We start from the raw sequence: 57,671 nt of genomic DNA, 5'->3' as shown, positions 1-57,671 counted from the left end.
GTACTGCGGCCCGAAGTCGGCCTTCGACGAGCACGAGGAGACCCTCAAGGCGGTGGCCCCCGCGGCGACCACCTACCTGGGTGAGAACCATGGTCTCGCCGCCCTCTACGACGTCTCCCTGCTCACCATGATGTGGGGCGTCGAGAACAGCTTCCTGCACGGTGTCGCGCTGCTGGGCACGGCGGGCGTGAAGGCCACCGAGTACCTGCCGATGGCCAAGGCGCTCGCCGAGATGTCGCTGGGCTTCATCGAGGCCTACGCCGCGCAGATCGACGCGGGCGAATGGCCGGCGGAGGACTCCACCATCGACACGCACGTCGACGCGATGGACCACCTGCTCGACGAGAGCAGGGAGCTGGGGGTCAACGCCGAGTGGCCCGCGCTCATCACGGCGCTGGGCAAGCGCGCGATCGCCGAAGGTCACGGGCCCGCCAGTTACGCCGCGATGGTCGAGGTGTTCCGCAAGCCCTCGGCCTGAGTTTTCCCCTGCGGCGCACCTGGCGCGCCGCATGACAGCGGTCGACCCGAAACACGCCTTCGAAAAGGAGGACAACGGGTCGACCGCTATTCGGCGTTGGCGAAAATCAACGCCATAATCCGTTTGAAGAAGTCGCAAGAGACGTTTCGATCACGGGCGAGCCGAGTCTTTTGTTGAATATGCCCCGTGCGCTAGCCTGACCGCGATTACTAATGCGGGACGGCCCTTGGGTCCTCTATGCGGTCACCCAAGTGGCGACGTTGCCGATGGGTGCCCAGGTATCACCGCGCGCCCATCGCACATAAGCGTCGGAACATTGCTCACACATCAGTGATGCCGTGGCCGCATTACTCGCCGTGTCCGACCGATTACGTCCGACTATCGCACGCGTGCAGCACTGCGTCCATAGCCCGGCGACCGGTCATCCGCTATTTCCGCAATGAGTTCCTGGAAGGAAACAAGGGACAGTGACCAACGACATGGAATCCACCCCACCCGAGGGTCGGGGGCTGCTGCGGCGCAGTGTGCTCAAAGCGGGTGTGGCGGGTGGTCTCGGCGCGATCACCGGGGCCGCGTTGGCGTCCTCCGCGACGGCCGCCGTCGCCGAGGGCTCGCCTCTGGGGCGGCGCTTCGACGTGATCGTCGTGGGCGCAGGGATGGCCGGGGTCACCGCCACCCGTGAGCTGCGCGCCAAGGGCAAGCGGGTACTGCTGCTCGAAGCGCGTAATCGGGTCGGCGGCCGGACCTGGACCGACACCTGGCGGGGCCACATGATCGAGCGCGGCGGCACCTGGGTCGACCGATTACAGCCGCACGTGTGGCGCGAACTCAACCGCTACCGCCTGCCGATCATGGCCGACCAGGGCGTGACCAGGGCGATCATGCCGACCCTCACCGGGTTCGAGGAACTCGACCCGTCCGTGGCCTACATCCGGCAGAAAGAGCTGTTCACCAGGTTCTTCGACCGGTCGACCGAGATCTTCCCCAAACCCTTCCAGCCGCTGAGCCGACCCGACCTGGTCGCCGAGTTCGACCGGTTCTCGCTGCGGGACCGGCTCGACCAGATGGCCCTGGCGCCGGAGGACGAAGTCCTGCTGACCAGCTGGACGTCTCTGTACGGCGGGACCAGCGAGCGGGGCGCGCTGACCCTCATCCAGCAGTGGTGGGCACTGTCCGGCGGCACGTTCGAGGGCTTCCACGGAGTCAACACCTACCGCCCCGCGCGGGGCACGGTGTCGATTCTGAACGCCATGCTCGCCGAGTCCAAACCGGTCCTCAAGCTCAACACCCCGGTCAAATCCGTGGTCCAGAACACCCGCGAGGTGACCGTCACGACCCGCGCGGGCGAGTCGTTCACCGCACCCGAGGTGATCATGGCCGTGCCGGTGAACGTCTGGCGCACGATCTCCTTCAGCCCCCCGCTGCCCCCCGCGCACCGGGAGGCGACCAACGCCGGGGTCGGCGTGCCGCACGAGAAGAAGCTGTGGATCGACCTGTCCAACCCCACCGACAGGTTCGTGGCCGAGTCGCCCGAGGGCAGGGGTGACCCGCTCTGCTTCATGGGCCGGTTCAACGACGGCCAGCCGGTGGTCGCCTTCACCGTCGACCGCACCTTCGACGTCGACGACCGGGACGAGGTGGAGCGAGCCGTGCGGCGGGTGCTCCCGGGGGCCACGATGCGCGACTACATCGTGACCAACTGGCATGTGGACCCGTTCTCCCTGGGCGCCGGCGCGTACCGCCAGCCGTACCAGCTCATCAGGCTGCACGCGAAGCTCCAGCAGCCGCACGGCCGCATCAAGTTCGCGGGCGCCGACATCGCCAACGGGTGGAACGGCTACATCGACGGCGCGATCGAGGACGGCCTGCGGGTCGCCGGCTCGCCGACCCTGTCCGGCCCGGCCGCCGCGGCGGCCAGCGCCGAGGAGAGCATCTTCGTGCCGAAGGTGAACCGCGGACTGTACCGCGGCCTCGTCGGACGGTAACAGCCAGACCATTCGCTCCCGGAAAGTCTCAAGACGGTCTACGCGCGGTCTGCGAAAAATAGCGGTGGCCGGAATTCCGGCCACCGCTATTCGCAATTCCGCCTCGATGATCTCAACGCGGGAAACCATAGGCACGGGCCGGGCATGTCGGGGCTAGGCTCCTGGCCGTGAGCGCGCCCATCGGCAGCACAGCCGTGGTTCTGCGAATTCCTCCATCCACAGCCGGTACGCGAAAAGGCGACCAGAGGTGCCGGGGCGCTGTCCAGAAATGTTTGATCCGGCTACCAGTTCTCAGGAAAGAAACGAGGGACAGTGACCCACGAGATGGAGTCCGGCCGGCCCGAGGGTCGGGGGCTGCTGCGGCGCAGTGTGCTCAAAGCGGGTGTGGCGGGTGGTCTCGGCGCGATCACCGGGGCCGCGTTGGCGTCCTCCGCGACGGCCGCCGTCGCCGAGGCCGCCCAGGGCTCGGCCCACGGGCGGCGCTTCGACGTGATCGTCGTGGGCGCGGGGATGGCCGGGGTCACCGCCACCCGTGAGCTGCGCGCCAAGGGCAAGCGGGTACTGCTGCTCGAAGCGCGTAATCGGGTCGGCGGCCGGACCTGGACCGACACCTGGCGGGGCCACATGATCGAGCGCGGCGGCACCTGGGTCGACCGATTACAGCCGCACGTGTGGCGCGAACTCAACCGCTACCGCCTGCCGATCATGGCCGACCAGGGCGTGACCAGGGCGATCATGCCGACCCTGACCGGGTTCGAGGAACTCGACCCGTCCGTGGCCTACATCCGGCAGGGCGAGCTGTTCACCGAGTTCTTCAAGGACTCGACCAGGATCTATCCGTCGCCCTACCAACCGCTCGTGAACCGCGACCTGGTCGCCAGGTTCGACCGGTTCTCGCTGCGGGACCGGCTCGACCAGATGGCCCTGGCCCCGGAGGACGAGATCCTGCTGACCAGCTGGACCTCGCTCTACGGCGGGACCAGCGAGCGCGGCGCGCTCACCCACATCCAGCAGTGGTGGGCACTGGCCGGCGGCACGTTCGAGGCCTTCCACGGCGTCAACACCTACCGCCCGGCACGCGGCACGGTGTCGATCCTGAACGCCATGCTCGCCGAGTCCAAACCGGTCCTCAAGCTCAACACGCCCGTCAAATCCGTGGTCCAGAACGCCCGCGAGGTGACCGTCACGACCCGCGCGGGCGAGTCGTTCACCGCACCGGAAGTCATCATGGCCGTGCCGGTGAACGTCTGGCGCACGATCTCCTTCAGCCCCCCGCTGCCCCCCGCGCACCGGGAGGCGACCAACGCCGGGATGGGCGTGACGGAGGAGCGGAAGCTGTGGATCGACCTGTCCAACCCCACGGACAGGTTCGTGGCCGAGTCGCCCGAGGGCAGGGGTGACCCGTTCTGCTTCATGGGCCGGTTCAACGACGGCGATCCGGTGGTCGCCTTCACCGTCGACACCACCTTCGACGAGACCGACCGGGACGAGGTGGAGCGGGCCCTCCGGAGGGTGCTCCCCGGGGCCAAGGTGCGCGACCACATCGTGACCGACTTCCACAAGGACGAGTTCGCCCTCGGCACCGGCGGCTACCGCCAGCCGCACCAGCTCATCAGGCTGCACGCGAAGCTCCAGCAGCCGCACGGCCGCATCAAGTTCGCGGGCAGCGACATCGCCAACGGGTGGAACGGCTACATCGACGGCGCGATCGAGGACGGCCTGCGGGTCGCCGGCTCGCCGACCCTGTCCGGCCCGGCCGCCGCGGCGGCCAGCGCCGAGGAGAGCATCTTCGTGCCGAAGGTGAACCGCGGACTGTACCGCGGCCTCGTCGGACGGTAACAGCCAGACCATTCGCTCCCGGAAAGTCTCAAGACGGTCTACGCGCGGTCTGCGAAAAATAGCGGTGGCGGGAATTCCGGCCACCGCTATTCGCAATTCCGCCTCGGCGAACTCAACAAAGGAAAAGGCTATGCACAGGCAAGGTGCGTCGAAGCTAGGCTCCTGCCCATGAGCGCGTCCATTGACAGCACAATCATGGAACCAGTCGAGTCGTTATTCTCGTGGTTCCGCGAGATGCTCGATTCGCAGCCGGTCAGCAGCGACGGCGACCACGGGGTAGAGGTCTTCGGTTACGGAGACGTCACCAGAATTCTCGCCGACACCAAGACGTTCTCCTCGGAGACGGCAAGGCTGTTCAATCTCCCGCATCCCGAACTCGACCGCTTCGACGAGGGCAACCTGGTCACCACAGACCCGCCCCGGCACCGCAAGCTGCGCACCGTGATCAGCCAGGTGTTCACCCCCCGTTCGGTCGCGAACCTGGCCGGACGCATCGAGCTGATCACCAACACCCTGCTGGACAAGGTCGCCGACCAGGATTCCTTCGACCTCGTCGACGCGCTCGCGTTCCCGCTGCCGATCACCGTGATCGCCGACGTGCTCGGCCTGCCCATCGAGGACGAGCCGCTGTTCCGCGTGTGGGGTGACGCGATCGGCGCGCTCGACGCCGCCACCGTGCCCCCCGACCTGCTCGAGGGCGAGGTGGGACCCGCCCTCCACGAGATGGGCGAGTACTTCCTGCGGCACATGCGCGACCGCAGGCAGAACCCGCGCGACGACGTGATGAGCAGGCTGGCCAACGCCACCATCGACGGCGAGCCGCTGACCGACGGCGAGATGATCGGGGTCACCGGCCTGACCATGTTCGCCGGGCACGCCACCACGATGTCGTTGATCTGCACCGCGGTCATCCTCCTGGAGCAGCACCCGGAGGCGCTGGCCGAGATCCGCGCGAACCGCGACCTGGTGCCCGGCGCGCTGGAGGAGGTGCTGCGCATGTACCCGCCGTTCCCGCGCCTGGTGCGGGTCACCACCACCGACACGGAGATCGGCGGACACCCGGTCGCCGCCGACCAGCTCGTGACGCCGTGGATCGGCGCGGCCAACCGCGACGGCGCCAAGTTCCCCGACCCGGACCTCTTCGACATCCACCGCAACACCGGCGGGCACCTGGTGTTCGGCCAGGGCATCCACTTCTGCCTCGGCGCGCCGCTGGCGCGGCTGGAGGGCAAGATCGCGCTGAACCTGTTGCTCGACCGCTACTCGAAGATCAGCGTCGATCCCGAGCGCGGCGTGGAGTGGGAGAACCCCCACCAGATCATCTGTCCGCGCCGTCTGCCTGTGCGGGCGACTCGGTGACCTGGCAGTACACCACGCGGGCGGCGGCGGCCTGACCACCGGCGTCGCCGCCCGGGTACCGATCCTTGCGCAGCGAGGACGAACCGGACGCCAGGACCCGCCTCATGCGCGTGCGGCGCGCGGCCACGTCGTCGCCGAAGCCGGCGAGCAGGCTCCCGGCCGAGCCCTTGACCTCGCTGGTCCCGGTGGATTGCAGGAACTCCAGCAGCCGGTCCACCGCGGTGTCGGAGATGGGTTCCAGGTTCATCGTCAGCGCGTGCCGCAGTCGCGAACCCCACACCGGGCGGCGCCTGGCCAGGTCCGGCCGCGCGGTGACCACCACCAGCACCGGCAGGCCGGAAAGCGACCTCGGCAGGTCCTCGACGAAGTCGATCAAATGGTCGTCCGCGACGTGCAGGTCCTCGACGATCACGACGACGGGGCCGCGCCGGGCGATCTGGCCGAGCAGGTGCCGCCACGCGTGCAGCACGTCAGTGACCGGCACGTTCGAGCGTCCCCGTCTCCGGTCGACCAGGCCGGTCAGCCGGTGCACCAGTCTGCGCCGTTCGTCCTCCGACTGGACGAGTCGTTCCATCGCACGGGCGATCTCGGCCTGTACCCCCTCCACAGGGCCGTCCGGGTCGATGCCGCAGTACGAGCACAGCAGGTCGTTGAGCACGTCGGTGCAGATGTCCGCCGCGAACGGCCGCGCGCGGCCGACCAGGACCCGCACCGGCTCGGCGGTCGCGGCGATCCTGCGCTCGAACTCCAGGACCAACCGGGTCTTGCCGACACCGGGGTCGCCGAGAACGGTCACCAGGTGGGGCGCGCCGACGTGCCTGGTGCGGCGCAGGAGGCCGCCCAGCATCTCAAGGTCGTGCTCGCGGTCGATCATCGGCATGTCGTGCTGCGCCAGGTACTCGTGCCGAAGCCCGCCGACCTGCCAGCCGAAGGACGACTCGACCTCGAGGTAGGTGGTGCCGCACTCGGTGGCACGCCTGGTGTTCTCGCACACCCGGATCTCGCCGACCGGGGTCTGCGAGAGCAACTCCTGGCATTCGTCGAGCAGAACGCCGCTCACCGACGGCGCACTGTCGTTGTCGGTGTGGTGGCCCACCAGCGCCTCGCCGGTGGCCACCGCGACGTGGACGGCGACAGGGGTCTCGGCGCCGGAGGCGTCCGGGAAGTCGAGCTGGTCGCGGATGGTCAACGCGGCGAGCACGGCGCGTTCGGCGTCGTCCTCGCCGGTCTCGGGGACGCCGAACAACGCCAGCCAGATCGACCCGATGGAGGCCACGACGGTGCCGCCCAGCCGCTCGACCTCCTCGCGGATCGTGGCCACGGCCATCTCCAGCGCCATGTTGCCCATGCCCTGGCAGCGCACGATGAGCACGCTGACATCCTTGCGCTCGACCACCTTGGTGCGCAGCACGGGCACGGCGGGCATCGAGACGGCCCTGGCGTCGCCGTGCCCATTCGACTCCGGCTCGAAGGGCGAGATGAACCTGCGCTGCGGCACAGGCGGGGAGGGCCGGAGGTCGACGGGCCTCGGCTGTTCTTCGGCGCTCTCACGGGAAGAGCCGATCGCCTGCAGCGTGATCTGCTTCTGCATCCCGGCCGGCATCAGCGCCGGGTCCTGGTTGAGGATCGCCTGCTGCAGCGAGCGCAGCGCCGGATTCGGTTCCAGGCCGACGCTCTCGACCAGGCTGGTACGCAGGGCGTGGTAGGCGTTGAGGGCGTCGGTCTGCCTGCCGCTGCGGTACAGCGCCAGCATCAGCTGTCCGCACAGGCGCTCGCGCAGCGGCTCGGTGGCGACCGTCCGCTGGAGTTCGGCCAGGGTCTGGTGGTGGTGTCCTCGGTCGAGCTCGACCTCGAAGTAGTCCTCGAGCGCGGCCAGCCTGGCATCCTGCACCGGGATCAGCTCGGGCCAGTCGATGCCGGACTCGACCAGGTCGGCCAGCGCGGGCCCGCGCCACAGCTCCAGCGCCTGCCGCAGCAGCAGGGACGCCGCCTCCAGATCGCCCTCGGCGCACTTGGCGCGTCCCGCCTCGACGCGCTGGTGGAAGTTCTGCACGTCGGTCTGCTCGGGTTCGACGCGCAGCATGTAGCCGGGTGGCTGGCTGAGCAGCGCGGCGGTGCCGCCGTTGGCCGACAGCATCCTGCGCAGCCGCCAGACCGAGTTCTGCACGATCTTCCTGGCCGACAGCGGCACCTTGTCCTTGGGCCAGAGCGATTCCACCAGCTGACTGCTCGCCACGACACGGTTGCGGTTGAGCAGCAGCAGTCCAAGAGTGGCCCGCTGCCGGGCACCGCCGAGGTCGACCAACTCATCGCCGTGTACGACCTCTAATGGTCCGAGCATCTTGAAGTAGGTCACTTCACTGTCCCCCAGAATTTTGTTACGCCCTATCGAGCGCGACCACACCGAGCGTGCACCTACCACCGAACCTTTGTTGCCCGTGACAATCTTCACATATAAGGCTGATACAACCGTAACCGAGGGGCTGGTCCGACACGCGGCCGAATGCTGCCAACGCACCCTGGGGATTACGGACAGCTCTCCAACTAGAGTTGCGGCGACCGGAAGGGCATAAAGAGGCACGATGCAAGGGTCCGCATTTCTCAGAAATTCAACTAAGTCTAAGAATTTCTCGCATCCTGAGACGAAACGTGAGACGCCGCCGGTCACAGGTTGATCGCGCATGACGTGGTGCCGGCCTCCCGGCGACCCTCCGAACCCGCCCAGGGCGAGGGTCGATCGACAACAAAGAGCCATATGTCTTTGATGTACCGTTCAGAGAGGACCGATGGCGGGTCCGCACCACCTCGGCCCCATCGATCGTGACAAGCATGCGCGCCTGCCCAGCTTCGCCCACTTCGCCGACGCCACCCGCTGATCCCACCCGGTCTCACATGGTGAGAACTCCCTGGCCCTGGCCTGCGAGGGTCGTCGTCCCCGCGGATCGCGGGGGTCGGGATCAGTGCCCACACCCGGCGAAGATCAACTGTTGTCCGCAGCCGTGCCGTCGGCGGTCAGGTGTTCACGCCGGTCAGCGTCGCCGATGACGGTCGTGATGGCGGACGGGGCAGGCACTCCGCTGGTCGGCTTTGGTGTGAAATCGCCGATCTATGAGGTCTTGTCGTATTTCAGGTCGGCGCCACGCCATGCGCGATCAACCCGTGACCGGCCGCGTCTCACGGTTTCTCCCAGTATGCGAGACGCAGCGCCTCCGGCCATCGCTTCACATATGGCAGTACCCATTTCCGGCCGGTGTCGGCCACTGCCCATTCAAGGACGAGGTCCCGATCGAGGGAGTCAAGAACTCGTCGATGTCGAGATCCACTACCCCAGTTCTTTTTCCAGCACCATTCGCGGCATCCTTTCAGCGCATCATGTGCCGACTTGCTGTGATTATTCAAAAGTCCCGCGAGAGGGCCGGCGTCATTCATTGGTGGTCGCTGTGCCCGGGCGCGGAGGTCTTCGGCCGGCGTTCCGGGGACAGGACGCGTGCCGGTGCCGGGTGCGGTGAGCGGCCTCCCACCGTTGCGTGAACGCTCCGGGTGTCCACGACAACTCCGGACCGCCTGATCAGGCTACCGAGACCATTCTGAGAACTGTCACACGTGTGTGGATCGCCATACTCCTCGCATGACTGTTTCGCCTTTCAACCCGCACGCCCTGCTCGCGGAGAGCCGTCTCGGTGTTCTCGCGACGATCAAGCAGGACGGGCTCCCGCAGCTGTCCCCCGTGATGCCCTTCTACGATCGGGACGCGGGAGTCATCTATGTGTCGACGAGCGCGGGGACAGCCAAGATCGTGAACCTGCGCCGAGACCCGCGCGCCGTGCTGGAGGTCACCAGCCCCGACGGCTGGTCCTGGGCCACCGCCGAGGGCACCGTCACCGTGACCGGCCCGGGAACCGACCCGAACGGGCCCGAGGCCCAGGCCTTGGTCGACTACTACCGCGCCGCCGCGGGCGATCACCCGAACTGGGAGGAGTACCGAGCGGTCATGGTCGAGCAACGCCGCGTCTTGATCACGCTCAAGGTCGACCACGTCTATGGGAGGCGCGTCGCCCCGGCGTGAGCGGATACTGAACCGAGCGGTGGACAGCCGCCCGGCGCCTCGCCGCCGCGACCTGTCCGGGGTCGACCACGAACGGGTCCGCCCGATGGCAGCGGGCCGCCCTGGTAAATCCGGGATTTGCCGAGGCGGTGCCGGCCCTTGGCCAGGCCGCCTTCCGACCTCGGGTTACCGTCGAAGGATGTCCGAAGAGGGGGAGAGACCATGTCGATCGACCTGACCGAGGATACGATCACCAAAGAGGTGCAGAGCACCTTCGAGGGCTGCCGCGACGGGCGTACCCGCGAGCTGTTCGTCGAGCTGGTCCGGCACCTGCACGACTTCGCCCGGGAGACGCGGCTCACGGGCGACGAGTGGTTCGCCGCGATGGACTTCCTGACCCGCGTCGGCCAGGTCACCACGCCCACCCGCCAGGAATACGTGCTGCTGTCCGACATACTCGGGCTGAGCGTCCTGGTCGACCTGATCAACGAGCACCACGGGCCGCACGCCACCGACAGCACCCTGCTCGGCCCCTTCTTCGTCGACGGGCGGCCGTCCGCGCCCAACGGCGCCGACATCTCCTGCGGGGTGCCGGGCACGCCGATGTTCGTCAGTGGCCGGGTTCTCGGGCCGGACGGCGCGCCCCTCGGGGGCGTGAAGGTCGACACCTGGCACAGCGACGGCGAGGGACACTACGACGTCCAGCAGGAGGACCGGCTCGACGGACGGCCGGCCATGCGGGCCCTGCTGACGACCGACGACGACGGCCGCTTCTGGTACCGGTCGATCGCGCCGCGCTACTACCCGGTGCCGGTCGACGGGCCGTGCGGGGAGATCATGCGGGCAGCCGACCGGTCGGCCATGCGGCCGGAGCACATCCACTTCTGGCTGCACGCCGACGGCTACCAGCCGTTGATCACCATGCTGTTCCGGCGCGACGACGACTATCTCGAGCACGACGCCGTCTTCGCGGTGAAGCGGTCGCTGGTCGCCGACTTCGTCCCGCACGGGCCGGGCACCGCCCCCGACGGCACCGAGGTCGGCGAGCCGTTCCAGACCGTCGACTGGACCTTCACGCTCAGCCCGGCGACGCCGGGGAGGAGGCCGTGACATGCGCGCCCTGCGATTCGCCCGTTATGGCTCGCCCGCCGACGTCCTGGAGGTCGTCGACGTCACCGAGCCCGAACTGAACGGCGACGACGCCCTGGTCTCGATCAGGGCCGCCTCGGTCACGCCGTCGGACCTGAAGACCGTCTCCGGCTACATCCCGGGCGCGTCGCTGCCGCGCGTCCCCGGCCGCGACTTCGCCGGGGTGGTCGTCGGCGGGCCGCGCGACTGGCTCGGCACGGAGGTGTGGGGCACCGGCGGCGACCTGGGGTACACCCGCGACGGGTCGCACGCCGAACTCGTGGTGGTTCCGGTCACGGCGCTGGTCCGCAAGCCCGAGAGGCTCACCTTCGCCGAGGCGTCGGTCATCGGGGTCAGCTTCGTCGTCGGCTGGCTCGGCGTGGTCGAGACCGCCCTGCTGGAGAAGGGCGAGACGCTGGCGATCTTCGGCGTCAACGGCGCCGTCGGCTCGGCGGTGGCCCAGATCGGCCGGGTGCGGGGGGCGCGGGTCGTCGGGATCGACCGCAAACCCCCGGTGGACGACGCCGCCCTCGACGACTTCGTGCTGCTGCACGACGACGTCGCCGGTGAGGTGCGGCGGCTGACCCGGGGCGCGGGGGCCGAGGTCGTGTACGACGCCGTCGGCGGTGTCACCACCCCCGCCGCCCTGGCCTGCCTGGCCCACGGCGGCCGGCTCCTCGTCATCAGCTCGACCGGGACGCGGAAGGTGGAGATCGACCTCCCCGACTTCTACCACCGGGAGGCGCGCATGATCGGCCTGGACACCCGGCGGCTCTGCACCCGGCAGTGCGCCGCGCGGCTCGCCCAGGTCGCGGCCTACCTGGAGTCGGGCGACTTCCGGCCGCCGCCGATCTCGTTCACCTTCGGCCTCGATCTGGCCGGGGAGGCCTACGAGGCGGTGGCGAAGCGGCCACCCGGGCGGGTCGTCATCTGCCCTTAGACGCCGCCTCCAGCGCCTGCCGGGCCCTGGCCTCCTCCTTCCGCACGACCTGGTAGCGCTGCTCGGCGGAGGCCGACCGTTTCCGCGCCTCGGTCAGCGCGCGCTCCGCCTCCGCCTCGGCGTCGAGCGCCTCGTCGCGCTCGGCTGCGGCCCGGCCGAGCTGCTCGGCCCACTCCCCATGGCGCCGCCGCGACGGCCGCGTCCCGGGCCTCCCGGGCGTCCCGGGCAGACGTGTCGGCGACGGCGGGCTGCTTCTTCCGTACCGGAGAGGGAGGGACGGAGGTGGGCACGAAGCCGCTGTAGCGCAGGGCCCCGGCCAGCCGGCCCGAGCGGACCTGGTCGGCCGCGCCGGCGTCGACGATCGCGGCGTCGAGGGTCTGCTCCAGTTCGGCGGGCGAGTTCAGCCGACCGGACGCGGCCCGCATGACCAGCCGGGAGACCGTCGCCACGGCGGCGGAGCGCCGGGGGCCGAGCGCGGCCAGGGCGTCGCCGTCGCCGCAGGCCCAGGCCGCCCGCATCTCCTCCCCCACGGCCAGGAGTTCGCCGACCTCGGCGGGGTGCGACCGGACCACCTGGTTGACCGCCCAGGCCAGCACGGTGGGCTTGCGGAGCTTCCCGATCTCCTTGTCGCCGGTCTCCTTGACCAGCCGGTTCCGCGCTGCGGTGAACTCCCCGGGCGACAGTGCGTAAAGCTGCTCGGCAGCCTCATCAAGGGTCACCCGGAAGTCATACCCTTGCCCGCATGACCGAGTTGCGCGGAGACCGGCTGATCCTGCGGCCGATCGTCCCGTCCGACGCCGCCTGGCTCCTGGTGCACTGGAACGAGCCGAGCGTGCGGCTCCACCTCTTCGACGACACGGTCGTCACCCCGGAACTGGTGGCCGAGATCATCGGTGACAGCCGGGAGGACTTCGAGTCGCGCGGCTACGGGCTCTGGGCGATCGTCCGCGGTCACGAGATCGGGGTCTGCGGGCTGCGGACCACCGACGACCACGCGGCCGAGCTCCTTTACAGCGTAGATCCGAAATGGCAGGGGAAGGGGCTGGCGCTGGAGGCCGCCCGGCTGGTCGTCGAGTTCGCCTTCACCGTCCGGGGCGCGCCCGAGGTCGTGGCGGAGACCGACGCCGCCAACACCGCCTCGCGGCGGCTCGCCGAGAAGCTGGGCATGATCCGGGTCAGGACCCGGCAGGGCGAACACGGGCCGGTCCACGTCCACGCGCTTCGCGCGCCCGCCGATTCCGGCGCATAGTGGGGGCAGCCACCCCCGACCCCCCGATCCGCCACGGAGGCCGCCCGTGTTCGAGCGTTTCACCGACCGCGCCCGGCAAGTGATCATCCTCGCCAACGAGGAGGCCCGCGCCCTGAACCACACGTGGATCGGCACCGAGCACATCATGCTGGGCCTCGTGCGCGAGGGGCAGGGGCTGGCCGCGCAGGCGATGGCCGAATGCCGCGTGGAACTCGACCAGGTGAGGGCCGCCGTCGTCCGGATGACCGGCGGGCCCGGGGAGCCGCCCGCGGGGGACGCCGGCCACATCCCGTTCACGCCGCGCGCCAAGAAGATCCTCGGCCTGGCCCACCAGGAGGCCATGCGGCGGCACGACCGGCACATCGGCACCGAGCACATCATGCTGGCCACCCTCCGCGAGGGCGAGGGCGTCGCCGTCCAGGCGCTGGTGGAGACCGGGGTCGCGCCCGAGGCCGTGGAAGACGCCCTGGAGCAGCGCATGCAGGTCCAGGGCGCGAAGGACCGGTCGGTGCTCGACCGGCTGACCGAGCCCGGCGACCAGGTGATCAGGAACACCCTGCGCCGCCACGTCGAGGACCGGCGGCTGCTCACGCAGGTGCTGGAGAGCCTCGACAGCCTCCACCGGCGGCTCGACGCGATGGGCGCGCCTCCCGACCCGGGAAAGTGATCATTCCGGTCCGGGGCCCCTGAGCCGCCCCGGACCGGAATGTTCGTGTGGCGCGGTCTAGGCCGGGACGACCGGCGCCAGCACACCCACGGCGATCCGCGCCTCGACCACACCGGGGTCCTCGGTGTAGCCGAGCGTGGCGCCGAGGGAGATCAGCAGACTCCTCATGCGCGTGTTGTCGGAGAGCAGCGTCGCCCTCACTTCGGCCAGGCCCAGCTCGCGGGCCTCCTCCAGGAGCAGGCGGGTCATGGCCGTGCCGAGGCCGCGCCCCTGCCAGCGGTCCTCGACCAGGAGGGTCATCTCGGCGATGCCGGGCTCGGCGCAGAAGGCCAGGCTCGCCAGGGCGACCACCTGGCCGTCGTGCCCGGCCACCAGCGCGTGGCCCTTCGACCGGTCGCAGAGGCGGTCGAAGACGCGGGGCGGCAGGCTCGGGGCCGAGGTGAAGTAGCGGAACCTGCGGGTCTCCGGGGAGCAGCGTTCGTGCAGGTCGCGTACGGCTTCGCGGTAGATCGGGGCCAGCGGCTCGATCCGCACCTCCGCCCCGTCGCCCAGCGTCAGGGCGCGTTCGGCCGAGACGGGGTCGGCCGGCGGCTGGGCCAACCGGACCAGCGCGGCGGCGCGGGCCGCCTCGGTCAGGGTGAAGGGCAGGCCGGTACGCCGCAGCCGGATCGACCGCCGGGCCGCCACCGGCACCACGAGAAGGGTCGGGTCGGGCAGTTCACCGCGGACCGCCCCGAACACCCAGCGGGCGTCGTCGGCGCGCAGCAGGTCGCCGAGGATCTCCGGGAGCCGCCACGGCATCGCCCGCAGCCGCGCCGCCAGCAGCAGCACGCGGGTGGGCTCGTCGGTCAGCTCGTGGGCGGTCGCCGGGACGACCTTGACCCGCCGCCCACCGGCCTCCTCCAGCGCGGTGCGCACGTCGTCGGGCGAGGCGGGGATGTCGGCGATGAACTCGTCGACGGTGCCGTCGGAGTCGGGTTGCACGGACAGGCCCAGGATGTTGCCGCCCTTGGCCGCGAGCGCCGCCGCCAGCGACGCCAACCGCCCCGGACGTTCGTCCACCGTCGTCCTGATCCGCAGAAACCCCATAACGTCTCTCCCTCCGCTGTGTCTCAGCCTGACGGAGAGTTGTTACGCATTTGCTACCTACGGGTATGCCACCCGTTTCGTCACGACAAATCTCGTTAAGTCTGCGTATAGCGGTGGCTAACGCTCGCTTCACGACGCGTTCCGTCGTGAGATGCGCCGTCGATGACGAATAGAGCAGGATTACCCCTATGAACGCTCCGCTCTCCGGTTCCTTCGCCAACGGTGACGTCTCCTACTGGTACCGGGCGCTCGGCGTCCCGGAGCCCGCCCACCGCCTCGACGGCGACCTGCGGGCCGACGTGGCGATCATCGGCGGGGGCTACACCGGTCTGTGGACGGCCTACTACCTCATCAAGGCCGACCCGACGCTGCACGTGGTCGTCCTGGAGAAGGAGTTCGCCGGGTTCGGCGCGTCCGGCCGCAACGGGGGCTGGCTGGCCGGGCTGCTGCCGGGGAGCCCGCGGCGCTACGCCAGGACCCACGGCGCCGACGCGGCGCGGGCGTTCCAGCGGGAGCTGTTCACCTCCGTCGACGAGGTCGTGTCCGTCTGCGCGGCCGAGGGCATCGACGCCGACGTCGTGAAGGGCGGCGTCGTCAACGTCGCCCGGACCCCCGCCCAGGCGCTCCGCCTGGAGCAGGAGGTCGAGGGGCAGCACGCCTGGGGCTGGGGCCCCAAGGACGTGGCCGTCGTGCCGGTGAACGAGCACATCCGGGTCGAGGGGGCCCTGACGGCCTCCTGGAGCCCCCACTGCGCCAGGATCCAGCCGGCGAAACTGGCCAGAGGGCTGGCGGGAGCCGTACAGGACCTGGGGGTCGAGCTCTACGAGGGCACCGAGGTGACCGGGATCGCGCCCGGCCGGGTGACGACGGCGCGCGGCACGGTCCGCGCGGACGTGGTGCTGCGCTGCACCGAGGGGTTCACCGCGACCCTGAAGGACAACCACCGCGACTGGCTGCCGATGAACAGCTCCATGATCGTCACCGAGCCGCTCCCGCCCGGCTTCTGGGACGAGGTGGGCTGGCGGGGCCACGAACTCCTGGGCGACCTGGCGCACTACTACATGTACGCCCAGCGGACCGCCGACGACCGCATCGCCTTCGGCGGCCGGGGCCGCCCCTACCTCTACGGCTCCCGGGTCGACGACCGGGGCCGCACCCACGGCTGGACGATCGACGCTCTCTGGGGCCTGCTGCTCGACTTCTTCCCGGCCGCCCGCTCGACGCGGATCGCCCACGCCTGGTCGGGGGTGCTGGGCGTGCCGCGCGACTGGTGCGCGACCGTCGGGCTCGACCCGGCGACCGGTCTCGGCTGGGCCGGCGGCTACACCGGCCACGGCGTCACCGCGACCAACCTCGCCGGACGGACCCTGCGCGACCTGGTCCTGCGCCGCGACACCGACCTGACCGCCCTCCCCTGGGTCGGCCGCAAGGTGCGCAAATGGGAGCCGGAGCCCCTGCGCTGGACGGGGGTGCACGCGATGTACCGTCTCTACCGGCTCGCCGACGCCCGGGAGGCCGGCGGCGTGCCCCGCACGTCCGTGCTGGCCAGAATCGCCGACAAGATCACAGGACACTGAATTGACCGAGACCCTGTTCCACGGAGGCCGCGTCTTCACCCCCGGCGGGTTCGCCGAAGCGGCGCTGGTCCGCGACGGGACCATCACCGCCGTGGGTTCCCTCGACGATCTCAGGAACTCCGGGGCGGAACCGTTCGACCTCGGCGGCGGCCTGCTGACGCCCGGGTTCACCGACTCCCACGTCCACCCCGTCCAGGCCGGTCTCGAACGGGCGCTGTGCGAACTGTCGGAGGTGTACGGCCTGGACGCCTACCTCCACGAGATCGCCGCCTACGCCGCCGCGCACCCCGACCGCGAGTGGATCAACGGCGGCGGCTGGGACATGGCCGCCTTCCCCGGCGGTCTGCCCCGCCGCGAGCAGCTCGACTTCCTCGACCGCCCGGCCTACCTGATCCAGCGCGACCACCACGCGGCCTGGGTCAACACCAGGGCGCTGGAGCGCGCGGGCATCACCCGCGACACCCCCGACCCGGCCGACGGCCGCATCGAACGCGACCCCGACGGTGCCCCGACCGGCGTCCTGCACGAGGGCGCGATGGACCTGGTCGGCCTGCTCACCCCCCGCCCCACCGCCGACGACCAGGAGGCGGCGCTGCTGGACGCGCAGCGGCACCTGTTCTCGCTGGGCATCACCGGCTGGCAGGACGCGATCGTCGGCTCCTACGCGGGCTCCGACGACCAGCTCCCGACCTATCTGTCCGTGGCCGGAAAGGGCCTGCTGAAGGCCCGGGTGGTCGCCGCGCTGTGGTGGGACCGCACCCGGGGCGCCGAGCAGATCCCCTCACTGGTCGAGCGCCGCGCCTCGGCCGAGGGCCTCGACCGGTTCCGCGCCACCGCGATCAAGATCATGCAGGACGGCATCGCGGAGAACTTCACGGCGGCGGTCATCGAGCCCTACTGCCGCTGCGGCGGCACCGGCCTGTCCTACGTCGACCCTGCATTGTTGCGCGGTTATGTCCGGGAACTCGACGCGCTGGGCTTCCAGGTCCACTTCCACGCCATCGGCGAGCGGGCCGTCCGGGAGGTGCTCGACTCCCTCGACGGGACCGACCCCGCCAACCGCCACCACATCGCCCACCTGCAGATCATCACCCCCGACGACGTCCCCAGGTTCGCCGCGCTGGGCGCGGTCGCCAACCTCCAGCCGCTCTGGGCCGCCCACAGCCCCCAGATGGACGAGCTCACCCTCCCCTTCCTGGGCGAGCCCCGGTCGAGCTGGCAGTACCCGTTCGCCGACCTGGTGTCGAGCGGGGCGAGGCTGGCGGCGGGATCGGACTGGCCGGTCTCCTCGGCCAACCCCCTGGAGGGCATGCACGTCGCCGTGAACCGGGTCGAACCGCCCGGCTCCCACCACGCCGGGCACTCGGCGAAGCCGTTCCTCCCGGGTCAGGCGCTCGACCTGCGGACGATCATGACGGCTTACACGGAGGGAAGCGCCTGGCTGAACGACTCCCCTGCGGGCGTGATCGAGCCCGGCCGCCCGGCCGACCTGGTCGTCCTGGACCGCGACCCCTTCACCGAACCCGCGTCGGAGATCGCCCTCACCAAGGTCCGGGCCACATTCGTCGACGGGGAGAAGGTCTTCGGATAAACGCGAACGGCCCCGCTGGTGACCAGCGGGGCCGTTCGGTCGAGACCTAGTAGATCGGGCGCGAAGAGGTCCGCAGACGCTCCAGCGCCTCCGCGAGGATCTGCGCGCCGTCCTTGTCGCTCCGGCGCTCCTTCACGTAGGCGAGGTGGGTCTTGTAGGGCTCGTTGCGCGGCGGAGCAGGCGGGTTGGCCTGGTCCTGACCCGCGGGCAGGCCGCAACGGGGGCAGTCCCAGAACTCCGGGACGGCCGCGTCGCTGGCGAAACTGGGACGCGTCTCGTGAAGATTGGCGCACCAGAAGGCGACACGCACTCGGGGGGCCGCCTCGCCGCGCTCGGCCTCGCCCATCGGGCCGGCTCCGACTCGACTGCCACGGATCGCGTTGCCACTACCCACGGATTACTCCTCGCTCGATCGCCCCGCGGGGAACACGGGGAGAGAATGAACCCTATGTGACGCTTGGGCCTGCTACGGCTTGAGCAGGAGCCCGAGCGCGATGATGCAGACGAACCACACGACGCCGGTGATGACCGTCAGACGGTCAAGGTTGCGCTCCACGACGGACGAACCGCCGAACGACGACGCGAAGCCGCCGCCGAACATGTCCGTCAGACCGCCACCCTTGCCCTTGTGGAGCAGAACCAGCAGCACCATGAGGGCGCTCGACAGAATGAGGGCGATGGAGATTCCGATAGTCACGGCAGACCTTTTCCGGATAGCGCCTGAGCGGCATGACGATTCAAACGTGCTCTATGAGGGTACGACCTGGTGTCAAGTCGCACCCCCATAATGACCCAGCTAGGCCGACATCTGCGCTAAAACCGGCAGATCTTCACGAACTCCGCCGGGTCGAGGCTGGCCCCGCCGACGAGAGCCCCGTCGACGTCGGGCTGAGCCATGATCGCGGCGACGTTGTCAGACTTCACCGAGCCTCCGTAAAGAATACGGACGGCGTCGGCGACTTCGGCGTCGTACAGCTCGGCGAGTCGCACCCGAATCGCGCCGCACACCTCCTGAGCGTCCTCAGGAGTGGCGACCTCGCCGGTGCCGATCGCCCAGACCGGCTCATAGGCGATCACGATCGTCTTGGCCTGCTCGGCGGAGATGCCCTCCAGGGCGCCGTCGACCTGGGCCAGCGTGTGCTTCACCTGGTTACCGGCCTGCCGGACCGGCAGCCCCTCGCCCACGCACAGGATCGGCGTCACCGAGTTGCGGTAGGCCGCCTTCACCTTGGCGTTGACCACGGCCTCGTCCTCGGCGTGGTACTGCCGGCGCTCCGAGTGGCCGATCGCCACGAAGGTGCAGCCGAGCTTGGCGAGCATCACGCCGGAGATCTCCCCGGTGTAGGCGCCGCCGTCGTGGGCGGACAGGTCCTGGCCGCCGTAGACGAGACGGAGCTTGTCACCGTCGACCAGGGTCTGGACGCTGCGCAGGTCGGTGAACGGCGGCAGCACCGCGACCTCGACCCGGTCGAAGTCCTTGTCGGTCAGGGAGAAGGCGAGCTCCTGAGCCAGCTTGATGGCCTCAAGGTGGTTCTTGTTCATCTTCCAGTTGCCGGCGATGAGCGGCTTACGGCTCACGTCAGTCCTCCAGCGCGATCAGGCCGGGCAGTTCCTTGCCCTCGAGGTATTCGAGGGAGGCGCCACCGCCGGTGGAGATGTGCGAGAAGCCGTCTTCCGGCAGGCCGAGCTTGCGGACCGCCGCGGCGGAGTCGCCGCCGCCGACCACGGTGAAGGCGTCGGAGCGCACGAGCGCCTCGGCGACGGCGCGGGTGCCGCCCGAGAAGGCCTCGAACTCGAACACGCCCATCGGGCCGTTCCAGAACACGGTCTGGGCGTCGGCCAGCTTCTGGGCGAACAGCTCGCGCGTGCGCGGGCCGATGTCCAGGCCCTCCCGGTCGGCCGGGATGGCGGTGGCGTCGACGACCTCGTACTCGGCGTCCTCGGCGAACTCGACGGCCGCGAGGATGTCGACCGGCAGGACCAGGTCGACGCCGCGCGAGGCGGCCTCGTTCAGGAACCCGCGGACGGTGTCGAGCTGCTCCTCCTGCAGGAGGGACTTGCCGACCTCGTAGCCCTGGGCCTTGAGGAACGTGTAGGCCATGCCGCCGCCGATGAGCAGGCGGTCGACCTTGGTCAGCAGGTTCGCGATGACCTTGAGCTTGTCGGAGACCTTCGCGCCGCCCAGCACCACCGCGTAGGGGCGGGCCGGGTCCTCGGTCAGCTTCCTCAGCACGTCGACCTCGGCGGCGATCAGGCCGCCGACGGCGTGGGGAAGCTGCTTGGGCACGTCGTAGACCGACGCGTGCCTGCGGTGGACCGCTCCGAAGCCGTCGCCGACGTAGAGGTCGGCGAGCATGGCCAGGCGGGCCGCGAACTCGGCGCGGGCGGCGTCGTCCTTGGACTCCTCGCCCGGCTCGTAGCGCAGGTTCTCCAGCAGGGCGACCTGGCCCTCCTCCAGCGCCGCGACCGTGGCGCGGGCGGAGTCGCCCACCACGTCGGCGGCGAAGGCGACCGGCTCACCGAGCAGCTCGGAGAGCCGCTGGGCCACGGGGGCCAGCGAGAACTCCGGCTTGACCTGGCCCTTGGGACGGCCCAGGTGAGCGCAGACGATCACCTTGGCGCCCTTGCCGGCCAGCTCCCGGATCGTCGGGAGCGAGGCGCGGATGCGGCCGTCATCGGTGATCACGTCCCCGTCGAGGGGAACGTTCAGGTCGGCGCGCACGAGGACGCGCCGACCCTTCACGTCGAGCTCGTCGAGTCCACGCATCAGAGCGAGGCACCCACGTACTCGATGAGGTCCACGAGACGGTTGGAGTAGCCCCACTCGTTGTCGTACCAGCCGATGACCTTCACCTGGTTGCCGAAGACCTTCGTGAGGCCGGCGTCGAAGATGCAGGAGCTCGGGTCGGTGACGATGTCGCTGGAGACGATGTCGTCCTCGGTGTAGGTCAGGAAGCCCTTCAGCGGCCCCTCGGCGGCGGCCTTGAACGCGGCGTTGACCTCTTCGACCGTCACGTCGCGCTTGAGCTCGACGGTCAGGTCGGTCGCCGAGCCCGTGGGGATCGGCACGCGCAGCGCGAAGCCGTCGAGCTTGCCCTTGAGCTCCGGCAGCACCAGGCCGATCGCCTTGGCGGCGCCGGTCGAGGTGGGGACGATGTTCAGCGCGGCGGCGCGGGCCCGGCGCAGGTCGGCGTGGGGGCCGTCCTGCAGGTTCTGGTCCTGCGTGTACGCGTGGATCGTCGTCATGAGGCCCTTTTCGATCCCGAAGGAGTCGTTGAGGACCTTGCCCAGCGGGGCCAGGCAGTTGGTGGTGCACGACGCGTTGGAGATGATCGTGTGGTTCGCCGGGTCGTAGGTGTCGTGGTTGACACCCATGACGATGGTGACGTCCTCGTTCTTCGCCGGAGCGGAGATGATGACCTTCTTCGCGCCGTTCTCGGCGTGGACCTTCGCCTTGTTGGCGTCGGTGAAGAAGCCGGTCGACTCGACGACGACGTCGACGCCCAGGTCGCCCCAGGGCAGCTTCGCCGGGTCGCGCTCGGCGAAGGCCTTGATGGGCTTGCCGTCGACGATGATCTCGTCCGCGGTCGCCTTCACCTCGTAGGGGAGGCGGCCGAGGATGCTGTCGTACTTCAGCAGGTGCGCGAGCGTGGCATTGTCGGTGAGGTCGTTGACAGCGACGACCTCGATGTCCTTGCCGCTGGCTGCGGCGGCTCGCCAGAAGTTGCGGCCAATCCGGCCGAAGCCGTTGATGCCTACGCGGATGGTCACGGGGATCCGATCTCCTCGTCCGTCGTTACGTGACTGAAACCTCGGTGCAGACCCTATCGGACTCAAATTGGTTTAGACCAAGTGGGTCTGCCGCAGGGCGGCATAGCGTAAGAAAGCCGCAAAGCGGGGCGGCTAACTGTAAAAAATTGCGCCCTTTTCGGCCGGTTTCCCGCTTCAGCCGCTCAGCATGTCGGCGGTGAGGCTCGCCTCAGTGGTCGGCATGCCGAGGTCCTGGGCCCGCTTGTCGGCCATGGCCAGGAGGCGGCGGATGCGGCCGGCGATGGCGTCCTTGGTGAGCGGCGGGTCGGCGATCTGGCCGAGCTCCTCCAGCGAGGCCTGCTTGTGCTCCACCCGGAGCCGCCCGGCGATCACGAGGTGTTCCGGGGCGTCGTCGCCGAGGATCTCCAGGGCCCGCTGGACGCGCGCTCCGGCGGCCACGGCCGCGCGGGCCGAGCGGCGCAGGTTGGCGTCGTCGAAGTTGGCCAGGCGGTTGGCGGTGGCCCGGACCTCGCGCCGCATCCGGCGCTCCTCCCAGGCCAGCACGCTGTCGTGGGCGCCCAGGCGGGTCAGCAGCGCGCTGATGGCGTCGCCGTCGCGGACGACCACCCGGTCGACCCCCCGCACCTCGCGGGCCTTGGCGTGGATCTTGAGGCGGCGCGCGGAACCGACCAGCGCGAGCGCGGCCTCGGGCCCCGGACAGGTCACCTCCAGCGACATCGACCGGCCCGGCTCGGTCAGCGAGCCGTGGGCCAGGAACGCGCCCCGCCAGGCGGCCTCGGCGTCACAGGTGGCCCCCGACACGACCTGGCGCGGGAGCCCCCGCACCGGGCGGCCGTGGTTGTCGATCAAGCCGGTCTGCCGGGCCAGCGCCTCGCCGTCCTTGTAGACCCGCACGACGTAGCGCGACCCCTTCCTGAGCCCCGCCGGGGCCAGCACCAGCACCTCGGCCTTGTGGCCGAACACCTCGCCAATGTCCTTGATCAGGCGGCGGGCCGTCACATTGGTGTCGAGTTCGGCCTCGATCACGATCCGCCCGCCCACCAGATGGAGCCCGCTCGCGAACCGCAGCAGCGTCGACACCTCGGCCTTGCGGCAGCAGGGCTTGAGCACCGGAAGGCGGCTCAGCTCGTCTTTTACCACGCCTGTCATGGCCATTAGCGCGTGTCCTCCCCCAAACAGACTATGGCCGTTAGTGTCTCGCACGCTGACTAGGGGGTATCACCGCTTCTCGCGGAAAATCTCGTCCAGGACAGTGGCAAGGCGTGGTGCGTCGTGCCTGGGAGATCCGTCAGAGGCTCCCACATCAGCCAATATCAGACGCCCTCCGAGGGTCACCACGGCCTTCTCCAGCTCACTCGGCTCGGGCACCACGCCCCGGTCGGCCACCACCGCGTCGACCAGCAACGACGGCGCGTGGTCGCGGAGCACCTCCAGGTGGTTCTCCGGGGAGAAGCCGTCGGTCTCGCCCGGCTGAGGGGCCAGGTTGAGGATGAGCAGCCGCCGCGCGCTCGTGGTGGCCAGCGCCCTGGCCAGCCCGGGAACCTTCAGATGGGGCAGCACGCTGGTGAACCACGACCCGGGCCCGAACACCACCCAGTCGGCCTCGTGGATGGCCCGCACCGCCTCGGGCGAGACCGGCGGATCGGACGGCACGAGCGAGATCGCCCGCACCCGCCCCGGCGTGACCGCGCAGGCGACCTGCCCGCGCACCGTCGTGACCTGGCCGTCGAGCTCGACCTCTGCCTCGATGTCGAGCGGCACCGAGGCCATCGGCAGCACCCGCCCGTGGGCGCCGAGGAGGCGGCCGACCCACTCCAGCGCCTTGACAGGGTCGTCAAGGAGCTCCCAGAGCGCCACGATCAGCAGGTTGCCGACCGCGTGTCCCTGCAGGTCCCCTTCGCCGTGAAAGCGGTGCTGCACGACCCGGGACCACGTCTGGCCCCACTCGTCGTCGCCGCACAGCGCGGCCAGCGCCATGCGCAGGTCGCCGGGCGGCAGGACGCCGAGCTCGCGGCGCAGCCGGCCGCTGGAACCGCCGTCGTCGGCGACCGTGACGATGGCGGTGAGGTCGGTGGTGACCCGGCGCAGGGCGGAGAGCGAGGCGTGCAGGCCGTGGCCGCCTCCCAGCGCTACGACCCTCGGTCTCCCGGGGCCGCCCTCACTCACTCGCGACCCACATCGCGGTGGCTGACCTGGACGTCCATGCCGCGCTCGCGGAGCCGGGCGCCGAGCTGCTCGCTCATGGCCACGCTGCGGTGCTTGCCGCCGGTGCAGCCGACGGCGAGGGTGGCGTAGCCCTTGCCCTCACGGGTGTAACCGGCCGCGACGACGCCGAAGACCTCTTCGTAGCCGTCGAGGAACTCCTTGGCGCCGGGCTGGCTGAGCACGTAGTCGCGCACCGGGGCGTCGAGACCGTTCATCGGCCGCAGTTCCGGCACCCAATGGGGGTTGGGCAGGAAACGGCAGTCGACCACGAGGTCGGCATCGACCGGAAGGCCGTATTTGTAACCGAAAGACACCACGTTGACCTTAAGGCCTGGCCGGTCCTCCCCGCCGAAGAACGAGACGATCTTCTTGCGGAGTTCGTGGACGTTGAGCTTGGAGGTGTCGATCACCAGGTCGGCGTTGGCCCGGACCTCGCGCAGGATGCCGCGCTCGCGGTCGATGCCGTCGACGAGACGGTTCTCCCCCTGGAGGGGGTGGGGGCGGCGCACGTTCTCGAAGCGCCGCACCAGTTCGTCGTCGCTGGCCTCCAGGAACACCACGCGGACCTCGACCCCGCGCCCGTCGAGCTCCTCGATGGCGGCGTTGAGGTCGGTGGTGAACGCCAGCGACCGCACGTCGACGACCGCCGCGACGTGGTCGGCGGCCAATTTGACCCGCCCGGCCTCCTCGGCCAGCGAGAACAGCAGGCCCGGCGGCAGGTTGTCGATGACGAACCAGCCCAGGTCCTCCAGCGCCTTGGCCGCGGTGCTGCGCCCGGCGCCGGACATGCCGGTCACGATGACGAAACCCGGCTCGCCCGTCCGGTCGGTGGTGTCGGTCATGCGCTCTCCCCCTTCAACGCAGCGACGATGGCCTCGGCCGTCGCCGGCCCGATGCCGGGAACCTCGCATATCTCGGCGGCCGTCGCGTCACCAAGGCGTTTCACTGAGCCGAAGTGACGGAGAAGAGCCTGCCGCCGGGCGGGGCCGAGACCGGGAACCGCGTCCAGAGCGCTCTCGGTGAGCGATCGGGACCTCTTGGCACGATGGTAGGTGATCGCGAAGCGATGCGCCTCGTCACGGAGCCGTTGCAGAAGGTAGAGGGCCTCACTCGTGCGCGGCAGGATCACCGGCTCGTCGTCGCCGGGCAGCCACACCTCTTCCAGCCGCTTGGCCAGGCCGCAGACCGCGACGTCGTCGATGCCGAGCTCGTCGAGGGCGCGCTGGGCGGCGGCGGCCTGTGCGGGGCCGCCGTCGACGACGACCAGGTTGGGCGGGTAGGCGAACTTGCGCGGGCGGCCGGTCTCGGGGTCGATCGGCTCGCCGGTGGGCTCGCCGCCGAGCTCGCCGGTGGCGCTGCGCTCCTCCAGGTAGCGGCGGAACCGCCGGGTGATGACCTCGTGGATGGAGGCGACGTCGCCCTCGGTGGATTTGATCTGGAACCGCCGGTATTCGCTCTTCCGGGCCAGCCCGTCTTCGAAGACGACCATCGAGGCGACCACGTTGGTGCCCTGGATGTGGGAGACGTCGTAGCACTCGACGCGCAGCGGGGCCTGGTCGAGGTCGAGCCCGTCGGCGAGCTCCTGGAGGGCCTTGCTGCGGCTGGTCAGGTCGCTGGAGCGGCGGAGTTTGTGCTGGGTGAGGGCCTCTTTGGCGTTGCGCTCGACGGTCGCCATGAGCGCCTTCTTGTCGCCGCGCTGCGGGATGCGGACGGCGACCCGGGCGCCCTTCGCCTCGGACAGCAGCTCCACGACGGCGTCGTGGTCAGGCGGATTGGCCGGGACGAGGATCTCGCGGGGGATCTCGGCCTCGGAGTACATCTGGATGAGGAAGTGTTCGACCAGGTCGCCCGGGGTGGACTCCTCGATCTTGTCGACGACCCAGCCGCGCTGGCCGCGGATGCGCCCGCCGCGCACGTAGAAGACCTGGACGGCGGCTTCCAGCTCGTCTTCGGCCAGGGCCACCACGTCGGCGTCGGTGGCGTCGCCGAGCACCACGGCCTGCTTCTCCAGCGCCTTCTGCAGCGCCTGGACGTCGTCGCGCAGCCGCGCGGCGCGCTCGTACTCCTCGACGGCCGCCGCCTCGCGCATCTCCTGTTCGATGCGCTTGATGAAGCGGGTGGTGTTGCCGGCCATGAAGTCGCAGAAGTCCTCGGCGAGGTCGCGGTGCTGCTGCGGGGTGACCCGGCCGACGCAGGGCGCCGAGCACTTGTCGATGTATCCCAGCAGGCAGGGCCGCCCGATCTGGCCGGCCCGCTTGAACACGCCCGCCGAGCAGGTCCGCACCGGGAAGACGCGCAGCAGCAGGTCGACGGTCTCGCGGATGGCCCACGCGTGGCTGTAGGGCCCGAAGTAGCGGGTGCCCTTGCGCTTGGCGCCGCGCAGGACCTGCACGCGGGGGAACTCGTCGGACATGGTCACCGCGAGGTAGGGATAGGACTTGTCGTCGCGGTATTTGACGTTGAAGTGGGGGTCGAACTCCTTGATCCAGGAGTATTCGAGCTGGAGGGCCTCGACCTCGGTGCCGACGACGGTCCAGTCGACGCGGGCGGCGGTGGTCAGCATCGACTGCGTGCGGAAGTGGAGGCTCGCGAAGTCGGCGAAGTAGGAGTTGAGTCGTTGCCGCAGGCTCTTCGCCTTGCCCACGTAGATCACCCGGCCGGAGGGATCCCTGAAACGGTAGACGCCGGGGGACTCGGGGATCGATCCGGGTGCGGGCCGATAAGTTGCCGGATCAGCCACGCCTCAAAGCCTATCCGCCCGCACCGACATTCCAATTCCATGATCAACGACATCATGGGAGCGTCCAGGTCAAACCGGCGGCACAGGCGACGGCGGTCACCACGGCGTACGGACGCCATCCGGTCAGCCGCTCCCCCAGGTGCCGCGCCAGCGCCAGATGGCACATCAGCCCGACGACCGGGATGAGCCGGGCGAACTCGTAGCGCCCGAAGGCCACCGCCAGCCCCGCGATCACCGCCCCGAGCGCCGCGATGACCAGCAGTTCCCGCCCGAAGGGCCGGCGCAGCCCGTAGAGCAGAGCCGGTAGGCCCACCAGCGCGAGGCCATATCGGGCCAGCGGCTCCTCGACCAGCGGCCGGTACATCTCCGGCTCGTCCGTCAGCAGCCCTCCCACCTCGGTGTACGGCCACGCGAGCGCCAGCGCGACCGCCCCCACCCCCGCGGGGACGATCAGCACCAGCCGCCGCCACTCCCACCGCCGGGCGACCAGGATGCCCACGATCCCGACCAGCGTCTCCACGGCCGTGAACGGATGCACCAGCACGATCACCGGCGGCAGCACGACGAGCGCCACCAGCCCCCGCCCGCTGTCCCGGAACCGCGCGAAGACGGTCCAGGCCGCCACCATCAGCGCGTAGGCCGGCGTGGAGGGGAACGCGAACGAGAACGACAGCGCGGTCAGCCCCGGGAACCCGTTCCACCCGAACCCGGCGACCCCCCACAGGACGAGGGTGAACCCGGCCGTCAGCACCACCACGGAGTCCCCCGCGCCGAGACGCCGGCAGAACACCCGCAGCGCCACCAGCAGCGCCAGGACGTTGAGGATCCCCGCCACACCCAGCACGGTCTCGGGCTCCGCCCCGGACAATCGCGCGACCAGCGCCAGCCCGAGGACGTAGGGCGTCGGAGCCCACCCTCCGGCGTGCGAGTCGTCGAGCGCCGCCCGCAACGTCGCGACGTGCAGATCCCAGTCCCCCACCCAGGCATGCCGGAACGCGACGAGCAGCACCCACCCGAGTACGGCCCCCGCGACCAGGACATACCACCCGGACCGGTCGTCCCGCGCGAAAGCCCTCACACCTCCATGATCAACAATCGACCGTCAACCCAACGCCCCCAACACCCCAAGCCGACACCCATTCCCCCCGGGCTCACGTCACCGCCGTCCAGCCGAGACCCGGCGCCGCAATCCGGTCGGCCGACCTCCCCCGGCGGAGACACCGTCCAAAGGGCGAGACCATGCACGTGGTGGCCCGAGAACGTCCCGTTCCCAGCGGCGGCCTGGTCCTCGCCGCCTGAACCGGAACCCGGGCCGGCCAACCCGACAGGGACCACTACCCAAACGCGGAAACCCGTTCCAGCGGTGGCCGGACGACGACCCCGGTGCCTGAAGCCGGGACCGTGTCCGGCCACCCTTTCCCGGTGGGGACCAGGCCATCGCCCCCACCACCCCAAGGCCGGGACCCGTCCCCGATGGTGACGGACCGTCGACTCCGATGCCTGAAGTCAGAGCCGCTTCCGGCCGTAGGTTCCCTGGTGGCGGGCGGGCCATCACCCCGCCACCCGCGGTCATGAGATCCGCGCCCGCCGGGGCGTGACCGCTCGGACACCCCTCGCCATCGACGCTCTTGGAGCGGCTGCTGCGGCGGCTCCTCCGGTACGACCTCCTCCGAGACCTACTGGGTCCCGTCGGCAGGGGGAAACCGCCGCCCGCCGCACAAGCCCGCGCAGACAACCCCCCACGAGTCATCTGAGCCGACTCCTGCCGACGGCCCACAAGACGCCCTGGCAGCACTGCCGTAGATCAGGTGTCCGACCGGGGCCGAAACGGACCGCGCCCCTGGACAGCCGTGAGCGCCCACCCCGGATCGCTACACCAGACGACGTCGGCTCCGGCTGTCCTGTCCCGGAATCCCGGAACGGACCGCCCACAACCGAGCCCGGCTGGCCAAGACGATGTCGCCCGCAGCTGCGCTCTCGGGGAGACCGGCAACGGATGACGCCGCAACCAGCCCATACCGCAGCTGGCCTGAATTTCCAGGCGAGAGCGATGTTGCCCAGGAACGGCCCGTTCCGAGAGCTCTAGAAGGACCGAGCCACATGCGGGACAACCGCAGGCAACACTCACACTCAGCCCGGAGCGCCAGGACGAGGACCACAGCACCCAAGACCGTCCGCACCACCACCGGACATCCCTCGGCGCGCGATCAGCGCGACCCTCAGGGCAGAACGACATTGCCCAGGGCCCACCAGGCCGTTCCGGAACCCGGGACGGACCGCATCAATCCTGAACCTGGATAGCCAGTTCAGACGAAGTCACCCGCTCCAAACCCTTGGAACAGACCACGCCAACCCCGAACTTGGATAGCCAGGACGAGGTCACCCGTTCCAGACCTTCCAAGCGGACCGCACCACGGCCAGGTCAGACCAGGACGACGTCACCCGTTCCAGCCCCTCCGCGCGGACCGCACCACAACCCGGCCAGACCAGGACGACGTCACCCGTTCCAGCCCCTCCGCGCGGACCACGCCACAACCCGGCCAGGCCAAGACGAGCTCACCCGTTCCAGCCCTTCCGAGCGGACCGCGCCACAACCCGGTCAGGCCAGGACGATGTTGCCGCCGTTGACCGTGATCTTCTTCTCCTCCAGCGGCGACGGTGCGGGGCCGCCCGCGACCGAGCCGTCGGTGATCTTGAACTTGCTCCCGTGGCAGGGGCAGTTGATGGTGCCCCCGGAGATGCTGGCCACTGAGCACCCCGCGTGCGTGCAGACCGCGGTGAAGCACTTGAACTCGCCCGCCGTCGGCTGGGTGATGACGATCTTCTCCGCTTCGAAGATCTTGCCGCCGCCCTCGGGGATGTCGGCCGTCTTGGCGAAGGCGTTGGCCGCCTGAGCGGGCTCCTCCTCCTCGGCCGGCTCGTCGGCGGGTGGCTCCTCGGCCGGGGGGTCGTTCTGGTCGTCGGCGGCGGGAGGCGGGTTGTCACTGCCCCCGGCGGGCTTCGCCTGGTCGGCGGGCACCGATCCTGGCGGCTCGGCGCTCGTGGCCGTGCCGGAGGAATAGCCGGTGCACGCCGTCAGGGCGGCGGCCAGCCCGGCGCCGCCCACCGCGAAGACCAGGCCCCGCCGCGTCATCGCGCTCGTGACCTGATCCTGCTCAGAGGTGCCGTTCACGTTCATTTCCATCCTCCGCTGGGGGACTTCCCGATCATTGGCAGATACGGCCCTAACCCCGTTCGCGGTTCAGCCTGACCGATCGCGTCCGAGCGGAATATGAAGAAATGCACTTACAGGTCGAAGATCTTGCGCAGGAAGCGTCCCGTGTGGCTCGCGTCGACCAGCGCCACGTCCTCTGGCGTGCCGGTCGCGACCACCCGGCCGCCGCCCGAACCACCTTCGGGGCCCATGTCGATCACCCAGTCGGCCGTCTTGATCACGTCGAGGTTGTGCTCGATCACGATCACGGTGTTCCCGGCGTCGACCAGCCGCTCCAGCACGCCCAGCAGCCGCCGGATGTCCTCGAAGTGGAGGCCGGTGGTCGGCTCGTCGAGCACGTAGATCGTCCGGCCGGTGGAGCGGCGCTGGAGCTCGGAGGCGAGCTTCACGCGCTGGGCCTCACCACCCGACAGGGTCGTGGCGGGCTGCCCGAGCCGGACGTACCCGAGACCGACGTCGTTGAGCGTCCGCAGGTGGCGGCTGATCGCCGGGATGGCCTCGAAGAAGTCGAGGGCCTCCTCGATCGGCATGTCGAGGATCTCGGCGATCGTCTTGCCCTTGTAGTGAACCTCCAGCGTCTCCCGGTTGTAGCGGGCGCCGTGGCAGACCTCGCAGGGGACGTAGACGTCGGGCAGGAAGTTCATCTCGATCTTGATCGTGCCGTCGCCCGCGCACGCCTCGCAGCGCCCGCCCTTGACGTTGAAGCTGAACCGGCCCTGGAGGTAGCCCCGGATCTTGGCCTCGGTCGTCTGCGCGAACAGCTTCCTGACGTGGTCGAACACGCCCGTGTAGGTGGCCGGGTTGGAGCGCGGGGTACGCCCGATCGGCGACTGGTCGACGTGGACGACCTTGTCGAGCAGGTCGATCCCGGTCACCCGCGAGTGACGCCCCGGCACGGTCTTGGCGCCGTGGAGCTCCCGCGCCAGCGCGGTGTAGAGGATGTCGTTGACCAGCGTCGACTTGCCCGACCCTGACACCCCGGTCACGGCGGTGAACACGCCGAGCGGGAACTCGACGTCGATGCCGCCGAGGTTGTGCTCCCGGGCGCCCTTCACCACGAGCTGGCGCTTGCGGTCGCGCTTGCGCCGCTTCTTGGGCACCTCGATGGCCCGCCGCCCGGACAGGTAGGCGCCGGTCAGCGACTCCTCGCTGGCCAGCAGCTCCTCGACGGTGCCGGAGACGACGACCTGGCCGCCGTGCTCGCCCGCGCCGGGGCCGATGTCGACCACCCAGTCGGCCGCCGCGATGGTGTCCTCGTCGTGTTCGACGACGATCAGGGTGTTGCCCATGTCGCGCAGCCGGATCAGGGTCTCCAGCAGCCGCATGTTGTCACGCTGGTGGAGGCCGATCGACGGCTCGTCCAGCACGTAAAGGACGCCGACCAGGCCTGATCCGATCTGGGTGGCGAGCCTGATGCGCTGGGCCTCGCCACCGGCGAGGGTGCCGGCGGCCCGGTCGAGGGTCAGGTAGTCGAGGCCCACGTCGAGCAGGAAGCCCAGGCGGGCGTTGATCTCCTTGACCACCCGCTCGGCGATGTGCATGTCGCGCTCGGAGAGCTTGAACCCGGCCAGGAACTTCGCGCACTCGCCGATCGACAGCCCCGAGACGTCGGCGATCGACGAACCGCCGACGGTCACCGCGAGGGAGACCGGCTTCAGGCGGCGGCCCTTGCACGCCGGGCACGGGATCTCCCGCATGTAGCCCTCGAACTTCTCCCGCACCGCGTCGCTCTCGGACTCGGCGTGGCGGCGCTGGATCCACGGGATCACGCCGTCGAAGTCGGTGTAGTAGGAGCGCTGGCGCCCGAACCGGTTGCTGTAGCGGATGTGGACCTGCTCGTCGTGCCCCCGGAGCAGGGCGTTCTGCTGGGCCTTGGTCAGCTTCTCCCACGGCGTGTCGAGGGTGAAGCCGAGGGCGTTGCCCAGCCCTTCGATCAGCTTCTCGAAGTAGTCGCTGGTGTGGCCGCCCGACCAGGGCGTCAGCGCGCCGTCGCCGAGGGTCTTCTCGGGGTCGGGGACGACCAGCTCGGGGTCGACCTCCATGCGGGTGCCGAGCCCCGTGCACTCGGGGCAGGCGCCGAACGGGGAGTTGAACGAGAACGACCGGGGCTCCAGCTCCTCGAACGACAGGTCGTCGTAGGGGCAGTAGAGGTGCTCGGAGTAGAAGCGCTCCCGGTTGGGGTCGTCGGCGTCGAGGTCGACGAAGTCGAGCGTGATCGTGCCACCGGAGAGCTGGAGCGCCGTCTCGACCGAGTCGGTCAGGCGGCGGCGCGCCGTGTCCTTGACGGCGAGACGGTCGACGATCACCTCGATGTCGTGCTTCTCGTACTTCTTCAGGGTCGGCGGCTCCTCGAGGCGGATGATCGTGCCGTCGACGCGGGCCCGCGCGTATCCCTTGGTCTGGAGCTCCCGGAACAGCTCGGCGTATTCGCCCTTGCGGCCCCGGATGACCGGCGCGAGCACCTGGAAGCGGGTGCCCTCCTCCAGCTCCAGGACCCGGTCGACGATCTGCTGCGGCGTCTGCCGCGCGATCGGCCGCCCGCAGGTCGGGCAGTGGGGCTTGCCGATGCGGGCCCACAGGAGCCGCAGGTAGTCGTAGACCTCGGTGATCGTCCCGACGGTCGACCGCGGGTTGCGGCTGGTCGACTTCTGGTCGATGGAGACCGCCGGCGACAGGCCTTCGATGAAGTCGACGTCGGGTTTGTCCATCTGGCCCAGGAACTGCCGGGCATAGGCCGACAGCGACTCGACGTAGCGCCGCTGGCCCTCGGCGAAGATCGTGTCGAAGGCCAGGCTCGACTTGCCCGAGCCGCTCAGCCCGGTGAAGACGATCAGGGCGTCACGAGGGAGATCAAGCGAGACGTCCTTCAAGTTGTGTTCGCGCGCGCCACGCACGACGAGACGGTCAGCCACAGCGTTCCCGATGGTCGTTGGGGTCTACAGGAGTGCACCGGGCAGGCTATCCGCCGCCACCGACAAAAATGCCCCTGCTCTTTCAGAGTACGTGGACCAGGATGGGCCCATGTCCCTTCTTGACGACTACAGGGCGGAACTCGCCGCCGCCGACGCCCGCCTGATCGCCACGGTCGCGGCCCTGTCCGACGAGGAGATGCGCGCCCCCTCGGCCCTCGAGGGCTGGACGCGCGGCCACGTGACCACCCACGTCTCCCGCAACGCCGACTCCCTGGTGAACCTCCTGACCTGGGCCCGGACGGGGGTCGTCACCCCCCAGTACCGCGACGCGGCCGAGCGCGACGAGGGCATCCGCCAGGGCTGCGGCCGCCCCGCCGCGGAGCAGCTCGCCGATCTGGAGGCGAGCACCGCCCGCTTCGCCGAGGCCATGGACTCGCTCCCCGCCGACCGGTGGTCCTTCTTGATCAGCGGCACCCGCCCGCCCGAGCATCCCGCCTGGTACGTGGTCATGCGCCGCCTGCGCGAGGTGGAGATCCACCACGGCGACCTCGGCGCCGGCTACACCTGGCGCGACTGGCCCGACCGCTACGTCGAGTGGGAGTGGCGGGACTCCCCTTTGCTGAGCGACGAGCCGACGTACGGGAAACTGACCGCGACCGACACCGGTGAGACCCTCATCGGGACCGACGGCCCGCACCTCCAGGCCACCAGGCGCGAGCTGACCGCCTGGATGACCGGCCGTCACCGGCCGGAGGGTTTCCCGGAGCCCCCGGCCTGGATGGTCCGCAGCGCCCCCGACGGCCTAGCGTGATCCCATGACCTATACGGGAGACGTGTCCAAGGGCGGCCCGGCCGACGTCCGGGAGCTGGAGAAGATCACCATCGCGAAGATGGAGGTCGGCGACTTCGGCAACAACGCCTATCTGATCCGCTGCCGCGAGACCGGCGACGGCATGCTGATCGACGCCGCCGCCGAGCCCGAGCGGATCCTGGAGCTGATCGGCAGGCACCCCATCAGCGTGATCGTGACCACCCACCAGCACGGCGACCACTGGGGCGCCCTGGAGGAGGTGGCGAAGGCGACCGGCGCGACCGTGGTGGCGGGCCGCGACGACGCCGGGGCGCTGCCGGTCCCGGCCCGGCCGGTCGACCACGGCGACCGGGTGACCGTCGGCGTGACCGACCTGGAGGTGATCCACCTGCGCGGCCACACGCCGGGCTCGATCGCGCTCTACTATCCGGGGCACGTCTTCACGGGCGACTCGCTGTTCCCCGGCGGCGTCGGCAACACCTGGAAGGACCCGGAGCGGTTCACCCAGCTCTACACCGACGTGGTGGAGCGGGTCTTCGACCGGTTCGGCGACGAGACCTGGGTCTACCCCGGCCACGGGAAGGACACCACGCTCGGCGCCGAGCGCCCCGCCCTGCCCGAGTGGAAGGCCCGGGGCTGGTAGGTCAGCGGGCCCCCAGCACCTTGGCGATCAGGGTCGCGGCGGCGTCGGGGTCGTCGGCGCTCTCCACGACCTCGCCCCACGACCACCGGTAGAACCAGCCGCCCTCCAGCGAGACGCAGTCGACGGTCTCGTTGAGCAGGGCGGCCTCCGGGGCGCTCACCTTCAGCGACGGCGGGGCCGGTCGCAGGTCGACGGCGAAGCCGCGCTGTTCGAGTTCGCGCGCCAGCTTGCCGAGGAAGTAGGAACGGGTCAGCTCACGCGGGGCGGTCGCCATACGGCCATTAGACAACGACGGGTCCGCCCCGGAAAGCCGCGGGGTCAGGACGCGGCGCGGCGCTCCTTGCGCTTGGCCCGCTTGAACATCAGCACCCGCAGCGGGATCGCCGACACGATCGCGATCTGCATGATGGCGCCGACCTGGATCAGCTGGTCGCCACCGGGCAGCCCGGCGGCCCAGATCGTGAGGCAGGCCACGTTGATCATCATCCAGCCCAGCACGAGCGCGGCCAGGTTGCCCTTGGGCTTGGGATACTCGATCCGGCTGATCATCAGGTAGGACGTTGCGAAGATGCCGAGGATCGTCCAGATCGTCGGCTGGAACAGCAGCACGATCGACACGATCGTCATCGCGCCCATGGGGATCGGCAGCCCCATGAAGTCGCCGCTCTTGGTCTTCACGCAGGCGAACCTGGCGAGCCGGGTCACGCCCGCGAGCAGCACCGACGCGGCGGCGGCCAGCACGAGCCACAGGGGCAGCGGGGCGTCGAAACCACCCCAGATCACGATCATGAACGCCGGCGCGAAGCCGAAGCTGATCACGTCGGCCAGGTTGTCGAGCTCGGCGCCCATCGCCGAGGCCCGGAACCTGCGGGCGACCAGCCCGTCGAACAGGTCACAGGTCGCCCCGACGAGCAGCAGCACGACGGCGGTGCCGAAGAACCGGGGGTCGGGCTCGAAGCTGCCACCGGTCCTCTTGAGCTGGTCGATCGCGCTGTACGCCAGCACGACGACCGACAGGAACCCCGACAGCGCGTTGCCGAGGGAGAGCAGATCGGCGGCCGACAGGCGGAACGCCTTGCCGACCGGCCCCATGGGTTCGTCCTCTTCCTCGACGGACCAGCTTCCGGCCCTGAGGTCAGGCGCGGTCAATGCGGGTCACCCCAGCCACAGTTCGGTCGCCGACGGTCACGGCGGGCTCGACGCCCTCCGGCAGATAGAGGTCGACCCGGGACCCGAGCCGGATCAGCCCGACCCGGTCACCCTGGGCGACCTTCGCGCCCGCCTGCAGATAGGGCACGATGCGGCGCGCGACGGCCCCGGCGATCTGGACCATCTCGATGTCGCCGAGCGCGGTGTCGAAGCGCCACACCACCCGCTCGTTCTTGTCGCTGTCCTTGTTGAACGCGGGCACGAACCCACCGGCCACGTGTTCCACCGAGACGACGGTCCCGGCGACGGGGGCGCGGTTGACGTGCACGTTGAGCGGGCTCATGAAGATCGCGACGCGGGTCCGGCCGTCGTCCCAGGGGTCGACGCTCTGGACGACGCCGTCGGCCGGCGAGAGCAGCCGTCCGACGCCGGGCGAGCGGTCAGGATCGCGGAAGAACCAGAGCATCCCGCCCGTGAGGGCCGTCAGCGGCACCGCCGCGAGGGCCCATTTGGGGGACCGAGCGGTCAGGGCCGCGGTGACGGCCGCCGCGGCCGCTGTCGGGGCGAGCCACGGCGAGACACCGCGGGCGAGCCTGACGCGAGGGCGAGGACTTTCTATTTCGTTCGACACTAGGAGCCTTTGTACTCTTTTGCGACTAGAGGACGGATTTGCGACTTAGGCAGTTATGTTACCGATGCCACAGTCCCTAACCGTCCTCTTTCGCGTCAAGCGCGTGACCCCGGGGGTCTGAGGCTAGTGCCGGTCGGCCTGCTCGGGCGCGGCGTCCTTCGCGGCGGCCACGGTGCGGCGCGACTTCATGATGCTCGCGACCGTCGTGACCAGCATGGTTCCGATGATGACGCCCAGGGAGACCTGGATGGGGATCTTCGGCGCCCACTCGACGACGTCGTGCATGGCCTCGAGGATCAGCTTCACGCCGATGAAGGCGAGGATGAAGGCCAGGCCGTAGCTGAGGTAGACCAGCCGCTGGAGCAGACCGCCGAGCAGGAAGTAGAGCTGCCGCAGACCCATCAGGGCGAAGGCGTTGGCGGTGAAGACGATGAACGCGTCGGTGGTGAGGCCGAAGATCGCGGGGATCGAGTCGAGGGCGAACAGCAGGTCGGTCGAGCCGATGGCGATCATGACGATCAGCATCGGGGTGACCATCTTCTTGCCGTCGACCCGGACGACCATCTTGGAGCCGACGTAGTCGGGGGTGGTGGGGAAGGCCCGCCGCGCGTAGCGCAGCAGGATGTTCTCGTCGAAGTCCTCTTCGCTCTTGTTGTGGTCGCGGATCATCGTGTACGCGGTGTAGAGGAGGATCGCGCCGAACACGTAGAAGAGCCAGTGGAAGGAGTTGAGGGCGGCGGCGCCGACGACGATGAAGAAGCCGCGCATGACGAGCGCTATCAGGATGCCGATCGTCAGCACCTTGTGCTGGTAGGCCTTCGGCACCGCGAATCTCGACATGATGATGTAGAACACGAACAGGTTGTCGATGCTCAGGCTGTATTCGGTGATGTAACCCGCGAAGAACTCACCCGACTGCTGCGGACCCGCGAAGATCAGCAGGCCGATGCCGAACAGCACGGCGATCGCGACGTAGAGCCCGACCCAGAAGCCCGCCTGACGGATGGAGAACTCCTTGGGCTCTCCACGGTCGACGACCCACAGGTCGATGGCGATGACCACGAGCAGGCCGATGATGACGGCAGCCCAACCCCACACGGGAATGTCCACTCTCTTGAATCCCTCCGGCGCGCGCGACAAAACACACTGCCGGAGGTCTCTCCCGCCCCTGGAAATCCTCCAGACACGGACCGACGGCCCCGGGTGCTACGCACCGTGATGACGGGACCGTCGCGAAGGGATACTCCCCCCCAACGCGACAAGTATAGAGACCTGTAAGGGGGCTGTCTGAACCCCGGACCCAGGTTTCTTGTGCGAATTATTCCTCTCAACCCGGAACAAGGCCGGGTGATTCCTCGATCAGGCGTAGGACTTCAACGCGGCCTCGACCGCGTCGTCGTCGCCCGGCAGGGCCGCGCCCCGCGCCCGTGCGGCGGCGGACAGGTCGCCGGCCAGCCGCTCGTCGCCGAGCAGCCGCAGCAGCGCCGACCGCAGCGCCCCGGCGTCGCCGGGCGGCAGCAGCAGCCCGGCCTCGCCGACCATCGGCGGGACCCCGCCCACGGCGAAGGCCACCACGGGCACCCCCGCCCGCAGCGCCTCCTGCACGCTGAGCGGCTGGCCCTCCCACCGGCTCGGCACGACCAGCGCGGTCGCCGCCCTGAGCAGCGCCGCCACGTCGGCCCGGTGGCCGAGCAGGGTGACCGGCAGGTTCTCGCGGGTGATCCGCTCCTGGAGCGCGCCGCGCAGCGGTCCCTCCCCGGCCAGGGCGAACAGCACATCCGGCGGGTACGGCCCCGCCGCGGCGTCCAGCAGCACCTCCAGCCCCTTCTGCTGGGCCAGCCGAGCCACGGTCAGCATCACCCGTCTCCCGGCGAACTCGGTCGTGGCGGGCAGGTCGTCCAGCGGGGGCGCGGGCACCACGGCGGCGGCGACGTTCCCGGCGCCGAGCGCGGCCATGCGGTCGCCCAGGTCGGGCGAGACGACCAGGACCGCGTCGGCCCGCCGGGCCACGATCCGTTCGAGGGCCGCGTAGACCGCGCCGACCGCCCCGCGCGCGGTGACGGCGTTGTGCAGCGTGACGACCAGCCGCCGCGGCCCGGCCAGGGCGGCCAGGGCGCCGGCGCGCAGGCCGTGGGCATGCACGACGTCGGCCTCGATCCTCCGCAGGATCGCGACGGTCCGGGCGTCGTTGACCGGGTGTGGGCGGTCGGAGACGGGGATCTCCACCACGGTCCCGGTGAACCCGAATCTCGTCAGGGTTTCGGCCGGACCGGCGACCACGACCTCGTGACCCCGGGCGGCGAACCCGTCGGCGAGGGTGCGGACGTGACGGCCCACTCCCCCGGCGCTGGTGCCGAGGGTCAGCACGATCTTCACCTTCTGATCACTTCCCTGAGGTCGTCCCGATCGATCGCCGCCGCGACCGCCCCGCCGAACCCGGCCGCCACGATCCCGGCCAGGCCCGCCACCAGCACACTCGGCCACAGGCCCGGCGTGCCGAGCAGCCAGACGACGGCCGAACCGGCCGCCGCCCCCGTCACGCCCCCGGCCACCGCCGCCAGGGCGGCCCGGGTCAGCCCGTCGAGGGGGCCGTAGGCGCGGCGGACGGCCAGCAGCAGCAGCACCCCCGCCGTGGTCATGCCGATCGTGCTGCCCAGCCCGAGGGCGCCGACCGCCCAGTCGCCGGGCAGCGCGAGCACGAGCAGGACCTGGGCGACGATCACCACGATCCAGCCGACGACCTGGTCGCGGGCGGCGGGGCGGCCGTGGCCGCCGGCGTACAGGACGCGGGACAGGTGGGCCATCAGGCCGTAGCCGATCAGGCCGGGGGCGAACAGGGCGATGCCGAGGGCGAGCTGGCCGGGCGGGACCTTGGACTTGGTCATCAGGAACACCTCGGCGACCGGCGCGGCGACCGCGACGAGCGCGCCCGCCGCCAGGCCCGAGATGAGGACCACCGCCCGGGTGGTCCGGGCGGCCAGCGCCGCGAAGCCCTCGTGGTCGCCGCCTTCGAACCGGGCCGACAGCACCGGGAAGGCGCTGGTGGCGATCGGGACCGCGAGGACGGCGTAGGGGACCAGGTAGATCGCCCACGCGTAGTTGTAGGCGGCCAGGCGGCCCGCGCCGCCCTCGTTGGCCAGCCGGATCACCACCGCCATCGCCACCTGCTGGGCCAGCAGCGCGCTCAGCCCGGCCGCCGCCAGCCGCCTGACCTGGGGGGCGACGCCCGGCGGGAAGCGCAGCGTCGGCCGCCAGCGCAGGCCCAGCCGCGCCACCGGCCACAGCACGGTGAGCACCAGCGACAGCACGCCCAGCGTGGTGCCCACGCTCAGCACGAGTTCGGCCGTGCGGGGCAGCCCGGCGATCTCGGCCGTGCCGCCCAGCGGGACGAACGCCAGGTAGGCCACGATGACCACGACGCTCGACACGAGCGGGGCCAGCGCGGGCCCGGCGAACCTCCGGTGGGCCTGCAGGACGCCGTAGAGGACGACCGCCAGACCGTACAGAAGAATCTGGGGCGCGAAGACGACGAGCATGTGGGCGGCGAGCACCACGACGTCACCGGCGTCGCAGTCCTTGACCGTCTCCGGCACGAACACCCACATGATCGGGCCCGCGAGCAGCGCGGCCAGCGCGCTCAGCGGGACCAGCAGCACGACGACCCAGGTCAGCAGCCCCGAGGCGATCCGCCCGGCGCTCTCCCGGTCACCCCGCTCGGCCGCGCCCGCCAGCACCGGCACGACCATGCCCGCCAGCGCGCCCCCGACGACGATCTCGAAGACCAGGTTCGGCACGGAGTTGGCGGTGAAATAGGCCGTCGACAGGCAGCCGGTGCCGACCGTCTTGGCGAAGACCAGCTGCTTGGCGAAGCCGGTGACGCGCGCCGCGATCGTGATGACGCCGATGAGCAGGGCCGCCCCCGCGACCCCCCGGGCCGTCAAGGGGTGGGCCGGATGACCTCGGCCGGAGGCGGCACGGGACGGCGCCCGAGCATGTCGAGCCGGTTCAGCACCGGATTGCCCGCGATGACCTTGGTGAACGACACCTTCTCCGAGGCGGCGGTGAGCGCCGCGACGGTGCCGAGCACGGCCAGCCGCCCGGGACGGCCCAGGTTCTGCGCGGCGGCCAGCCCGAGCAGCGCGCCGAGCGCGTTGGCGCCGGTGTCGCCGAGCATCGCGCGTTCTGCCAGGTCGCCCGGGAGCAGCGCGGCGGCGGCCCCCAGCGGCACGGCGGCCAGCGGCGATCCCGCCAGCGGCGCCCCGGCGAGCATCCCCACCTTGATCGCGCGGCCCGGCCGCAGGTCGAACAGGTTGGCCAGGTTCGCCGAACCGGCGATCAGCGCGCCGTCGATCGCGATGTCGACCACGTCGCGGCGGGTCAGCGCGGCGGCGGCGAGGCCGGTCGCGCCGATCCCGAGGATCTTCACCGCGCCGCTGGTGACCTGGCCCTTCCGCAGCGCCGACAGGTGGCCCTTGAAACCCTTGGAGGCGCTGGTGCCGAACACGTCGTCGTAGGCGCCGAGCGCGCCGCAGGCGAGGGAGGTCAGCACCCCTGCGGCCCTGGTCTTCGCGGGCAGGCCGGGCGTGAGCGCCAGCGCCGCCGCCGCGCCCGCCGCGAACGCGGGGCCTTCGAGCAGCGTGACCGGTTCGCCGCGGTGGTTGACGCGGGCCCAGGTCTTCTCGTCGCCGAAGGGCTGCTTCCTGGTGAACGCCGTGTAGGCCGCCCGCGCGGCGGCCGCGCCGAGCGCCGCCCCCGCCAGGGCGAAGAGCACGGAACGCTGAGTCACAGCGGGTCCTTCCTGAGGTCAGCCCGTGGACGAGGCCACGGGAGACGGGCTGACAGAGGGCGTGATCGTGATCGTGGGCACCGCCGGGGCCGGCTCGAACGCGGTCGCGCCGCTGCCGATCCCGTAGGCGCCCGACTGCCCGCCGAGCTGCTCCCTGAGCGCGTCGACCACGACGATCCGGCCCGAGGGCAGGTCGAGCGTGTCGACGCTGGACACCTGCGAGGTCTCCTCGCCCGAGTCGAGCAGCGCGGCGATCACCCCGCCGGTGGCCGACGCGGTGGTGGTGCCGGTCATGACCGTACCGAAACCGGCCTTGTCGAGGGCGCCCGATACCGAGACGATCGCCCCGTTCATGGTCTCGGCCGTGTCCGCCTCGTAGGGCGCGGCCGGCGCCACCACGATCGCCAGGGTGGCCCGGTCGGCCGGTTCGCCGTTGACCGCGATGAAGCCGCCCTCCTGGAAGGCCGACAGCACGGTCGAGGTGGCCGGGTTGGCGGTGCCCGCCTGCGGCCGCATGTTCGTCACGAGCGCGGCGGCCAGCACCGTGCCCGCCTTGTCGTAGGGGGTGGCGCCTTCGGGGAAGGTCGCGCCCGCCGGGGCGAGCTGGGTCGCCAGCCCGTCGACGACCCCGGCCTGCTCGGGCTCCAGGAACCCGTCGGTGAGGGAGACCCGGCCCGTGTAGACCGCGCCCGCCAGCTCCAGCACCTCGCGCAGCGGGTCGCGCAGGGCCGTGGGCGCGCCCGGCGCCTCGACGACCACGACGCGCTCGCCCGCCAGGTCACGCTCGACCAGTTCGGCGGTGGCGGCGGTGACGAAGGCGTTGTTACCGTCTTCGCGGGCCTGCTGCGCGGCCATCTCGGCCTGCAGGGTCACGTTGTTTTTCTTCAGGGTCTCTGCGGTCACCTGCGTCGTCTCGATGATCGGATCCTGGAGGACGGTGCTGCCGAGCACGATGCCCACGGTCAGCGCCAGGAAGATCGCCACGATGGAGACGAGGTGATAGCGAAAATCGATCACGAGAAGAGTCCGACCACCCAGAATATGAAGCCGTTCCAGACGTCCTGCGCCCCGTCGAGCCAGATCTTGCCGACGGGCGAGACGAACAGCACCACGCCGATCGTGACGATCGTGGTGGCGACCAGGAGCAGCAGCGACGCCGCGGAGATGCGGCTGCGGTAGAGCCTGCTGACGCCTTTGGCGTCGATGAGCTTGCTGCCCAGCCGGAGCCGGGTGAGAAAGGTGCTGGCCATGCCGGCCCGCCCCTTGTCGAGGAACTCCACGAGCGTGGCGTGGGTGCCGACCGCGACGATCAGCTCCGCGCCCTTCTCGTCGGCCAGCAACATCGCGATGTCCTCGCTGGTCGCGGCGGCCGGGAAGACGACGGCCTCCCGCCCGAGCTTGCGCACGTGGTCGAGCCCGGGGGCCCGCCCGTCGGGATAGGCGTGGACGACCAGTTCGGCACCGCCGGTCAGCGCCTCGTCGGACACCGAGTCGAAGTCGCCGACGATGATGTCGGGCCGGTAGCCGGCTTCCAGCAGCGCGTCGGCGCCGCCGTCGACGCCGATCATGACCGGCCGGTATTCGCGGATGTAGGGCCGCAGGGCGGCGATGTCTTCCTTGTAGTGGTATCCGCGGACCACGATCAGGGCGTGACGCCCGTCGAGCTTGGTGACGATGTCGGGGACGCCGACGCCGTCGATGAGCAGGTCGCGTTCCCGCCGGACGTACTCCATCGTGTTGACAGTGAACGCCTCGATCTGGACCGACAGCCCGGCGCGGGCCTCGGTCATCGCGGCCTCGACCATCTCGGAGGTCATCACCTCGCCCTTGCCGGCGATCTCCTCGTCGACGTGGACGACGCCGTCGGAGACCCGCACGACGTCACCGTCGCGGATCTTCTCGAAGAGCTCGGGGGTCGCGTTGTCGACCAGGGTCACCCCGGCGTCGAGCAGGATCTGCGGCCCCAGGTTCGGGTAGCGGCCGGAGACGCTCGCGGCCACGTTGACCACCACGGACACGCCACACGCGACGAGGGCCTCCGCGCTGACCCGGTCGATGTCGACGTGATCGATGATCGCGATTTCCCCTGGGCGAAGGCGCTTGGTGAGCCTCTTGGTGCGCCGGTCGATGCGCGCCGTCGCAGTCACCCCGGGAAGGACACTGACCTTCCGGCGGCGGAGGCCTGGAACCCTGACGCTCGAGACCTTCATCGGGACCATCCTGCCAGAGGTGACGACCTTGGAGGCCCGACACCCCGGCACCCGCCAGCTTTGTCGCCACCCTGCCCACATGCCGCCGACCCCCATGTCGCCATACGGCCTCGTCCGGGCGCGATGCCCACACTGCCCGAACACGAACCGATGTCACCCGACGAGGAAAAACAATCGAAACCGCCCGTCCGGCCCCCGCCGTCCTCCCAGCCTGGCCAACTTTCGCCTGTTTCGCTGGTTCTTTTCCGATATGTGACTAAGCCGACCCCACCATCGCACCGCGCTGAGCTGCGCTCATATCCCCCGGCCGCGTTCCGGTTTCCAGCTTCCGTTACGGCTCCGCCCACCCTGACCCCGCTCGCCGCCCGTCGCCGGCCCGGTGATCCGGCGCCGACGACCGCTCTCCCCTCCGCCGCGACGAAGGCAAGCTTCCGAGGTGCGTCCTCTTTCGCAGGGGCGCGAGCGGAGGGTCAGCCGGTGGCCTTCGACGCCGCCGCGGTGGCGAGCAGTTCCTCCGCGTGGGCGCGGCCCAGCTCAGAGTCCTCCATGCCGGCCAGCATGCGGGCCAGCTCGCGCTTGCGGGCCTCGCGGTCGAGGGCGACCACGCCGCTGCGGACCACGCTGCCGTCGCTGTCCTTCTCGACGACCAGGTGCTGGTCGGCGAAGGCGGCCACCTGGGGCAGGTGGGTGACGACGATGACCTGGGCGGTGCGGGCCAGTTTGGCCAGCCGGCGGCCGATCTCCACCGCCGCCTTGCCGCCGACGCCCGCGTCGACCTCGTCGAACACGAACGTGGGCACCGGGTCGGCCCCGGCGAAGACGACCTCGATGGCCAGCATGACGCGGCTCAGCTCGCCGCCCGACGCGCCCTTGTTCAGCGGCAGCGGCGGCGACGCCGGATGGGGGGCCATGCGCAGCTCGACCTCGTCGACGCCCGCCGGGCCGAAGCCGCCGGTCGAGTCGATCACGACGGAGACCCGGGCGTGGGGCATCGCCAGGGCGGTCAGCTCCTCGGTCACGGCCACGGCGAAGCGTTCGGCGGCGGCCTCGCGGATGCGGGTCAGCTCCCCGGCCAGCTCGCCGAGCCGGACGGTCAGCTCCTCGTGTTCGCGGGTCAGCTCGCCGATGCGGTCGTCGTCGCCGTCGAGCTCGCCGACGCGGACGGCCGCCCGCTGGGCCCAGGCGAGGACCTCGGCGATGTCGACGCCGTATTTACGGGTCAGCCCGTTGAGCAGGGCGCGGCGTTCGTGGACCACGCCGAGGCGCTGGGGGTCGGCCTCGACCGACTCCGCGTAGGCGGCCAGCTCGGTCGCCACGTCGTTGATCAGGTAACCGGCCTCGGCCAGGCGTTCGGCCAGACCGGCCAGCGCGGGGTCGTAGTCGCGGGCCGACTCGACCGCCGACCGGGCCTGACCGATCAGCGACACCGCGTCGGGCGCCGCCTCCGGCCCCGACATCGGATCGCCGAGCAGCGCCGTGTGGGCGGTCGTCGCGGCGGAGCGGAGGGTGTCGGCGTGGGTGAGGCGCTCGGCCTCCTCCTTCAGCTCGACGTCCTCCCCGGCGCGGGGGGCGACCTTCTCGATCTCCTCCAGGCCGAACCGCAGGACGTCGGCCTCCTGCGCCCGCTCGCGCGCCTTGCCGGTCAGCTCGGCCACCAGGTCGCCGACCTGCTTGTGTCTCTTGTACGTCTGCTCGTAGGCCCGCAACGGCTTGACCAGCTCGTCGCCGGCGTAGCGGTCGAGGGCGGCGCGCTGGCGGCCCGGCTGGAGCAGCCGCTGCTGGTCCATCTGCCCGTGGACGGCCACCAGGTCGTCGGCCAGGAACGTGAGCGTCCCGACCGGGACGGTGCGCCCGCCGAGCCACGCCCGCGACCGCCCCTCGGAGGAGACGGTGCGGGAGATGATGAGCTCGCCGTTGTCGACCTCGCCGCCGATGTCGAACACCTGCTGGGCGGCGCGGCCACCCGGGTCGACGATGAGAGTGCCCTCGACGGAGCACTTGTCGGACCCGGGACGGACCCGGGCGGGGTCGGCCCGGCCGCCGAACAGCAGGCCGAGACCGGTCACCACCATCGTCTTGCCGGCGCCCGTCTCACCCGTGACAACGGTGAATCCGGGCGACAGTTCCAGGACGGCCTCGTCGATGACGCCCAGCCCCCGGATGCGGACCTCCTCGACCCTCGGTCGCACTGGTCCCTCCCGTTCAACGTCAATGTCGCAAGCGATCCTACGCTCAACTCGCCAAGATTTTCGAGTCACGCGGGCCTGACCCGGCCGCGCCAGCCCTCGACCGGAAGGCCGAACTTGGCGACCAGCCGGTCGGTGAAAGGGACGCCCGTGGAGTCGACGCCCAGCATGCGCGCGAGGCGTACGGGATGGGTGCCCTTGCGGATCTCGACCCGCACACCCGGCGGCAGGTCGAAGCGGCGGCGGCCGTCGCACCACAGCACGCCGGCGTGGGTCGTCGACAGCAGTTCGATCGCGATCGTGCTGGTCGGCGCCACCACCAGGGGCCGCGCGAACAGCGCGTGGGCGCTGTTGGGGACCACCAGCAGCGCCTCGACCTGCGGCCACACGACGGGACCTCCGGCCGAGAACGCGTAAGCCGTCGAACCGGTCGACGTGGCGCAGATGACGCCGTCGCAGCCCCAGCGGGACAGCGGATGCCCGTCGATCTCCGCCACCACCTCGAGCATGCCGTCGCGCTTCTCCACCGACGCCTCGTTGAGCGCCCACGTGCGCGCCAGGATGGTGCCGTTGCGGACGGTGACGTCGACGGTCATCCGCTCCTCGACCTCGAACCGCCCGTCGACCACCCGGTCGACCACGACGTGGAGGTCCTCGACCTCGGCCTCGGCGAGGAACCCGACGTGGCCGAGGTTCACGCCCAGCAGCGGCACGCCGGTGGGCCGGGAGATCTCGGCGGCGCGCAGCAGGGTGCCGTCGCCGCCGAGCACGACGATGATCTCGGCGCCGAACGCGGCCCGCTCGTCGGCCGGGACGACCTCCACCCCCGTCCGGGCCACCTCCTCGGCCTCGTCCTCCAGGACCCGGACCTTCAGGCCCTCCTTGAGCAGCCGGTCGATGACCAGCCGGGCGCTCTCGACGGCGGCGTCCCGCCCGGTGTGACAGGTGATCAGGACCGATCGGCTGTCGCTCATCGGGGTCCCTCCTCGACGGCACGCGCGACGGCGGCGGCCACGTCGGCGACCGCCTCGTGACCGGGCCCCTTCCCGAGCCGGATCAGATATTCCACGTTGCCCGACGGCCCCGGCAGCGGACTGGCCGTCACGCCCTTGACCGTGAGCCCCAGCCCCTGCGCCGCCGCCGCGGCGTCGCGCACCGCTCCGGCCCTCAGCTCCGGGTCGCGTACGACCCCTCCAGCGCCCACGCGTTCCTTCCCCACCTCGAACTGCGGCTTGACCAGCATGACCAGCTCACCGCCCTCGGCCAGGACCGCCGACAGCGCCGGCAGCACCAGCCGCAGCGAGATGAACGACAGGTCGCCGACGATGAGCGTGGGCGGCTCCCCGACCATCTCGGGGGTGAGGTCGCGGACGTTCACCCGCTCCATGACCGTGACCCGCTCGTCGGTCCGCAGCGACCAGGCGAGCTGCCCGTAGCCGACGTCGACCGCCAGCACGTGGCCCGCGCCCCGCCGCAACAGCACGTCGGTGAACCCGCCGGTCGAGGCGCCCGCGTCGAGACAGCGCCGCCCCGTGACGTCGAGGTCGGCGAAGACGTCGAGGGCGCCGATGAGCTTGTGGGCCCCCCGGGACACGTAGTCGGGCCCGTCGGAGGCCTCCGCGACCACGATCGGGGCGGCGGTGTCGACCTGGGTGGCCGCTTTGGAGGCGGGCCGGCCACCGATGGTGACCCGGCCCGCCTCGATGAGCTGGGCGGCCTGCTCCCGCGAACGGGCCAGGTTGCGCCGCACCAGCTCGCTGTCGAGACGGCGGCGCTGGCTCAACGGAGACCTCTGGGGGGATGGTCGGCGGGGGGTCTAGACGTCACGGGCGGTCGTCCACAGCGGCAAGGGTCTCCTCCAATGTGCCGAGCACCTGCTCGTACACCTCTACATGGGCCGCGACCGGCACCTCCGCGAGCCGTTCGACGGCGCCGCGGACGGCCGCCACGGGATCGAGGCCGGGCGGGATGCCGGGCGGTTGGGTGCCGGCCGGGGCAACGGCCGGCACCACGTTGATGGGCGGGGTCGCCATGACGTCCGCCGGCGAACCGGCTTCCGCGGACACAGCGGCCTGCACCGGCACGACGGCTTCCCCACCGCCGGCCGAGTTCGTCTCGGTCATGCGCCCCCTCCGGTGTCAGATACGCGGCCCTTGCCCGAATCGCCTCACGAGGCACCCGAATACAAGGCCCCGAACTCGGGCCGCAGACGCTCCGCCGCCTCGACGGTAGCGGACAGAACCGACGCCGTCGCTCGCGCGGCGTCCCTACGCCTTCTTACCGGCCTTCTTGCCCGACTTCTTGGCCGACGCCTTCTTCGTGGCCTTCTTACCGTTCTTCCCGGGCCCGGTCGACAGCTTGGCCGCGACGGCGGTCCCCGCATGGGACGCCGCCCCGATCGCCTTGGCGGCCCGGGCCTCGGCCTTGACGACCCGGGGCGACCCGGTCGCCTTGGCCATCCGCGCGGCGGCGGTGGCGGGCGTCCGGGCGGTCCCGACGGCGTGCGCCATCCGGGCCGCCATCTTCTCGGCCCTGGCGACCCGGGCGGACCCGGTCGCCTTCACGATCCGAGCCGCCGCCTTCTCCGCCTTGGCGATCCGGTTCCCGGCCGTGGAGTCAGCACTCCGCGAAACCGCCGCCTTACGCGCGACCGCCGTCGACCCGGAAGTGGCCGACCGCGAAGCCGAGGTCCTGCGCACCGCACCCGACACCGTGGAACCCGAGCTCTTGCGCACCGCGGCCGCAGCCACGGAACCCGGCGTGGCCGACCGCGAAGCCGAAGCCTTCCGCCCCGAAGCCGCGGACCCGGAAGTGGCCGACCGCGAAGCCGAGGTCCTGCGCACCGCACCCGACGCCGTGGAACCAGAAGTGGCCGACCGCGAAGCCGAGGTCCTGCGCCCCGACGTCGTCGAACCAGAGCCGGCCGACCGCGAAGCGGAGGTCTTGCGCACCGCGCGGGACGCCGAACCACCGGCGGCCGACGCCGAGCGGCTGAGACCGGTCATCGACGAACGCACCCCCGCCGAGCGCGAGCCCGACGCCTTACGCACCGCGGCCGAAGCCGCGACCCGGCCGTTCGCCGAACGCGAGGCCGATGCCGAACGCGAAGCCGAGGTCTTGCGGGCCGCCGCAGAAGCCCCGGAGCGCCCGGTCGCCGACGTCTTACGGGCCGAAGCCGACGTCGCGGAGAGGCCGTTCATCGTCCGCGACACCGACGCCTTGCGAGTGGACCCGGCCGCCTTCCGCACCGAGCCCGCGGCCGTCCGCGAGGCCGACGCCTTGCGCGCCGTCCCGGTCCGCGCCGCCGAAGCCGACCGCGACGACCCCGAAGCGGCCGAGGAACGCGAAGCGGCGGTACGCGCCGTCGCGGCCTTCCGCGCCGCACCCGAGCGGGCCGCCGTCTTCCGCCCGGAAGCCGACGAACGCGACGAGCCGCCCGAAGCGGCCGCCTTGGCCGTCCGCTGGGCCGCCGCAGTCGTGTCGGCGGTCGCCGACGCGGCCATGGCGGCCATCGCCGAGATGGTCCGCCCGGCCTTGGCCGCCGTCCGGCTCAGCCGGGACGCCACCCCCCGCCCGGCCGACGCCGAAGCGGCCGACGACCGCGTGGTCGTGCGCGGCCGGGACCCGTTGGCCCGGCTGCCGGGTTTCTTACGCCCCTGCAGCTCGCGGACCTGCGACCGGAGCCGGTCGACCTCGTCCTTGCGCGCGAGGTCGAAGACCCCGAGCACCTGGTCGGCCCCCGACCGGACCACCTTCCCGATCCCCTTGGACGACCGCCGCCTCCTGCCGGACCGCGACGAGTCCGTGTCGAGCAGGTCGATGACGGCGTCGCGAGCGCTGCTCGTCGCCGTCTCGGTGATGGACGTGGCCATCTGTACGATGCCACGCAACGTGTGGAACACCATGCGAACCCCCTTGTCACCTGACACGCCCCCACGTGCCAGATTTCGCGTAGTACTCAGGTTGAACGCTACCGTCCGTTGGTAGATGGGCATTTGACCGGTCCTGGCTTAAGGGGGAGGACGCATGGCGACGATCGAAGAATGCCGTGCCGCATTGGACAAATTGGGCGAGCAGTTCCACGAGATCAGCGACGAGGACCGCGCCAAACATGTGGTCGAGCGCCGGCTCCAATGCCGCATCTCCGACCTCAACGTCACCTTCTACGGCCGCATTCACCGCGAAGGCCTCGACCCCTTCACCGAGATCCCCCCGGCCGACGGCCGCCCCGCCGAAGTGAAACTCACCTTGGGCAGCCAGGACCTCATCGCCCTCGTCAACGGCGAACTCGACATGGCCCGCGCCCTATTCAGCGGCAGAGTGAAAATCGACGCGAGCCTGGGCGACCTCCTCCGCCTCCGCCGCCTCCTCTGAGCCCTTACCTCCTCCGCCACAGCACCACAGAACGCGACGTCAAACCCCCACAGAAACGTCGCACGGAACATCCATCCGCGCGACAACCCGCCACGCCCCGTTAAGCCCGATCGCGTGCCCGCCTTCCCCGGCGAGCAGCCTTTCCCACCGCGCCTGTCCAATCCCCAGTCACCGGTACCGCTCTCGACCAAGCCATCCTCGCCCCGCTCACTTATGGCCGAGAACATGGCCGCTCGCACCAGCGAGCAGCCTTTCCAGCACGCTAAGAGGCCTCCTACGGGGGACCTGTCGAGCATGTTTCCTGCCGCAGCCGGAAGGCAGCACTCGAGACCGGTGCCAGAAAAGTCAGCCACCGACCACCACCTCCCGCACGCCATTCCACGACCGGCAATGCGCCCCAATTCGCGCCAAGCAGCCTCTCTATGCGCCCTGCCCTGAAGTTCGGGATGCGGCATGGCCATCGGCAGCCGACAAGCGAGCTGAGAGAGGTTTCGACAGCCAGCAGAGACCTCAACCGAGCAGCCCATTTCCCAGATCCCCGAGCCAAGCCGAGAGCGCCGGCAAAGCTCACCGCCGAGCGGCCGATTCTCTGCGCCGCTTAGGCCGAAGCATCGAGAGTGAAGCTGAATATCGCCTCGAGCAGCCTCCGGCCGCGCCCATCCACGACCAGCAGAAAGCCCAGGTGGGTGGCCATCAAGAAAGTCGCCCCTGCTGCACCTGACCAACGCCAGGGCAGGCACGCGCGATCCATCAAGCAAGCAACCCAAGCGCCCACCTGACCAATCCCAGGCGCGGACACACGCGACTCACCAAGCAAGCAGCCCATGCCCCGCCAGACCAATCCCGGGCGCAGGCACACATGACCGCCAAGTCAGTAGCCAATGCACCACCTGATCAATCCCAAGCGCAGGCACGCACGACCTGCCAGTCCGTAAGCTCAGGCACCACCTGACCGACCGCAGGCAAAGGCACGCAGAACCCGCTGAGCAAGTAATCCGCGTCTGGCCCTGACCAGTGCCAAGGCCAAGCGCGTGTAGCCACGTCAAGAAGGTTCGTTCGTGCAGCACCTGACGGATGCCAGGCGCGGCACGCACACACCACTACGAAAAGCGCCCGCCTACCCCAGCGCCCGAAGCGCAGGCTTGACCGCGTCCTCCTCGGCTCGCTCCTCCCCCACACCGGCCCACGTCGCGGCGCAGGCCGCTCGCAGGGCGTCGATCGAATCGCCGTCGCCCGAGAGCCGCAGCCGTCCGCCGTCCCAGGACGCCCGCCACCCCCCGCACTCCCACCCGTCGTCGACGGGCCGCGCCGAAGCGGCGGGCTGGTGCAGCCCCGACAGGTCGGCGGACACATGGGTCGGCCGGTGGACCGGTGAGGCGGTCAGCAGGTCGAGCGGGGTGGCGACCCCGGTCAGCACCAGGAGGCTGTCGACCCCGGCCCGGTTGGCCCCCTCGATGTCGGTGTCCAGCCGGTCGCCCACGATCAGAGGCCGCTGGGCCTCGGTGCGGATCATCGACTCCCGGTGCAGCGGCGGCTCCGGCTTGCCGGCCACCACCGGGGTCACCCCCGTGGCGGTCACGATCACCTTCAGCATCGACCCGTTCCCGGGCATCTCGCCCCGGTCGGTCGGCATCGTGCTGTCGTGGTTGGCCGCCACGAACCACGCCCCGCCGCGAACGGCCAGGGCTCCTTCGCTGAGCAGACCGTAGGAGAGCCCGTCCCAGATCCCCTGGACGACCGCCGCCGGCCCCTCCAGCGCGGTCGTCACCGGCCGCAGCCCATGGGCGCGCAGGGCCGACCGCAGCCCCATCCCGCCGACGACCAGCACGGCTGACCCGGCCGGCACGTGTTCGGCCACCAGCCGGGCGGCCGCCTGCGCGGAGGTCACCACGTCCTCCGGGGCGGCGGGCACCCCGAGGTGGGTCAGGTGTTCGGCGATCGCCGCCGGGGTGCGGGAGGCGTTGTTGGTCACGTAGGCCAGGCGCACGCCCCGCTCCCGGGCCAGGGCCAGCGCTTCGGGTGCGCCGGGGACGGCGTGGCGTCCCAGGTAGACCACGCCGTCGAGGTCGAGGAGCAGGGTGTCGTACGCGTCGAGCAGGTGGTTCACGCGCGCCTCGCGCGCAGGGTCGCCCGGATCTGGGTGAGGGCGGAGACGTAGTTTCGTTCGTCCGGACGCATCGCGACAGCGACGGCCAGGGGTTCCTGGGCGCCTTCGATGTCGCCGGTTCGCCAAAGTGCCATACCGAGACCGTAGTAGGCGTAGTCTTCGGCCGGGTTGGCGTCCACGATCCAGCGGAAGCTGGTGGCCGCCTCCGCGTACCGCCGGGAGTTGAACTGGGCCCTGGCCAGCCCCTCGCGGATGCTCCGGGAGTCGGGTTCGGCCCCGGCCGCGCGCTCGAGGAGCGCCGCGGCGGCGGCCGGACTGCCCTCCTGGAGGAGCTTCATGCCGCGTTGGTACCACTCGTATACGTCGCCCGACGGACTGCCGGACGTGTCGCCCACTCCATTCTGATCATGCCGTGTCACGCGATGGCCTCCTGCTTCCGATTTCGACTCCAACCGGGCACCGCGGCAGTGGGGAGTCCGGGCCTTTATGGCAGCATGCCCGATATGGAGAGATCTGAACGGACGGGACTGGTGCTGCGCCCGTTCCGCGGCGTGCGCTACACGTCCGACGATCTGGGCGCGGTGACCTCCCCGCCGTACGACCTCATCTCCCCCGCCGAGGCCCGGCGGCTGGCTGACGCCCACCCGAACAACGTGGTCCGGCTGATCCTTCCCGGCGCCGGCCACTACACCGAGGCCCGCGACACCCTGGCCGCCTGGCTCGACGCGGGAATCCTGGCCGCCGACGCGACACCGGCTCTCTATGTGTACGAACAGAGCGGCGCCACCTCCGTCCAACGCGGCCTGATCGGCGCCGTCGGGGTCGGCTCCGCCGCGGTCCTCCCCCACGAGAACGTGATGCCCGGCCCGGTGGCCGACCGCCTGGCCCTCATGCGCACCACCCAGGCCAACCTCGAACCCATCTTCCTCCTGTACGCCGGCGGCGGCCCCGCCACCGCCGTGGTCGAACGGGTGGCCGCCACGAGCCCCCCACTCCTGGACCTGACCTCGAACGACGGCACCCGCCACCGCCTCTGGGCGATCACCGACTCCGCCGACCTGGACACGATCGCGGGCGACCTGGCCGGCCACCACGCCATGATCGCCGACGGCCACCACCGCTACGCCACCTACCAACGGCTCCAGGCCGAACACGACGAACCCGGCCCCTGGGACGGCGGCCTCGCCTACCTGGTCGACTCGACCGCCTACCCCCCGGACCTGAAGGCCATCCACCGGGTCATCCCGGCCCTGCCGGTGAGCGAGGCGGTCGCCCGCGCCAAGGGCGCCTGGCAGGTCCACGAGTACGCCAGCCTCGACGAGGCCCTCACGGCCCTGGCCACGGCGAACAACCCCGCCTACGTCGTGACGGCGGGCGGCCCCGCCCACCTCCTGACCGATCCCGACCCCCTCCAGCTGAGCCTGGCCATGCCGGACGACCGCTCGGAGCGCTGGCGTTCCCTGGCCACAGCCGTTTTGAACGAGTTCCTCCTCCCCAAGGTCTGGGGCATCGAGGACGACGAACAGCAGGTCCAGATCGTCCACCACGACCACGCGCGCGCCGCCGCCCTGGCCCGGGAGACCGACGGCACCGCCGTCCTGATGCGCCCACTGGACGCCTCCGACGTCTTCGCCGTCGCCGAGGAAGGCGAACGGGTCCCCCGGAAGTCGACCTCCTTCGGCCCCAAGCCCGCCACCGGCCTGATCCTCAGAACCTTCGCCACGGGCTGACCCTCAGGCCACGGCTGAGGAGGGGCGTTCCTCGGGTGGATCCTCCGGATCGCTTTGAGGAGTTCGCGGGCTGGGCGCGTCGGCGACCACGGCGCGATGGGCCAGGCGGACCGACAGGGCCTCCACCTCGAAGGCGCTGCCGCCTCGCCACCAGCGGCGGCGCAGAGCGCCCTGGACCTCGATCACGTCGTCGACCGTCAGGCCCGCCAGGGCGTCGCGGACCTGCGGGTCGTAGGTGACGCACTCGATCGCGTCGGCTCGCCCCTTGGCGTTCTCGGGGACGGGACGGCGGACCGCGAGCCTCCATTGGGTGAGTTCGGCGCCGCTGGGCAGGAGGCGGGACTCCGCGGCCTTGGACAGGCGGCCGACGAGAATGACCTCGTTGTGGTGGGCCGGGACGCTCACCATCTGATCAACTGACATGTGATCCCCTTCTCTCGGGCACCACTCTCGGTGACTATGCTGCTGCCCCGGCTATGAGAAAGCCATTCTGTGAGAACCCGTTCTCGCTGGGAGGTGCCTGTGGAAAACGTGACCCCGCTCGGCGGAGACGTGTACGAGATCGACACTCGGCTGGCCGGATTCGCCGGAATCACCGCCGGATATCTGATCCTCGGTGATCGGCCGTGCCTGGTGGAGACGGGGACGTCGACGTCGGCCCCGGTCGTCCGGGACGCGCTGGCGTCACTCGGCGTGGGGCCCGCCGATCTCGCGACGGTCGTCGTGACGCACATCCACCTCGACCACGCGGGTGGAGTGGGCGACATCTCTGAGATGTTCCCGAGCGCGGAGATCGTCGTACACGAGAAAGGGGCCCGGCATCTGGCCGATCCGTCCCGGCTCATGTCCAGTGCCCGGATGGTCTGGGCTGATCGGCTCGACACCCTCTTCGGGATGTTGAAGCCGACCGACGCGGCCCGGATCCGGGCCCTCGGGGACACCGGCGTGATCGATCTGGGCAACGGGCGGCACCTGGCCAGCCACTACTCACCCGGCCACGCCAAACACCACGTCGGGCTGCTCGACTCGCTGACCGGCGATCTGTACGTCGGGGACGCCGCCGGCGTCTACATCCCCGACACCGGGGACGTCCGGCCGTCCACGCCGCCGCCGGACTTCGATCTCGACACCGCACTGGCGTCGATCGCCCTCTTCGAAGCGCTCGGGCCGCAGCGGCTGCTTTTCAGCCACTACGGCCCGGTCGACGAGGTCGGATCGGTTCTGGAGCGATCCGCCGAGGAACTACTGATCTGGGTTGATCTGGCCAAGCAGGCGAGGGGCGAGCAGCTCGACCTCGACCACGCCGTGGCGATGGTCGACCAGCGCACCCGTGACCGGTATGCCCGGCCCACCCCCGGCGACAAGGCCGCTGAGCACATCGAGATGCTCAGCGGCACCGAGCCGAACCTGGCGGGGATCATGCACTGGCTCGACCGCCCGGAGGCCTGATCAGTCCTCCGGCTTGCCCGCCGGCCCGTCGAGGACGTCGCCGTAGTCGGGCTCGATGAACGCCGGCCCGAAACCGGGCTCCTCAGCCGGCTTCTTGTCGGTCACGACCTCGGCCTTCGCCGGGGCGGCAGCCTCCTCGTCGTCGAGGTCGTCGTCGAGGTCGTCGACGTCGGAGGCGTCGCCTACCGCAGGCGCACCGACGTCGTCGTTGGCGGCTTCGGTGGTCGGCGCGGCAGAGGCGCTGGAGTCCTCCTCTTCGGCCTCGTCGTCGAGATCATCCTCGTCGTCGAGGTCGGCCTCGTCGGCGACGTCCGCGCCGGGGTCGCTGGTGTAGCCGTCGTCGTCGAGGTCGTCCTCTTCGAGGTCCTCGATCAGCGCGCCGGTCAGCTCCGCGTAGCGCTCGGCCGCGTCGGTCTCGCCGTCCTCGTCGAACGAGGCGGCGCGGCCGAACCAGTCGGTGGCCGCGGTCGCGTGGCCGGCCGCCGCGAGGGCGTCGGCGTAGGCGAAGGCCAGGCGCGCCGACCACTCGCGCGGCTGCGGGTCGCGCAGCTCGGGCAGCCGCTGGAGAGTCACGACGGCCGCGTCGAGCTGGCCCAGGTCACGCCGGGCGCCCGACTCGACGATGGCCAGTTCGATCTTGCCGGACCGGTCGAGCTTCTCGGCCTCCTTCGACTTGACCAGGTCGAGCGCGCGCTCAGGCCGGCCCATGCCGCGCTCGCAGTCTGCCATGATCGGCAGGAACGCCTCGGAGCCGGTCATCCGCCGGGCGGCGCGCAGGTCGCTGAGCGCCTCGGCGTACTGTCCCGCGTGGTAGGCGGCGATGCCCACCGCCTCCCGGACGACGCCGATGCGTCCCGCGAAACGGCGCGCGACCTTGGCGTGCTCGTAGGCCTTCTCGACCTCCTCCGACGCGAGCGCCCGGGTCGCGGCGACCAGGTGCAGGGCGACCAGCTCGGCCAGATCGCCAGGCAGCGACTTCAGCTCGGAGCGGGCGTCCTTGTCGAGCTCGTCAGCGGTGATGTCCGCCTCAAGCTCGGGAAGCACCTCGCGCTCACGCCGCGGCTCCTCCTCACGCCCATAGCGGGTACGGCTGCCGCCCCGGTCGTCACCGAACGACCGCTGCGGACGGTCGTCCCGATCCTGGAAGCTGCGACGCGGCCGGTCGTCCCGGTCGCCCGAAGGCCGGCGGTCACCACGGTCGCCGAACGGCCGCTGCGGCCGGTCGTCGCGGTTCTGGTAGGACCGCTGCGGACGGTCCCCGCCGCGGAAACGGTCCCGGTCGCCGTAGACGGGCCGGTCGTCGCGGCTGGGCGCGCCACGGCGGTCGTCCCGGTCGCCGAACGACCGCTGAGGCCGATCACCGCGATCGCCGAAGGACCGCTGGGGCCGGTCGTCCCTGTTCTGGTACGACCGCTGCGGACGGTCATCCCGATCCCCGTAGGAACGCTGGGGCCGGTCGTCACGGTTCTGGAACGGCCGGGACTGCCGGTCGTCACGGTCACCGTATGAGCGCTGGGGCCGGTCACCCCGGTCGTTGAAGGACCTCTGGGGACGGTCGTCACGATCACCGTAAGAACGCTGCGGCCGGTCGTCCCGGTTCTGGAAAGGCCGCTGCGGGCGGTCACCCCGGTCACCATAGGGACGCTGAGGCCGGTCGCCGCGATCCTGGAACGGCCGCTGCGGACGGTCGCCCCGGTCACCGTAGGGACGCTGGGGGCGGTCACCGCGGTCGTTGAACGGCCGCTGGGGCCGGTCGCCGCGGTCGTTGAAGGACCGCTGGGGACGGTCGCCCCGGTCACCGTAGGGACGCTGCGGGCGGTCGCCACGGTCGCCGAACGGCCGCTGGGGCCGGTCACCGCGATCCTGGAACGGCCGCTGGGGCCGGTCGCCACGGTCGTTGAACGGCCGCTGAGGGCGGTCACCACGGTCGCCGTAAGAACGCTGGGGGCGGTCACCACGGTCGCCGCGGTCGTTGAAGGACCGCTGGGGACGGTCGCCCCGGTCACCGTAGGGACGCTGAGGGCGGTCACCACGGTCGTTGAACGGCCGCTGGGGCCGGTCGCCGCGATCGTTGAAGGACCGCTGGGGACGGTCGCCCCGGTCACCGTAAGAACGCTGCGGACGGTCACCACGGTCGCCGGCGGGGCGCTGGGGGCGGTCGTCGCGGTTCTGGAAGCCGCGACGGTCGTCGCGGTCGCCGTAAGAACGCTGGGGACGGTCGCCGGAGGGCCGCTGGGGGCGGGAGTCGCGCACGCCGTAACGGCCGCCGAAGCCACCGCCGCCTCGCGAGTCGTCGCGGTCGCGGTAGCCGCCTCGGCTGTCCGCGCGGAAGGGGCGGGAGCCCCGGTCGTTCTCACCTCCGCGTCTGTCGTCACCGCCGCGGCCGTACCTGTCGCCGTCCCGGCCACCGGCCGGACGGTCGTTTCTCTCTTCGCCACGGCCCGCGCCGTCACGCCCGTCTTCTCTGTTCACTTTGATCCTCTGTTGCTCCACCGCGTACGGATCTACGTCTCTGGCTATGAGGCGGGTGCGCGGTTCGGGCACTGTTATGGGTCGCGTAATCCTCTGACGCGACGAAGGCCACCCATCGTCAGGGTGGCCCGGCTAAGCCAGCCTAGCAAGTCTTCACAGGTGATGTGGACCTGCCCTGAAACGACGAAAGCCCGACCAAAACTGGTCGGGCTTTCGTGAAAATTGTCCGGCGGTGTCCTACTCTCCCACACCGTCCCCGGTGCAGTACCATCGGCGCTGGAGGGCTTAACTTCCGGGTTCGGAATGTAACCGGGTGTTTCCCCTCCGCCATAAC

The 57,671-nt window shown here is 70.6% G+C and carries 50 protein-coding genes and 1 rRNA gene (1 of these 51 running past the window's edge); 17 read left to right on the top strand and 34 right to left on the bottom strand.

Annotated features, from left to right (window positions below):
- The 4 genes from AW270_RS36335 to AW270_RS36320 form a co-directional block, all read left to right on the top strand.
- Positions 1–478, top strand: partial view of an NAD(P)-dependent oxidoreductase gene (locus tag AW270_RS36335; RefSeq protein ID WP_061300686.1) — the 3' portion only. It extends 419 nt beyond the left edge of the window; only the last 478 of its 897 coding nucleotides appear in the window; its start codon lies beyond the left edge, outside the window; its stop codon occupies positions 476–478.
- A 467-nt stretch (positions 479–945) separates the two neighbouring features.
- Positions 946–2,463, top strand: coding sequence for a flavin monoamine oxidase family protein (locus AW270_RS36330; RefSeq protein ID WP_218009440.1), 1,518 nt, complete (start codon positions 946–948; stop codon positions 2,461–2,463).
- A 312-nt stretch (positions 2,464–2,775) separates the two neighbouring features.
- Positions 2,776–4,302, top strand: a complete 1,527-nt coding sequence (locus AW270_RS36325; protein ID WP_218009439.1) for a flavin monoamine oxidase family protein — start codon at positions 2,776–2,778, stop codon at positions 4,300–4,302.
- A 168-nt stretch (positions 4,303–4,470) separates the two neighbouring features.
- Complete coding sequence (locus tag AW270_RS36320; protein ID WP_061300685.1) at positions 4,471–5,661, top strand: cytochrome P450; 1,191 nt, start codon at positions 4,471–4,473, stop codon at positions 5,659–5,661.
- Here AW270_RS36320 and AW270_RS36315 read toward each other — a convergent pair.
- Positions 5,621–8,017 (bottom strand): ATP-binding protein, encoded by a 2,397-nt coding sequence (locus AW270_RS36315; RefSeq protein ID WP_218009438.1) that lies wholly within the window; start codon positions 8,015–8,017, stop codon positions 5,621–5,623. The genes AW270_RS36320 and AW270_RS36315 overlap by 41 nt on opposite strands.
- Before the next feature lie 1,272 nt (positions 8,018–9,289).
- Here AW270_RS36315 and AW270_RS36310 point away from each other — a divergent pair.
- The 3 genes from AW270_RS36310 to AW270_RS36300 all read left to right on the top strand — a co-directional run bounded on the left by AW270_RS36310 (position 9,290) and on the right by AW270_RS36300 (position 11,774).
- Positions 9,290–9,727 carry a PPOX class F420-dependent oxidoreductase gene (locus AW270_RS36310; protein WP_061300684.1) on the top strand — a complete coding sequence of 146 codons (438 nt, stop codon included), beginning with the start codon at positions 9,290–9,292 and terminating at the stop codon, positions 9,725–9,727.
- A 201-nt stretch (positions 9,728–9,928) separates the two neighbouring features.
- On the top strand, positions 9,929–10,816 hold the full coding sequence (locus AW270_RS36305; RefSeq protein WP_061300683.1) for a dioxygenase family protein: 888 nt from the start codon (positions 9,929–9,931) through the stop codon (positions 10,814–10,816).
- A gap of 1 nt (position 10,817) precedes the next feature.
- On the top strand, positions 10,818–11,774 hold the full coding sequence (locus AW270_RS36300) for a quinone oxidoreductase family protein (protein ID WP_061300682.1): 957 nt from the start codon (positions 10,818–10,820) through the stop codon (positions 11,772–11,774).
- On the opposite strand, the gene AW270_RS36295 is transcribed toward AW270_RS36300, so the two are convergent.
- Positions 11,771–12,493 carry a hypothetical protein gene (locus AW270_RS36295; protein WP_061300681.1) on the bottom strand — a complete coding sequence of 241 codons (723 nt, stop codon included), beginning with the start codon at positions 12,491–12,493 and terminating at the stop codon, positions 11,771–11,773. The two genes, AW270_RS36300 and AW270_RS36295, sit on opposite strands and share 4 nt — an antisense overlap.
- Positions 12,494–12,516: 23 nt before the next feature.
- Here AW270_RS36295 and AW270_RS36290 point away from each other — a divergent pair, with 23 nt between their 5' ends.
- A complete protein-coding gene (locus AW270_RS36290; protein ID WP_061300680.1) occupies positions 12,517–13,023 on the top strand; it encodes a GNAT family N-acetyltransferase in 507 nt (168 codons plus the stop codon).
- A gap of 46 nt (positions 13,024–13,069) precedes the next feature.
- Entirely contained in the window at positions 13,070–13,690 is a 621-nt protein-coding gene (locus tag AW270_RS36285) for a Clp protease N-terminal domain-containing protein (RefSeq protein ID WP_061300679.1), read from the top strand.
- A gap of 57 nt (positions 13,691–13,747) precedes the next feature.
- Here AW270_RS36285 and AW270_RS36280 read toward each other — a convergent pair whose 3' ends face one another.
- Positions 13,748–14,779 (bottom strand): GNAT family N-acetyltransferase, encoded by a 1,032-nt coding sequence (locus AW270_RS36280; protein WP_061300678.1) that lies wholly within the window; start codon positions 14,777–14,779, stop codon positions 13,748–13,750.
- A gap of 188 nt (positions 14,780–14,967) precedes the next feature.
- Between AW270_RS36280 and AW270_RS36275 the strand changes: the two genes are divergently transcribed.
- On the top strand, positions 14,968–16,356 hold the full coding sequence (locus AW270_RS36275) for an NAD(P)/FAD-dependent oxidoreductase (protein WP_061300677.1): 1,389 nt from the start codon (positions 14,968–14,970) through the stop codon (positions 16,354–16,356).
- 1 nt (position 16,357) lies between these two features.
- A complete protein-coding gene (locus AW270_RS36270) occupies positions 16,358–17,947 on the top strand; it encodes an amidohydrolase (protein WP_061300676.1) in 1,590 nt (529 codons plus the stop codon).
- A gap of 46 nt (positions 17,948–17,993) precedes the next feature.
- Here AW270_RS36270 and AW270_RS36265 read toward each other — a convergent pair whose 3' ends face one another.
- From AW270_RS36265 to uvrA, 12 genes are all read right to left on the bottom strand, one after another.
- A complete protein-coding gene (locus AW270_RS36265; RefSeq protein WP_082802128.1) occupies positions 17,994–18,341 on the bottom strand; it encodes an RNA polymerase-binding protein RbpA in 348 nt (115 codons plus the stop codon).
- Positions 18,342–18,413: 72 nt separating this feature from the next.
- Entirely contained in the window at positions 18,414–18,644 is a 231-nt protein-coding gene (gene secG, locus AW270_RS36260; protein WP_061300674.1) for a preprotein translocase subunit SecG, read from the bottom strand.
- A gap of 116 nt (positions 18,645–18,760) precedes the next feature.
- Complete coding sequence (gene tpiA / locus AW270_RS36255; RefSeq protein WP_082802127.1) at positions 18,761–19,525, bottom strand: triose-phosphate isomerase; 765 nt, start codon at positions 19,523–19,525, stop codon at positions 18,761–18,763.
- Position 19,526: 1 nt separating this feature from the next.
- Entirely contained in the window at positions 19,527–20,714 is a 1,188-nt protein-coding gene (locus AW270_RS36250) for a phosphoglycerate kinase (protein ID WP_061300673.1), read from the bottom strand.
- Positions 20,714–21,718, bottom strand: a complete 1,005-nt coding sequence (gene gap, locus AW270_RS36245) for a type I glyceraldehyde-3-phosphate dehydrogenase (protein ID WP_061300672.1) — start codon at positions 21,716–21,718, stop codon at positions 20,714–20,716. Before gap ends, AW270_RS36250 begins: the two co-directional genes overlap by 1 nt.
- Positions 21,719–21,892: 174 nt before the next feature.
- A complete protein-coding gene (gene whiA, locus AW270_RS36240) occupies positions 21,893–22,873 on the bottom strand; it encodes a DNA-binding protein WhiA (protein ID WP_061300671.1) in 981 nt (326 codons plus the stop codon).
- A 63-nt stretch (positions 22,874–22,936) separates the two neighbouring features.
- Entirely contained in the window at positions 22,937–23,884 is a 948-nt protein-coding gene (locus AW270_RS36235) for a gluconeogenesis factor YvcK family protein (RefSeq protein WP_061300670.1), read from the bottom strand.
- On the bottom strand, positions 23,881–24,765 hold the full coding sequence (gene rapZ / locus AW270_RS36230) for an RNase adapter RapZ (RefSeq protein WP_061300669.1): 885 nt from the start codon (positions 24,763–24,765) through the stop codon (positions 23,881–23,883). Before rapZ ends, AW270_RS36235 begins: the two co-directional genes overlap by 4 nt.
- Entirely contained in the window at positions 24,762–26,663 is a 1,902-nt protein-coding gene (gene uvrC, locus AW270_RS36225; RefSeq protein WP_061300668.1) for an excinuclease ABC subunit UvrC, read from the bottom strand. Before uvrC ends, rapZ begins: the two co-directional genes overlap by 4 nt.
- Positions 26,664–26,715: 52 nt before the next feature.
- Positions 26,716–27,741, bottom strand: a complete 1,026-nt coding sequence (locus AW270_RS36220; protein ID WP_061300667.1) for a hypothetical protein — start codon at positions 27,739–27,741, stop codon at positions 26,716–26,718.
- 1,521 nt (positions 27,742–29,262) lie between these two features.
- Entirely contained in the window at positions 29,263–29,835 is a 573-nt protein-coding gene (locus AW270_RS36215; RefSeq protein WP_245675022.1) for a Rieske (2Fe-2S) protein, read from the bottom strand.
- Positions 29,836–29,948: 113 nt separating this feature from the next.
- A complete protein-coding gene (uvrA, locus tag AW270_RS36210) occupies positions 29,949–32,789 on the bottom strand; it encodes an excinuclease ABC subunit UvrA (protein WP_061300666.1) in 2,841 nt (946 codons plus the stop codon).
- Between the two features lie 109 nt (positions 32,790–32,898).
- Between uvrA and AW270_RS36205 the strand changes: the two genes are divergently transcribed.
- Positions 32,899–33,600, top strand: coding sequence for a maleylpyruvate isomerase N-terminal domain-containing protein (locus tag AW270_RS36205; protein ID WP_061300665.1), 702 nt, complete (start codon positions 32,899–32,901; stop codon positions 33,598–33,600).
- Between the two features lie 4 nt (positions 33,601–33,604).
- Positions 33,605–34,243, top strand: coding sequence for an MBL fold metallo-hydrolase (locus tag AW270_RS36200; RefSeq protein WP_061300664.1), 639 nt, complete (start codon positions 33,605–33,607; stop codon positions 34,241–34,243).
- 1 nt (position 34,244) lies between these two features.
- On the opposite strand, the gene AW270_RS36195 is transcribed toward AW270_RS36200, so the two are convergent.
- The 14 genes from AW270_RS36195 to AW270_RS39315 all read right to left on the bottom strand — a co-directional run bounded on the left by AW270_RS36195 (position 34,245) and on the right by AW270_RS39315 (position 47,769).
- A complete protein-coding gene (locus tag AW270_RS36195; RefSeq protein ID WP_061300663.1) occupies positions 34,245–34,517 on the bottom strand; it encodes a hypothetical protein in 273 nt (90 codons plus the stop codon).
- A 44-nt stretch (positions 34,518–34,561) separates the two neighbouring features.
- On the bottom strand, positions 34,562–35,392 hold the full coding sequence (gene pssA, locus AW270_RS36190; protein WP_061300662.1) for a CDP-diacylglycerol--serine O-phosphatidyltransferase: 831 nt from the start codon (positions 35,390–35,392) through the stop codon (positions 34,562–34,564).
- A complete protein-coding gene (locus tag AW270_RS36185; protein WP_082802124.1) occupies positions 35,379–36,023 on the bottom strand; it encodes a phosphatidylserine decarboxylase in 645 nt (214 codons plus the stop codon). The genes pssA and AW270_RS36185 overlap by 14 nt, the downstream gene beginning before the upstream one ends.
- 123 nt (positions 36,024–36,146) lie before the next feature.
- A complete protein-coding gene (locus AW270_RS36180; protein WP_061300661.1) occupies positions 36,147–37,133 on the bottom strand; it encodes a TerC family protein in 987 nt (328 codons plus the stop codon).
- 249 nt (positions 37,134–37,382) lie between these two features.
- Positions 37,383–38,399, bottom strand: coding sequence for a glycosyltransferase family 4 protein (locus AW270_RS36175; protein ID WP_061300660.1), 1,017 nt, complete (start codon positions 38,397–38,399; stop codon positions 37,383–37,385).
- Positions 38,396–39,964, bottom strand: a complete 1,569-nt coding sequence (gene murJ, locus AW270_RS36170) for a murein biosynthesis integral membrane protein MurJ (protein ID WP_061300659.1) — start codon at positions 39,962–39,964, stop codon at positions 38,396–38,398. The genes AW270_RS36175 and murJ overlap by 4 nt, the downstream gene beginning before the upstream one ends.
- The gene (locus AW270_RS36165) at positions 39,961–40,809 is read right to left on the bottom strand and encodes a hypothetical protein (protein WP_061300658.1); all 849 of its coding nucleotides are present in this window, start codon (positions 40,807–40,809) and stop codon (positions 39,961–39,963) included. Before AW270_RS36165 ends, murJ begins: the two co-directional genes overlap by 4 nt.
- An 18-nt stretch (positions 40,810–40,827) precedes the next feature.
- Positions 40,828–41,826 (bottom strand): copper transporter, encoded by a 999-nt coding sequence (locus AW270_RS36160; protein WP_061300657.1) that lies wholly within the window; start codon positions 41,824–41,826, stop codon positions 40,828–40,830.
- Positions 41,823–43,028, bottom strand: a complete 1,206-nt coding sequence (gene steA / locus AW270_RS36155) for a putative cytokinetic ring protein SteA (protein ID WP_439649106.1) — start codon at positions 43,026–43,028, stop codon at positions 41,823–41,825. Before steA ends, AW270_RS36160 begins: the two co-directional genes overlap by 4 nt.
- A 461-nt stretch (positions 43,029–43,489) precedes the next feature.
- Complete coding sequence (gene recN, locus AW270_RS36150; RefSeq protein WP_061300655.1) at positions 43,490–45,208, bottom strand: DNA repair protein RecN; 1,719 nt, start codon at positions 45,206–45,208, stop codon at positions 43,490–43,492.
- Positions 45,209–45,273: 65 nt separating this feature from the next.
- Complete coding sequence (locus tag AW270_RS36145) at positions 45,274–46,179, bottom strand: NAD kinase (RefSeq protein WP_061300654.1); 906 nt, start codon at positions 46,177–46,179, stop codon at positions 45,274–45,276.
- Entirely contained in the window at positions 46,176–46,988 is an 813-nt protein-coding gene (locus AW270_RS36140) for a TlyA family RNA methyltransferase (protein ID WP_061300653.1), read from the bottom strand. The genes AW270_RS36145 and AW270_RS36140 overlap by 4 nt, the downstream gene beginning before the upstream one ends.
- A gap of 40 nt (positions 46,989–47,028) precedes the next feature.
- Positions 47,029–47,328 carry a hypothetical protein gene (locus tag AW270_RS36135; RefSeq protein WP_061300652.1) on the bottom strand — a complete coding sequence of 100 codons (300 nt, stop codon included), beginning with the start codon at positions 47,326–47,328 and terminating at the stop codon, positions 47,029–47,031.
- A 144-nt stretch (positions 47,329–47,472) separates the two neighbouring features.
- Positions 47,473–47,769, bottom strand: coding sequence for a hypothetical protein (locus AW270_RS39315; RefSeq protein ID WP_157523157.1), 297 nt, complete (start codon positions 47,767–47,769; stop codon positions 47,473–47,475).
- 46 nt (positions 47,770–47,815) lie between these two features.
- On the opposite strand from AW270_RS39315, the gene AW270_RS36125 reads away from it, so the two are divergent.
- Together AW270_RS36125 and AW270_RS36120 are read left to right on the top strand one after the other, a co-directional pair.
- Entirely contained in the window at positions 47,816–49,192 is a 1,377-nt protein-coding gene (locus AW270_RS36125) for a hypothetical protein (protein ID WP_157523154.1), read from the top strand.
- A 39-nt stretch (positions 49,193–49,231) separates the two neighbouring features.
- On the top strand, positions 49,232–49,579 hold the full coding sequence (locus AW270_RS36120) for an SCP2 sterol-binding domain-containing protein (protein ID WP_061300649.1): 348 nt from the start codon (positions 49,232–49,234) through the stop codon (positions 49,577–49,579).
- Positions 49,580–50,696: 1,117 nt separating this feature from the next.
- On the opposite strand, the gene AW270_RS36115 is transcribed toward AW270_RS36120, so the two are convergent.
- Both AW270_RS36115 and AW270_RS36110 read right to left on the bottom strand, forming a co-directional pair.
- Positions 50,697–51,686, bottom strand: coding sequence for an HAD-IIA family hydrolase (locus AW270_RS36115; protein WP_061300648.1), 990 nt, complete (start codon positions 51,684–51,686; stop codon positions 50,697–50,699).
- Complete coding sequence (locus AW270_RS36110) at positions 51,683–52,024, bottom strand: tetratricopeptide repeat protein (protein WP_157523151.1); 342 nt, start codon at positions 52,022–52,024, stop codon at positions 51,683–51,685. Before AW270_RS36110 ends, AW270_RS36115 begins: the two co-directional genes overlap by 4 nt.
- A gap of 165 nt (positions 52,025–52,189) precedes the next feature.
- Here AW270_RS36110 and AW270_RS36105 point away from each other — a divergent pair, with 165 nt between their 5' ends.
- A complete protein-coding gene (locus AW270_RS36105) occupies positions 52,190–53,416 on the top strand; it encodes a DUF1015 family protein (RefSeq protein ID WP_245675021.1) in 1,227 nt (408 codons plus the stop codon).
- Between the two features lie 3 nt (positions 53,417–53,419).
- Here the strand turns inward: AW270_RS36105 and AW270_RS36100 are convergent, their stop codons facing one another.
- The gene (locus tag AW270_RS36100; protein WP_082802122.1) at positions 53,420–53,839 is read right to left on the bottom strand and encodes a single-stranded DNA-binding protein; all 420 of its coding nucleotides are present in this window, start codon (positions 53,837–53,839) and stop codon (positions 53,420–53,422) included.
- A gap of 99 nt (positions 53,840–53,938) precedes the next feature.
- On the opposite strand from AW270_RS36100, the gene AW270_RS36095 reads away from it, so the two are divergent.
- On the top strand, positions 53,939–54,865 hold the full coding sequence (locus AW270_RS36095; protein ID WP_061300644.1) for an MBL fold metallo-hydrolase: 927 nt from the start codon (positions 53,939–53,941) through the stop codon (positions 54,863–54,865).
- Here AW270_RS36095 and AW270_RS41665 read toward each other — a convergent pair whose 3' ends face one another.
- Both AW270_RS41665 and rrf read right to left on the bottom strand, forming a co-directional pair.
- The gene (locus AW270_RS41665; protein ID WP_245675024.1) at positions 54,866–57,337 is read right to left on the bottom strand and encodes a hypothetical protein; all 2,472 of its coding nucleotides are present in this window, start codon (positions 57,335–57,337) and stop codon (positions 54,866–54,868) included. It lies immediately after the preceding gene.
- A 224-nt stretch (positions 57,338–57,561) separates the two neighbouring features.
- A 5S ribosomal RNA gene (gene rrf / locus AW270_RS36085) occupies positions 57,562–57,671 on the bottom strand; the annotation flags it as partial.

The sequence above is a fragment of the Herbidospora cretacea genome (genome assembly GCF_001570605.1).
GTDB classification, from domain to species: domain Bacteria; phylum Actinomycetota; class Actinomycetes; order Streptosporangiales; family Streptosporangiaceae; genus Herbidospora; species Herbidospora cretacea.
The sequence above is the reverse complement of the archived record's forward strand: the minus strand, read 5'-3'. Positions and strand labels throughout refer to the sequence as shown.

Bases quoted from the DNA above. Each gene is read 5' to 3' on its own strand.
- AW270_RS36320 (WP_061300685.1), top strand. From the start codon at position 4,471: ATGAGCGCGTCCATTGACAGCACAATCATGGAACCAGTCGAGTCGTTA.
- AW270_RS36310 (WP_061300684.1), top strand. From the start codon at position 9,290: ATGACTGTTTCGCCTTTCAACCCGCACGCCCTGCTCGCGGAGAGCCGT.
- AW270_RS36305 (WP_061300683.1), top strand. From the start codon at position 9,929: ATGTCGATCGACCTGACCGAGGATACGATCACCAAAGAGGTGCAGAGC.
- AW270_RS36300 (WP_061300682.1), top strand. From the start codon at position 10,818: ATGCGCGCCCTGCGATTCGCCCGTTATGGCTCGCCCGCCGACGTCCTG.
- AW270_RS36290 (WP_061300680.1), top strand. From the start codon at position 12,517: ATGACCGAGTTGCGCGGAGACCGGCTGATCCTGCGGCCGATCGTCCCG.
- AW270_RS36280 (WP_061300678.1), bottom strand. From the start codon at position 14,779: ATGGGGTTTCTGCGGATCAGGACGACGGTGGACGAACGTCCGGGGCGG.
- AW270_RS36275 (WP_061300677.1), top strand. From the start codon at position 14,968: ATGAACGCTCCGCTCTCCGGTTCCTTCGCCAACGGTGACGTCTCCTAC.
- AW270_RS36250 (WP_061300673.1), bottom strand. From the start codon at position 20,714: ATGCGTGGACTCGACGAGCTCGACGTGAAGGGTCGGCGCGTCCTCGTG.
- whiA (WP_061300671.1), bottom strand. From the start codon at position 22,873: ATGGCCATGACAGGCGTGGTAAAAGACGAGCTGAGCCGCCTTCCGGTG.
- rapZ (WP_061300669.1), bottom strand. From the start codon at position 24,765: ATGACCGACACCACCGACCGGACGGGCGAGCCGGGTTTCGTCATCGTG.
- AW270_RS36205 (WP_061300665.1), top strand. From the start codon at position 32,899: ATGTCCCTTCTTGACGACTACAGGGCGGAACTCGCCGCCGCCGACGCC.
- AW270_RS36200 (WP_061300664.1), top strand. From the start codon at position 33,605: ATGACCTATACGGGAGACGTGTCCAAGGGCGGCCCGGCCGACGTCCGG.
- AW270_RS36195 (WP_061300663.1), bottom strand. From the start codon at position 34,517: ATGGCGACCGCCCCGCGTGAGCTGACCCGTTCCTACTTCCTCGGCAAG.
- steA (WP_439649106.1), bottom strand. From the start codon at position 43,028: ATGGTCCCGATGAAGGTCTCGAGCGTCAGGGTTCCAGGCCTCCGCCGC.
- AW270_RS36145 (WP_061300654.1), bottom strand. From the start codon at position 46,179: ATGAGCGACAGCCGATCGGTCCTGATCACCTGTCACACCGGGCGGGAC.
- AW270_RS36135 (WP_061300652.1), bottom strand. From the start codon at position 47,328: ATGACCGAGACGAACTCGGCCGGCGGTGGGGAAGCCGTCGTGCCGGTG.
- AW270_RS36120 (WP_061300649.1), top strand. From the start codon at position 49,232: ATGGCGACGATCGAAGAATGCCGTGCCGCATTGGACAAATTGGGCGAG.
- AW270_RS36110 (WP_157523151.1), bottom strand. From the start codon at position 52,024: ATGAAGCTCCTCCAGGAGGGCAGTCCGGCCGCCGCCGCGGCGCTCCTC.
- AW270_RS36105 (WP_245675021.1), top strand. From the start codon at position 52,190: ATGGAGAGATCTGAACGGACGGGACTGGTGCTGCGCCCGTTCCGCGGC.
- AW270_RS36100 (WP_082802122.1), bottom strand. From the start codon at position 53,839: ATGTCAGTTGATCAGATGGTGAGCGTCCCGGCCCACCACAACGAGGTC.